Raw genomic sequence first — 57,671 nt, forward strand, 5'->3', positions numbered from 1 at the left:
ACAATTGTATTTTCAACAGAAATTAATAAATTTATAAACCTAAATACTCCTTAAGGACTTATTACAAAATGTCCAATTTAGTTTGAAGACTTACAAAATAGAATCACATCCTTGCGAAGTCAATCCAGCAAGGCTTTTCCGAGGAAGTTTAAGCGTATATTTCAGCGTCGTGATTTTTGAAAATAAAAAAGCCCCATAAATAGGGGCTTGTCGAGTTTCTGTAGTGGTCCCACCTGGGCTCGAACCAGGGACCACCTGATTATGAGTCAGGTGCTCTAACCAACTGAGCTATAGGACCTCAAAACTTGGTTAAATTTTGTGTTTGCAAAAATAGTAAAATTTCTTTCACTACAAAATTTTTTATTGCTTTTCTTGGCAAAGTTCTACCAGCACGCCGTTGGTAGACTTTGGATGCAGGAAGACAACTAATTTATTATCAGCGCCTTCTTTGGGTTCTTCGGAGATAAACTGAAATCCTTCTTTTTTCAGTCTTTTCACTTCTTCCAAGATATTTTCAACCCCAAATGCCAGATGATGGATGCCTTCGCCCTTTTTATCGATGAATTTTGAGATCGGACTTTCAGGATTACTGGCTTCCAACAGCTCAATTTTACTTTCTCCCGTTTCATAGAAAGAAGTTACAACCCCTTCCCTTTCTACGGATTCTTTTTTATAGGATTCTTTTCCCAATAATCTGGCAAAAAGCTCATCAGAAACACCTAAAGACTTTACGGCAATACCAATATGTTCTAGCTTCATAAATACTAATAAATATAATTAAATCGTAAATTTGATACTCCTGTTGAATTTCAAAGTATCAATTCAAACAAAAGTACTAAATTTGCAGAAATTATGGAAAGTAACAGACAAAGAAAAGTAGCACAGATTATTCAGGAAGACTTCGCAGAGCTTTTCCGCAAACAGGCTGCAGAAAGCAAACAGAGTATTTTAGTATCTGTTTCAGATGTAAAAGTAACTGCTGACTTAGGAATTGCTAAGATTTATTTAAGCATTTTCCCACAGGAATTCCGTACCGCTGTGATGAAGGAGATTGAAGAAAACAAAGCTCAATACAGAAACTTCATCGGACAGAAAATGTCAAAACAGGTACGTATCATTCCACAGCTTAACTTCTACCTTGACACTGCTCTGGATGATGTTGAAAAACTGGAAAGAGAATTAAGAGGCGAAGGCGACAATCCTGTTTTATAAATCTTGAAGAATATTGCATTTTACATAGCATCCAGATACCTTTTGGCTAAAAAAGGCAGTACCGCGGTTACGTTTATTACGTGGCTGTCTGTGGGTGCCATGACGGTTGCTGTGACTGCAATGTTCGTCATTATTTCTGTTTTTTCAGGTCTTGAGGATCTGAATAAAGATCTTATTTCTAATCTTCATGCTGACCTTACTTTAAAAAGTGTATCCGGAAAAACCATTAAAAATCTTGACACTGTCAACAAAGTATTAGGTACCCATAAAGAAATCAGCAGCTTCTCCCGTGTTATTGAAGAAAAAGTATACATCAGTTTCAATGGGAAAGGAGATATAGCCTATTTAAGAGGCGTTGACTCTGCTTACGTCAAAGTAAACCCTATCAATAAAGATGTTTTCTACGGAACGTATCCAAGCTTCAAATATTCCAATGAAGTATTGATGGAAAACAGTCTGGATAACAGACTTTCAATTCCTGTGGATTCTTCCAACCATTATGCAACAGTCTTTATGCCTAAACCGGGAACAGGGATTATCAATAAAGAAGAAGACATTTATAATAAAAGAGATATTTCGGTAACCGGTGTTTTCCCTGGAAAAGATCAACTGGACAATTATATCATCTCTCCTATTGAGCTTGCAGAAGAATTACTTAATCTTCCCAAAAAGTCAGCGTATCAGATTGTCATTAAACTAAAAAATCCGGAAAATGCAGATGCTGTAAAACAAAGCCTGCTTTCTTCTCTCGGGAAAAATATTGAGATCAAAACCAAGGAAGAGGAAAATGCCGCTTTCTGGAAAATGATCAATACTGAAAAACTTTTTATCTATCTTATTTTTGCCTTGGTTATCTTCATTACTACCTTTAACCTTGCCGGAGCCATCATTATCCTTCAGCTCGATAAAAAGGAACAGGCAAAATCACTTATTTCACTTGGCTTTCCTTTAAGTCATTTAAGATTGACCTATTTCTACACCGGGCTTCTTATTGTTGTTTCGGGAGTAATTACGGGATTGATTCTTGGAACTGCACTTTGCTACTTCCAGCTCTACACAGAGTTTTTCAGAGCCAATGAAGTACTGCCATTCCCGGTAAAAATTGTAGGAAAAAATTATCTTATCGTAGCCCTTACAGCTTCTTTGTTCGGGATCACTATTTCATGGTTCTTTTCAAAAATCAGTAAGGAATATATTACTAAGAAATAAGATTCTAAGTTTATATATTACATTAAGTTAATATACTTCGGTTTCATTTTTTCGTACCTTTACGCCCCAATTTTAAATAAATGAAACGAATTTTATCTTTTTTACTGTTAAGTATAACATTTATCGGCGGTTTTGCACAAGCTCCCGCAGGATATTACAATCAATCGCCAACCTTAACAGGTGCTGCTCTTAAAACAGCTCTTAAAGACATTATCACCAATGGACATGTAGATCATGGCTATGGTGGTTTATGGACAGGCTATGCTACTACTGACCGTGATTATTTTTATGAAAATGACGGAACTATTCTGGATATTTATTCTGAAAATCCAAATGGACCTGATCTATATAATTTCACCCTGGGAACCAGCCAATGTGGATCTAATGGCTATGCTAATGAAGGGGACTGCTACAACAGAGAGCACGTAATTCCTCAGAGTTTATTCAACAGTGCTTCCCCTATGGTAGCTGATATTCATTTTATCCGTGCTACTGATGGAAAAGTAAACGGAATGAGATCCAACTACCCTTTCGGAGTTGTTGGTGCCACTTCTTTCATCTCTAAAAACGGATCAAAATTAGGGACATCCGTATCACCAGGATACTCAGGTACTGTATTTGAACCCATTGATGCTTTTAAAGGAGATATTGCCAGAATGTTCTTTTATTTTGTAACAAGATACGAAGGCCAGCTTTCTAATTTCACTTCCGGTGATATGCTTGGCAATACAGCATTCCCGGGACTACAGCCTTGGGCACTGAATCAATATTTAGCATGGAATGCAATGGATCCTGTATCTGCAGAAGAAATTGCCAGAAACAATGCTTCTTATACATACCAGGGAAACAGAAACCCTTTCATTGACCACCCTGAATATGTTACTCAAATCTGGGGTTCTCCGGTAATTGATAATCAAGCACCTACAGCAGCAACCAATGTTGTTGCCAACAACCCAACCTCCAACTCTATCGCTGTAAGCTGGACTGCCGCTACAGATAACGTAGGAGTAACTTCTTATCAGGTTTATGCTAACGGTGCATTAAAAGCTAATGTTTCCGGTACAACAACTTCTACAATTGTATCCGGATTGGCTCCACTGACTCAATATACTTTCTATGTAATTGCTAAAGATGCTTTCGGGAACTCATCTCCACAAAGTACAACGGCTACAGAAACTACTCTTGACACACCTGTAGGAGGTGGAAGCTGTGGAACAGAAGATTTTGAAATGATCACCGGTGCAGCAAATACTTATCTGACAGCCAACTGGACGAACAACGGAATTTCATGGACTGCTACAGACGCAAGAGTTGACCAGACCATCAACAATAAAGCCATCACCATCAGAAATGGTTCTTTAACAAGTTCAACACTTTCAAGCGGAATCCAGAGTTTAACTTTAACAACACAACTGAAATTCTCTGGAAACGCAGGATATTTCAATGTTTTTGTAAACGATGTGAATGTAGGAACTATTCCTTACAGCAATGTTGTTACTACAACTACTATTAACAATATCAACGTAAGCGGAAATGTTGTTATTAAGCTGACCAATTCTTCAACTTCCAACAGAGTTGCTTTGGATGACCTTAGCTGGGCATGTTTCGGTACATTAGGAACTGCTGAAACTCAAAAAAACAAATCAGAATTCACGATCTATCCTAACCCGGTAAGAAATAATGAATTATTTGTAAAAGGAGAAAACCTTGGCAAAATTTCAAAAGCCGACATCTATGACCTTTCAGGAAAATTAATTGAAACGATCGCTAATCCTTTCAAACATTCAAATAAAATCAACCTTAAAGGTATTGTAAAAGGAACTTACATCCTGAAAACAGATAATTTCTCTACTAAATTTATCGTAGATTAATTATTAAAAAATATTTCAAACAAGGCCGGATTTATCCGGTCTTTTTTTTACATTTGATCTATGGATTCCAATAAAAAATTAGGATTGATAGGAAAAAATATTTCCTATTCTTTTTCTAAAAAATTCTTCGAAAACAAGTTCCAGAAGCTCATGCTGAAGAACTTCTCCTATGATATTTTTGATCTGAACGAAATCAATGAAGTGGAAAACCTTTTTGCTTCTCCGGATCTGCTAGGATTCAATGTTACCATTCCCTACAAAGAAAAAATCATTGATTATCTTGATGAGTTAAGCGATGAAGCAGAGAAAATAGGCGCTGTAAACTGTGTTCTTATTCAGAATGGTAAAAAAACCGGCTATAATACAGATGCTTATGGATTTGAAAAGACCCTTCTTTTACACAAAACCCCTTCACAGGACAAAGCATTGATCTTAGGAAACGGCGGTGCTGCAAAAGCAGTAAAATATACTTTAGATAAACATAATATTCCTTCTGTAACTATTTCCAGAAGTACGGAAATCAATTTTGAAAATCTTGATAAAGAAACCGTTGCAAAGCACAAAATAATCATTCAGTGTACACCGGTAGGTACTTTCCCGAATGTTAAAGACTGCCTCAATTTCCCTTTTGACGGGCTTTCTTCTGAACACCTGGTCATCGATCTGATTTACAATCCCAACTACACTCAGTTCATCATCAATGCCTCTGAAAAAGGAGCAAAGACAGTGAACGGGTATTATATGCTTGAACAGCAAGCAGAAAAAGCTTGGGAAATTTGGAATTTTCAAAAAAAATAACATAAATTAGTGCTTTAATTGGCCTTACAGCTATATTTAAAGGATATAAAACGCCACTCACATAAAAGATTTGCTATGACTACAGAAAACAATCTTTCTGAAAACGAAGAAAAGAACAATCCTAACGAAGTATCTCAGGACCCATCAGAAAACACGGTTTCTCATGATGCAAACCGACATGAAGAGGATGCAGAGCACCTGGAAGAACATGAAGAGGTAGAAATTTCCCTGACTGATGCTTTAAAGGAAATGGAGAAAATCATTAACACTCCCAATGCCGGCGAGAATTTCAAAAGATTCAACCTGCTGAAGGAAAAAGCAAGTCACTATATCCATGATGAAGTGGAGGATAAAAAGCATGAATATGTAGAAGCCGGAAATCCTGCTGAAAACTTCAGCTATGAGCATCCTTCTCAGAATAAATATTCTGCATTGGTTAATATTTTCAAGGAGAAACATGACAGCTTCCAGAAAGGACAGGAAGAAGAGCAGAAGAAAAACCTTGAACACCGTCAAAATATTATTGAAAGACTTAAAAATCTATACACCAGTTCTGAACCGGGGATCAATCTTTTCAAATCCATCCGTGAAATTAAAGAAGACTGGTCAAAAGCCGGACAGGTTGCAAAATCTGAATTCAAAATTCTTAATAACAACTATTTCCACCACCTGAACCAGTTTTATCAGATGCTGGATCTGAATAAAGAATTTCTGGAGCAGGAATACAGCCACAACCTTGAAAAGAGAGAGCATATCATTGCACGTGCTAAGGAACTGGAAAACGAACCGGTAATTCAGAAGGCTTTAAATGAGCTTCAGTATCTTCATAAACTTTGGAAAGAAGAAGCTGAGCCTGTTGCAGAGGAATTCCGTGAAAAAACATGGGAAGAATTCAAAGAAATTTCCAACAAAATTCACGAGAGAAAATCTGAGCTTTCCGCATCTATTGAAAAAGAGCAGACTGTAAATCTTGAAAAGAAAAACGAGATCATCGCTGAAATCAAGAAACTTTCTGAGCCATCAGAAACGCCTAATCACAACTACTGGCAAAATGCCATCAAAAGAGTTGAAGATTTACGCTCTGAATTCTTAAAAACCGGAAGTGTTCCAAGAAAATTATCCAACCAAAACTGGAATGATTTCAAAACAACACTCAGAGGTTTTAATACAACGAAAAATAATTATTACAAATCGTTGAAAGGTTCACAACAAGCGAATCTTGAAGAGAAATTAAAACTGATCCAGACAGCACAGGACAATATGAACAATGAAGAATGGGATATTTCAGTTCCATTATTCAAAAAACTGCAGGAAGACTGGAAAAAAGTAGGCCACGTTCCAAAGAGCATGACCAACAAAATCTGGGATGAATTCCGTGATGCATGTAATGCGTTCTTCAACAACTACAGAGAGAAAAGCAATACTTCTACTGATAACTGGAAAGAAAACTATAAAAACAAAAAAGCGCTTCTTGATGAATTGAAATTGGTTTCCAATGAAGAAGGCAGCATCGAAAGAATTGAGCAGATCAAAACATCATGGAACAACATCGGCAAAGTTCCTAGAGATAAAATTTCAATCAACTCAGAATTCAACAAGACGTTAAGAGAGAAATTGAAAATAAACAAAATCAACGAACTTGAACTGAAAGAAGAAGGTCTGTCTGAAAACCAACTTACTGATAAAGCAAGAAAGATCAAAAACCAGATTTCTGATCTTGAAGCTGAAATTGTAAAACTGGAAAACAACCTTTCTTTCTTCAACAAACCATCAAGGGAAAATCCTCTTTTAAGAGACACTTACAATACCATTGATGAGAAAAAAGCTCATCTGGAAACATTAAAGCAGAATCTCCACAGCATTATCAGCGGAGATTAACAGGTAACAAAATAAATAAAGGCGGAGCAAAGCAATTTGTCTTCGCTTTTTCTTTTTATCAATATGAACAACGACGAACTGTATATCAAAAGATGTATTGAGCTGGCTCAGAAAGCTCTTGGCAACACCTACCCCAACCCTCTTGTAGGAAGCGTGATCGTACACAATGGAGAGATCATTGGTGAAGGCTACCATCACAAAGCCGGAGAAAACCATGCTGAGATTAACGCCATCAATTCCGTTAAAAATAAAGATCTTATTCCGGAATCTACCATCTACGTTTCTCTGGAACCCTGTGCGCACTTTGGAAAAACACCTCCTTGTGCTTTAAAGATTAAAGAATTAGGATTTAAAAAAGTAGTTATTGGCGCTATGGACTCCCATGACAAAGTCAATGGCAAAGGAAAGAAAATCATCCAGGATGCAGGAATTGAAGCCGTTTCAGGAATTCTTGAACAAGAATGTATTGAACTTAATAAAAGATTTTTCACCTACCATGAAAAGAAAAGACCTTACATTATCTTAAAATGGGCAGAATCAGGTGATGGCTTTTTGGATAAAGACTTTAAACCAACAGCAGTTTCCAACACCCTCGTAAATCAGTTTGTTCACCAGTTAAGAGCTGACGAACATGCTATTTTAGTAGGAACCCAAACGGCCTTAAATGACAACCCGAGTCTTACCGTAAGAAATACAGAAGGGACAAACCCTGTAAGAATTCTCATCGATTTTGATTTAAAAGTTCCTCCCGGTTACAACATTTACAATAATGAAGCAAAAACATTGGTTTTAAATAGTGTAAAAGAAGGTAGCGAAGGATCTATCCAATTCATTAAAATAAACAAGGAAAATTTCCTGCCTGAACTTATGGAAGTATTGTATAAGGAACAGATACAGTCTGTGATTATTGAAGGCGGCCGTTTTACGCTGCAACAGTTTATCAATGCTAACCTTTGGGACGAAGCTATAGTCATCAAAAATGAAAATCTGAAGCTGGAAAACGGAACAAAAGCACCGGAATTCAACCATACAGCAACTAAAATTGAAAATTTCAGAGACAATATGGTTTCTTTCTTCAGACTAAAATAAAAGCACTTTATCACTACTGAATGAAATAATTTCTTTACATTAGTTATACAAAAAAATTACTATGAAAAATTTAAAGAAAGTTTCAAGACAGAGTTTGAAAAAAGTAAACGGAGGAAATGCTCCTGAATGCTGCTCATTTTATCCACCTTCATTACAGCACTGCTGTGCAACGCCTTCAAGTATGAGCTGTCCGCCACCTTGGGCAGATGGAACATTCCCATGTTAGTATTTTCGAATTAATCAAACAAAATATTACCATGAAAAATTTGAACAAGGTATCCAGAGCCCATATGAAAACCATTAAAGGAGGTATTTTTGTAACATGTATACTCCCTACCGGACAACCTACACGTTGTAGAGATCAATGTCCTCAGGATTTTTGCGGTCCTACAAGTTATATGTGTCTGATCCCAATGGAACTGTGCGGAGATGTAATGTAAGAGTGTAATTTTACATAGAAAATAGATAAGCCGTCAAATTCTGACGGCTTAATTTATGATCATGATGCAGAATACTAAAGCATTTAATATTTTTGCATAATTAAAGCCGGAATTTACAATGACGTTTGAATACAAAACCATAGAAAAACCCATAGAAAATACTCTTTTAAAGGAAAAAGGGAGCAAGTTTATCGGATTTGCTTTCCCGGTAACCAATGAAAGAGAACTAAAGAGCGCACTGGAAAAAATAAGGGAAGAACATCCGAAAGCTACCCACCACTGTTATGCTTTCAGAATGGGATTACATGGTGAAAACTATCGCGCCAATGATGATGGTGAACCTTCCGGAAGTGCGGGATTACCTATTTACAACCAATTGTTGGCTAACGAGGTTACCAATATTCTTGTGATTGTAGTCCGTTATTACGGAGGAACCAAACTAGGGGTTTCGGGATTAGTAAAGGCTTATAAGGAATCTGCAAAGATGACATTGGAAGAAGCCCGAATGATTACCCGTGAACTGGAAACAGAGATAGAGATTCAGTTTAATTTTAATCAGCAAAATACAATATTTACCCTGCTTTCAAAATTTGATGCCAAGGTTTTGAATTTTGATGCTAATGAAAACTGTATCCTTACAGCCTCGTTGAAGCTTGCACAAAAAGAAAACATCTCGGAAAAACTCTCCGAGATGCAATATGTTTCATTTGAATTTAATGATTAATCCCTTCTCCCACCAAGAAGTAATGATCCCCAGTAAAGAAGCTGTGCCAAAGACCCTAAGGCTGCCACCACGTACGTTCTTGCGGCCCATTTCAGGCTGTCCTGTACTCCTACAAATTCTTCTGCAGTTACAGTCCCTGTATCTTTAAGCCATTTCATAGCTCTGTTACTTGCATCATATTCCACAGGAAGTGTTACAAAAGCAAAAAGGGTTGTCACCGCAAACATCGCAACTCCAATGGCAAGAACGGTTGTATTTCCATTGGGATTCTCCATTGTTCTTGATGCAGCCATTACCGCGATACCCGCTATAAGAACAAATTGCATAAGATTGGAACTTATATTAACAATAGGAACCAGTTTTGAACGTAAATTCAACATAGAGTATCCTACGGCATGCTGTACTGCGTGTCCGCATTCATGCGCTGCTACTGCGGCGGCGGCGGCATTTCTCTGCATATAAACCCCTTCAGAAAGGTTCACTGTTTTATCTGCCGGATTATAATGGTCCGTCAACTGCCCAGGAACTGAAATTACCTGAACATCATTGATCCCGTTATCTCTCAACATTTTCTCCGCTACTTCTTTCCCCGAAAGACCATTTCGAAGGTGCACATTGGAATAATATTCAAATTTTGACTTCAACCTGGAAGAAACCCACCAGCTCACCAACATTGAAATACCAATAATGATATAATAACCCGCCATTTTATATAGATTTTGTGTTTAATTTTTATCCATAATGATGTAAAAACTGTGCCAAAGTATAAGATATTATTATTTATATTTGTCCTTAAATTACCATCAAAAATTATGTCTAAGGTTTCAATTATTGAAGTAAAAACAGCCGGTCAACTCAAGCAATTCGTAAAATTTCCGATGGATCTGTACAAAAATAATCCGTACTATGTTCCATCTTTTATCAAAGACGAAATGAAAATCTGGGATGCCAATGAAAATCCGGCATTCCACTATTCCGAATCCAAGCAGTTTCTGGCCGTAAAAGACAGTAAGGTAGTGGGAAGAATTGCCGTCATTATCAACCATAAGGAGGAAAAAGAATTAGACATAAAAAAAGTACGGTTTGGATGGATAGATTTCATTGATGATACTGAAGTTTCTAAAGCGTTGATCCAGACTGCTATTGATTATGCCAAAGAACATGACATCAATAAGATTGAAGGCCCTATGGGATTCACCAATCTTGATAAAGCCGGCATGCTGACAATGGGATTTGATAAACTGGCAACAATGATTGGAATTTACAATCATGCCTATTATCCTAAGCATCTTGAAAATCTTGGACTGGTTAAAGAAAAAGAATGGGTAGAATACGAAATGAATTTCCCGAAAGTACTTCCTGAAAAAGTAGAAAAATTCAGTGGACTGATCGCTCAGAAATATAAACTCAGTGTTCTTAGATTCAAATCAAAGGAAGAAATTCTTCCTTATGTAGAACCTATGTTCAAGTTGCTGGATGAAACCTATAAGCACCTTTCTACTTATACTCCAATTTCTGATGAGCAGATCAAAACATACAAAGAGAAATATTTCCCGTTCATTGATAAAAATTATGTGATCTGCGTTGTGGATGAAAATCAGCAACTGGTTTCTTTCGCCATTACAATGCCTTCTTATTCTAAAGCTTTACAAAAATCAAAAGGAAAATTATTTCCTTTCGGATGGTGGCATTTCTTACAAGCCGGCAAAAAAAATGACAGAGCCAACTTTTATCTTATCGGAATTCATCCTGAATATCAAAGACGTGGTGTAACGGCTATTATCTTCAAAGAGATTTTCGTGCGATTTACCAGTATGGGAATTAATTTCGCAGAAACCAATCCTGAACTTGAAGAAAATAAAAGTGTGCAGCTCTTATGGCAGGATTATAATCCGGTGAATCATAAGAGAAGAAGAACCTATTCAATGGAAGTGAATAAGTAATATTGCATTACAGGGTGCAGGAAATATCCAGTCCTGCATCCCGAAAACAATTGCAAACTCACCCTTTATCAACTGCCTAAGCCCAGAAATCCTTAACTTTACTTTATGAAACCACAGCTTATTATTTTCGCTATTCTAATCGCTGGATTTATCAGTTATAACTTATTTTTTCAGTCACCGGATGATAGAACCAATACTGTCATCAACATCCTTTTTGCCAGTATTCTTTTCGGATACATTTCTTTTATGGCGTATTCTGTTCTAAGGAAAATGAAGAAATAAAATACAAGACAGGCCTCCGCTAACCTGAATATAGCTCAACATTTTCACACATTAGAGGATGCTAAAATATCTTCAACACCCATGATGGGATATATTTTTTGGCACCTGCTACGAAAAAAGGGGAAAAAACATATAAAAAAATAATTACCAAAAGCTAATTTTTATTGATTCTAAATTACCGATTTAACTCATTTTCACCCTACTTTTAAGCTGATTAATTTCATGCTTTCTTGTTTATTCGCTAAATTTGCAAATTGAGATAATAATGCAAAAATGAATTTACCTGAAAGTTATATTCCAATCCTTATCCAGGCTGGTGTAGCAGTAGGATTTGTAGCTGTTTCTTTGCTTGGGGCACATTTCCTGGGTCCACAGCAGAAAAAAGGAAACTCTGTAAAAAACCAAAGCTGGGAATGCGGGATTCCTGTAGAAGGGAATGCAAGAACACCGTTTTCTATCAAGTACTTCCTGACTGCGGTATTGTTCGTACTATTCGATATTGAAATCGTATTCTTTTATCCTTACGCAGTAAACTTTAGAGAATTCGGCATGGAAGGATTCCTTGCAGTGCTTACGTTCGTTGCGATATTCTTCGTAGCGTTTTTCTATGTCTGGAAACGCGGTGCGCTGGATTGGGATAAATAAATTTTAACATTAAAAGATTGAGCAATTTAATCATTGAAATCAGAAATGATCCATTTTAAATGCTATAATCTTTAAATATTTAACAAAAGAAAATGTCAGATAAAAAACCAGTAATAAGAACAGATGCACCTGCTCCCGAAGGATATGAAGGAGAAGGGTTTTTCGCAACAAAACTGAGCAGTGTAATCGGGATGGCAAGAAAGTTTTCACTTTGGCCGTTACCTTTTGCTACCTCTTGTTGTGGTATTGAGTTTATGGCTACCCTAAACCCAACCTATGATGCTTCAAGATTTGGTATGGAAAGGAACTCTTTCTCTCCAAGACAAGCAGATATGCTGATGGTTTGCGGAACTATATCGAAGAAATTAGGACCAGTCCTGAAAGAAGTTTATACTCAGATGGCAGAGCCGAAATGGGTAGTAGCAGTTGGAGCTTGTGCTTCCAGCGGTGGTATTTTTGATACATATTCTGTACTTCAGGGAATTGATAAGATTATTCCGGTAGACGTTTATGTTCCTGGATGTCCTCCAAGACCTGAACAGATCATTGAAGGAGTAATGCAGGTACAGGCTCTTGCAGAAAGCGAAAGCATCAGAAGAAGAGACATGCCTGAATATCAGAAATTATTAGATTCTTACAACATAAGCAACTAAACGGAAATGACAAACGAATTTGTATTAGAAGCAATCACAAGAGAATTTCCGGAATCTGTCATTTCAAGCTCAGAACCTTATGGAATGCTGACCATTGAAGTGAAGAAAGAAGATATCAAGAAGATCATTCACTACCTTAAAGATTCGTCTTTGGAATTTAATTTCCTTACGGATATCTGCGGTATTCATTACCCTGAATTCCCTGAAAAGGAAATAGGCGTTGTCTACCATTTGCATAATATGATGGCCAATTTCAGATTACGTCTGAAAATATTCATGTCCAGAGAAAATATTGAAGTAGATTCTCTTACTGAGCTCTATGCCGGAGCTAACTGGATGGAAAGAGAAACGTATGATTTCTATGGGATTAAATTTAAAGGACACCCGGATCTAAGACCTATTTTGAATATGGAAGATCTGGGATACCACCCAATGTTGAAAGAATATCGACTTGAAGACGGTACCAGAACCGATAAGGACGATAATATGTTCGGAAGATAAAATGCGAATGGCCAATGGCAGCTAGCCAATAGCCAGAAGCAAATAGCTAAAAGCAATCATTATGAAAGATAACTCATTATCTAATATACTAAACCAGTACGAAAGTAAGGAACAGATTGACGGACAATTATATACCCTCAATTTAGGACCTACCCACCCTGCTACTCACGGGATTTTCCAGAATATCTTAACGATGGACGGAGAGAGAATTCTTCACGCTGAGCAAACGGTAGGATATATCCACAGAGCATTTGAGAAAATTTCTGAAAGAAGAAACTACTCTCAGATCACTACCCTTACGGACCGTATGAATTACTGTTCTGCACCCATCAACAACTTAGGTTGGCACATGACAGTAGAGAAACTGATTGGCGTTAAAGTTCCAAAGCGTGTAGACTATATGCGTGTTATCTTAATGGAGCTGGCAAGAATCGGTGACCACCTGATCTGCAACGGGGTAACCGGAATGGACTCAGGAGCTATTACAGGTCTTACTTATATGTTCATCGAAAGAGAACGTATTTATGATATGTATGAGCAGATCTGCGGAGCCAGAATGACAACCAATATGGGAAGAATCGGAGGTTTTGAGAGAGATTTCACTCCAAAATTCCATGAGTTATTACAGGACTTCCTAAAAACATTCCCACCAAGATTCAAAGAATTCTGTACCCTATTGGAAAGAAACAGAATTTTTATGGACAGAACCATCGGTACAGGAGCTATTTCTGCCGAAAGAGCATTAAGCTACGGTTTCACAGGTCCCAACTTACGTGCAGCAGGAGTAGATTATGATGTAAGAGTTGCACAGCCTTATTCTTCCTATGAAGATTTCGACTTCATTATTCCTGTAGGAACTTCAGGAGATACTTACGACCGTTTCATGGTTCGTCAACAGGAAATCTGGGAATCAATCAAAATTATTAAACAAGCATACGAAAATCTTCCGGAAGGGCCATTCCACGCGGATGTTCCGGACTTCTATCTTCCTGAAAAGGCAGATGTATACCAGAAAATGGAAGCATTAATCTACCATTTCAAAATTGTAATGGGAGAAACTGATGTACCGAAAGGAGAAGTGTACCACGCTGTAGAAGGTGGAAACGGAGAATTAGGATTCTATCTTGTGAGTGATGGAGGAAGAAGTCCTTACAGACTTCACTTCAGAAGACCATGTTTCATCTACTATCAGGCATACCCTGAAATGATTACAGGTTCTGTAATTTCAGATGCCATTGTAACAATGTGTAGTATGAATATTATTGCGGGAGAATTAGACGCATAATTAGAATTTAGAAAATAGATGAAAGATAAAAGACTTTCATCACCCAATATAAATTGAATTTAGGACACGAATTTCAGAGTCTACTCTCTCTTTTTCTATGTTCTTTAATCTTAGATAAAAAATGAGCGAAACAATAGCTTTTAAACCGGAAAGTTTAGCACAGGTACATAAAATTATCGCAAGATATCCTGAAGGAAGACAGAAATCTGCTCTTCTTCCTGTACTTCACTTAGCACAGAAAGAATTCGGAGGATGGTTAGATGTTCCTGTAATGGATTATGTGGCCGAACTATTAAGTATCCAACCGATTGAAGTATATGAGGTAGCTACTTTCTATACCATGTTTAATATGAAGCCGGTAGGTAAATATGTTTTGGAAGTTTGCAGAACAGGACCTTGCATGGTTTGCGGAAGCGAAAAAATCCTTGACCATATCAGAACCAAACTGAATATTAAGGATGGAGAAACTACTGAAGACGGTATGTTCACATTAAAACCAGCTGAATGTCTTGGAGCATGCGGATATGCACCAATGATGCAGCTTGGAAAATTCTTTCATGAAAATTTAACAATAGAAAAAGTAGACGAAATCCTTGAACTTTGCAGACAGGGACAACTTGCTTTAGACTAATAGAAATTTTAAACTCTACATTTTAGATTTTAAATTATTCACTTAACGTTTAATCATAATTAATGCAAGAAGCTACGCGCCAATTGCAATAAGCAAATAACAATGAGTAAAAAACTTTTACTTAAAGACGCACATATAGAAGGTATTCGCTACTTTGAAACGTACCGTAAACAGGGAGGTTATACAGCAGCTGAAAAAGCCTTGAAGATGACTCCTGACGAAATTCTTGAAGAAGTAAAAGCTTCAGGACTAAGAGGACGTGGTGGAGCTGGATTCCCAACAGGGATGAAATGGAGCTTTCTGGCAAAGCCTGAAGGCGTTCCGAGACACCTTGTTGTCAATGCAGATGAATCTGAGCCCGGAACTTTCAAGGACAGATATTTAATGGAGTTCCTTCCTCATGTATTGATCGAGGGAATGCTGATCTCATCTTACTGTTTGGGTTCTAATGTTTCTTATATCTACATCCGTGGAGAATATTCATGGATTCCGGATATCCTTGAAGAAGCTATTGAAGAAGCCAAAGCAGCAGGATTTTTAGGTAAAAACATCCTGGGAACAGGTTTCGATTGTGAAATTTATGTTCAGAGAGGTGGTGGAGCATATATCTGTGGTGAAGAAACCGCATTGCTTGAATCTCTTGAAGGAAAAAGAGGTAACCCAAGATTAAAACCACCATTCCCGGCTGTAAAAGGACTTTGGGAAAGACCAACGGTAGTAAATAACGTTGAATCTATTGCGGCAATTGTTCCAATTATTGATATTACGGGAGCTGAATATGCTAAAATCGGAGTAGGAAGATCTACAGGTACGAAATTGATTTCTGCTTGTGGAAACATCAACAAACCGGGTGTATACGAAATCGACATGACCATTACCGTAGAAGAATTCATCTATTCCGATGAATATTGCGGCGGTATTAAAGACGGAAAAAAATTAAAGGCTTGTATTCCTGGAGGAAGTTCTGTTCCTATTGTTCCAGCTAATCTATTGCTGAGAACGGTGAACGGAGAGCCAAGATATATGAACTATGAGTCATTGGCAGACGGTGGTTTCGCTACCGGTACCATGATGGGTTCAGGAGGTTTCATCGTTTTGGATGAAGACCAGTGTATTGTAGAACACACGATGACTTTAGCGAGATTCTACAATCACGAAAGTTGTGGACAATGTACACCTTGCCGTGAAGGAACAGGATGGATGTACAAGATTTTGAAGAAAATCGAGAAAGGAGAAGGAAAAATGGAAGATATCGATCTACTTTGGGATATCCAGAGAAAAATCGAAGGAAACACAATTTGTCCGTTGGGTGATGCAGCAGCCTGGCCGGTTGCAGCAGCAATCCGTCACTTCAGAGATGAATTTGAGTGGCACGTGAAAAACCCTGAGTTGTCTCAGACACAAAACTATGGATTGGCACATTATGCAGATCCTATTCCGGCTGTTGAAAAGAACGCATAGGTAAAATGAAAAAGTTATTGGTTGTCGGCTTAATGATGTCGAATTTTGTATTTGCACAGAATAAGAAAGCAGATACAGCAAATTATAATAGATCCGTTGAAGAGGATTTGTCATATGTAGCGAGTGAGAAACAGCAGATTAAAGCTGAGAAAAGGGAAAAGCCTTTACCATTAAGCAAGAAAGGTCAGGTTTTCGTATTTTATGGATGGAACAGAGCGGCTTACAGCAATTCTGATATCCATTTTACCGGAAACGGATACGATTTTCAACTGAATAATGTAACGGCACAGGACAGACCTACAAAATTTGGAATTGTCTATTTTGATCCAAGCTGGTTCACGGTAACACAGTATAATTTCAGAATAGGATATTTTATTAAAGACAATTTAGCATTGGTACTTGGGATAGACCATATGAAATATGTAATGGATCAGAACCAGACTGTAGGTTTCAAAGGTCATATTTCAGATCCTGAATACGCAGCAATGGTTCAAAACGGGCAGGTTAATCTTGCAGATGAGAAGTTCCTTACTTTTGAACATACAGACGGGCTTAACTATGAAAACTTAGGTCTTGAGAAATACAAAAATCTTGTTCATAAGAAAAATATAGATTTAGTATGGTCTTATGGAGCCGGAATCGGGTTTATGTTTCCGAAAAGTAATGTAAAACTTTTTGGAAATGAAAGAAGTGACCGTTTTCACGTTGCAGGGATGGGAACCGATATCAGATCCAGTCTTAACTTGGTTTTCTGGAAAAACTGGATGCTGAGATTAGAAGGAAAAGCAGGATATATCAATATGTGGGACATCAAAACCACGTTGAATAATAAGCCGGACAAAGCACGCCAGGATTTTGTTTTCGGACAGGTTCTGGGAGGAATTGGATATACATTTAATACTAAGAAATATAAATAACAAAGCCTATTGCTTAACGCATAAAGCTTAAAGCATATCATATGAGCGAAGAAGTTAAAAAATTCAAAATAACTATAGACGGACAGACTACTGAAGTGATGCCTGGTACTTCCATTCTGGAAGCAGCAAGACAAATCGGCGGAAAATCTGTACCTCCCGCTATGTGCTACTACAGCAAATTAGAGACCAGTGGAGGGAGATGTAGAACATGTCTTGTAGAAGTTTCTAAAGGGTCTGAAGCAGATCCTCGTCCTATGCCGAAATTAGTAGCAAGCTGCAGAACTAATGTAATGGATGGGATGGAAGTAAAAAACCTTACTTCTGAGAAAGCCCAGGAAGGAAGAAAAGCGGTTACAGAATTCTTATTGGTAAACCACCCGCTGGACTGCCCTATCTGTGACCAGGCAGGAGAATGTCATCTTCAGGACTTAGGATATGAGCATGGTGTAGAGAGTACAAGAACAGAATTCGAAAGAAATACTTACGAAGCTGATGATCTTGGACCGAACATCAAATTGAATATGAACCGTTGTATTCTTTGCGCAAGATGTGTACTGACAGCCAACCAGCTTACAGAAACAAGAGAACACGGTATTCTTTTCAGAGGAGATCACGCTGAAATTTCAACGTATTTAAATAAAGCTTTAGACAATGACTTTATCGGAAATATTATCGACGTTTGTCCGGTAGGAGCATTAACAGACAGAACAGCTCGTTTTGCAAGCAGAGTATGGTTTACAAAACCAATGAACGCTTCTTGCAAATGTGATAAGTGTTCCGGAAAAGCTGTAGTATGGATGAAAGGTGACGAAATCGTAAGAGTAACTGCCAGAAAAGACCAGTGGGGTGAAGTGGAAGAATTCATCTGCGATACATGCCGTTTTGAAAGAAAAGCATTATCAGACTGGAACATCGAAGGTCCTAGACATATCGACAGACACTCTGTAATTTCATTGAACCACTACGAAAAACCTAAGGATGAGCTAAGAGTTTTAGACAATCCTATGGCGAAAGAAATCAGTGAAAAAGACGAAAAATAAAATTTGAAAATTTGATAATGAGTTAATTTGAAAATGAGAAACTTTGATGATGTGACTGCTATAACTTCCATCTTCCAGCTCCCATATTCATAACTTCTAACATCTATAAAAATAAAAATGGATTTACTTACATTTAAACTTATACTTGTACTAGCACTTTTCCTGCTATCGCTTACGATTGCAGCCTACTCTACCTGGGCAGAAAGAAAAGTAGCCTCTATCATGCAGGATAGAATTGGTCCCAACAGAGCCGGGCCTTTCGGATTGCTGCAGCCTCTTGCTGATGGTGGAAAGTTTTTCTTCAAAGAAGACTTTACGCCGGCCAATGCAGAAAAATTCCTATTCGTATTAGGACCTGCTTTGGTAATGTTTATTTCATTGATTACAGGAGCTGTTATTCCTTGGGGTAAAAGTTTAAATATTGCAGGTACTTCTTTTGATCTTCAGGTTGCTAACATTGATGTTGGTGTACTTTTCATCATCGGAATGGCTTCAATCGGGGTTTACGGAATTATGATCGGAGGTTGGGCTTCGAACAACAAATATTCATTACTAGGTGCTATCCGTGCTTCTTCTCAGATGATTTCTTATGAATTGGCAATGGGATTAGCACTTCTTTCTATCATTATGATGACAGGAAGTTTAGATTTAAAAGAAATTACAGAAAGCCAGACTACCGGGAAATTATGGGGCGTTATTCCTTGGGGTTCCGGAATGAACTGGAATATTTTCTACCAGCCAATCGCTTTCCTTGTTTTCTTTGTAGCAGCTTTAGCTGAAACCAACAGACACCCGTTCGATTTACCTGAGTGTGAATCTGAATTGGTAACAGGATACTCTACAGAATACTCTTCGATGAAATTAGGTTTATATATGTTCGGGGAATACGTGAACATGTTTATCTCTAATGCATTTATGGTAGTTCTTTTCTTCGGAGGATACAACTATCCTGGTATTGAATGGGTAACTCAGAACTGGGGTGAGAACACTGCAGGAATTTTGAGTATCGTAGCATTCTTAACGAAGACCGTCATCGGAATTCTGATCTTCATGTGGATCAGATGGACACTTCCAAGATTCAGATACGACCAGTTAATGCACTTAGGATGGAAAACATTAATCCCGATGGCATTGGTAAATCTATTGATTACAGGAGCTGTAATTTTAGCATTTGCAAACTAAGAAAATTTGAAAATGAGCTGATTTGAAAATTTGATAATGAAATCAAAGTTTTATCTTTAGCCTATCATATTCAATCATCAATATTAAATAATTAAGATAGCAGACAAGATTAGTCTAAAATCTGGTGTCTAACATCTAATATCTATAATTAAATGAAACTTACAAACAGATCAAAAGTTGTTTCCAATAAAGAAATGACCCTTGCTGAAAAAATCTACTTACCTGCTATCTTTACAGGAATGGGGATTACATTTAAGCATGCTGTAAGAACCGTGATAAAAGGTGCTCCCGCAGTATATTCGTATCCGGAAGTACAGAAGCCAAGAACTACCATCTGGAGAGGCCAGCACGTTTTGAAAAGAGACGAAGAAGGCAGAGAAAGATGTACCGCTTGCGGACTTTGTGCGGTAGCTTGTCCTGCAGAAGCCATTACCATGACTGCTGCTGAAAGAACTAAAGAGGAAAAAGGTCTTTACAGAGAAGAGAAATATGCTTCAGTATATGAAATTAATATGCTGAGATGTATTTTCTGCGGTATGTGTGAAGAAGCTTGTCCTAAATCTGCCATCTATCTTACAGACAGATTGGTAGACGTAGAAACCAACAGAGGTTCTTTCATCTATGGAAAAGATAAATTAGTTGAAAAAATAAATGAAAGGATTGATATCACCACAAGACAATCCGAGAAACAAAAAAATGCGGTAAAATAATGGATCAGTTTTTATTTTTCTTGGTGGCGTTTTTAGCAGTGGCAAGTGCAGTGTATTTTGTATTTGCAAGAAATCCTCTCTATGCTATTTTGTCATTGATTGTTACGATGTTTTCAATTGCCGGAATGTACGTTCTCTTAAATGCACAGTTCCTTGCAATTATCCAGATTATAGTGTACGCAGGTGCCATCATGGTACTTTTCCTTTACATCCTGATGATGCTTAACCTTAATAAAGGAGACGAAAGTAAGAAGAACAATACTTTAAAGTTTGTTGGAGTTTTTACAGCAGGTCTTCTTTTAGTAGGTGTATTGGGAGTTTTCAGAGGCGTACAGGACAAACACATTGTTGTTGAAAATGTAGACAGAGGTATCGGTCTTACGAAAAATCTGGGTAGACTTTTGTTTAATGAATATGTTTTACCGTTTGAGCTTGCTTCCATCCTAATTCTGGCAGGTATTGTAGGCGCGGTATTAATCGGTAAAAAAGATTTATAAAATTATGGGAGAAGTAAATACATTTATACAAAGCATCCCTTTGGACTACTTCATCATTCTTTCATCAGTATTGTTCTGTCTGGGAGTAATGGGAGTATTGCTTAGAAAAAATGCTATTGTGATTCTGGGCTGTGTAGAGCTTATGCTGAATTCTGTAAACCTTTTATTGGCAGCTTTTTCAGCGTATAAAGGCAACGGCGACGGACAACTTTTAGTTTTCTTCATTATGGTGGTGGCAGCTGCTGAAGTAGCAGTAGGTCTGGCAATTATTGCTATGCTGTATAGAAATACCCGTTCTGTAGATGTGAGTATATTTAATAAATTAAGAGGATAAGAATGGAGAATCTAGTATATGCAATAGTACTTTTACCACTTTTAGGGTTTCTTATTAACGGTTTATTCGGGAAAAATCTTCCAAAAATATTGGTTGGATCTTTGGCTACGGCAATGGTTTTCGGATCATTCTGTATCGCTGTAAGTCTTTTCATGAATTTCAATTCTGAAAGCCAGCCTGTAATCGTAAAAGCTTTTGAATGGTTTAGAGTCAATGGAGTTCAAATCAATTTTGGATTCCAGATTGATCAGCTTTCTTTAATGATGGTGATGATCATTACGGGTATCGGTTCACTGATCCACTTATACTCTATCGGATATATGAGTCATGACAAAGGATTCTATAAGTTTTTTACTTACCTGAATCTTTTCATTTTCTCAATGTTACTTTTAGTAATGGGAAGCAACTACCTTATCCTATTCATCGGATGGGAAGGTGTAGGTCTTTGTTCTTACCTGTTGATCGGATTCTGGTATACCAACGAAGAATACGGTAAAGCGGCAAGAAAGGCTTTCATCATGAACAGAATTGGTGACCTTGCGTTATTGATTGGTATCTTTATGATTGCTTCTCAGACCAATGCTGTAGATTATCTTTCTGTAGCAGAAAACGCTTCAAAATTTGAATTAGACGGAACGGTGATTATCTTTATCACAGCGAGTTTATTCATCGGTGCTACCGGTAAATCTGCTCAGGTTCCATTATATACATGGTTACCGGATGCGATGGCGGGACCAACTCCTGTATCAGCCTTGATCCACGCGGCAACGATGGTAACGGCAGGGATCTATCTGGTAGTAAGATCAAACTTCTTATTTACTTTAGCTCCTACGGTACAGGGAGGAATTTTATTCATCGGATTCTTAACTGCTGCTTTAGCTGGATTCTATGCACTTCGTCAGAACGACATCAAAAAAGTATTGGCTTACTCTACCGTTTCACAGCTTGGATTTATGTTCATTGCTTTAGGTCTTGGAGCTTATACAACAGCGATGTTCCACGTAATGACGCACGCATTCTTTAAGGCTTTGTTATTCTTAGGTGCAGGTTCTGTAATCCACGCAATGAGCAACGAGCAGGATATGCGTTTCATGGGAGGTCTTAAAAAATATATTCCTCTTACCCACGCTACATTCCTTATCGGGACATTAGCAATCTCAGGTTTCCCTTTATTATCAGGGATGATCTCTAAAGACGAAATTTTAGTAGCAGCTTTCGCTAAAAACCCTATCTACTGGGTAATCTTATTTGTTTTAGCGGCAATCACTGCAACGTATATGTTCAGACTGTATTACCTGACATTCCACGGTGAATTCAGAGGTACTGAAGAGCAAAAACACCACTTACACGAAAGCCCGTCAAATATGACATTACCATTGATCGTATTGGCAATCCTTTCTGTAATCGGAGGTTTTATCAACCTGCCACACTTCATCGGTCACGGGCACTATGCTAAACTGATGGAATGGTTAAAGCCAGTTCTTACAGAACAAAGCTACAGCCAGATGGAAGCTACTCTTGCAGGAGTGCCTTTCAATACTGAAATGATCTTATTAGCAGCTACAGTGCTTATGTTCTTCTCCGTATGGTTTATCGTTAGAAATACCTACGTGAAAAAGAAAAAAATGGCTGTTGCAGAAGAAAGCTATACCGGATGGGAAAAGCTTTCTGCTAAAAAATTATATGTTGACGAACTTTACAACGCATTGATTGTAAAAACTGTTGAAGGATTAGGACGCGGAGGAAAGATGTTTGATAAAGGTATCTTAGACCGTTTTGTAAACTTTGTAGGTGATGGTGCTGAAGACAGCGGAAAAGCTATGAAGCGTGTTCAAAACGGAAATGTAGAGACGTATATTCTTATCATGTCTTTAGCTGTGGGAATTATATTAATTGTTAACTTTTTATTACAATAATAATGTCTTGTTTATTATTAACATTATTACTATTACCTCTAGTAGGTTCGGGATTAGTTTTTGCATGGAAGAGTAATTCCAGCAAATATTTGGCACTGGGAATTGCATTGGTACAAATGCTTCTTACATTTTATATACTTTCGGATTTCGATTTTACTCCGACGGTAGATAGTGTACTGCAGCATGAGATCAATTATCCTTGGTCACAATTTATGAAGAGCTCTCTTCACTTCGGTATCGATGGGATGAGCATGCTTCTTTTATTATTGACCAATATTCTGGCTCCAATCATTATTTTATCATCTTTCAACGAAAATGTAAACTATAGAAATACATTCTACGGACTGATTCTACTGATGCAGTTCGGTCTTGTAGGAGTGTTCACTTCTTTAGACGGATTGTTATTCTACATTTTCTGGGAAGTAACTTTGATTCCAATTTGGTTCATTGCCGGACTTTGGGGACAAGAAAATAAAAGGTTTGAATTCACTACGAAATTCTTCGTATATACATTCGTAGGATCTTTATTTATGTTAGCCGGATTGATCTATGTGTACAACCACTCTGCATCATTCGCTTTAACAGATTTATATAATGCACAATTGAATGAAGTACAGCAGACTGTGGTATTCTGGTTTATTTTCTTTGCTTTTGCAGTGAAATTACCGGTATTCCCTTTCCATACATGGCAGCCTGATACTTATACCTACTCTCCTACTCAGGGATCGATGTTGTTATCAGGAATCATGCTTAAAATGGCAGTATATGGTGTAATGCGTTACTTACTTCCAATCACTCCGCTTCCGATAGCAGGAATCTCAGGACAGATTGTGATCATTCTTGCAATTGTAGGAATTGTTCACGGAGCATTAATTGCTATTATCCAGACGGACATGAAGAGAATCATTGCGTATTCATCTTTCTCTCACGTAGGATTAATGGTAGCTGGTATCTTTGCTTCTGCAGTAGTTACGCTAAGAGGAACTTTCAATGTAGAAGGAGCTGAAGGAGCTTTGGTACAGACTTTCGCTCACGGTATCAACGTAGTGGGATTATTCTACTGTTGTGATATTTTATACAAGAGATTCAAATCAAGAGACATCAGACAAATGGGTGGTTTAGCTAAAGTAGCGCCTAAGTTTGCTGTATTGTTTTTGATCATTATATTAGGTTCAATGGGAGTTCCATTAACGAATGGATTCATCGGAGAATTTATTTTGTTGAAATCTGTTTATGATTTTAACGGAACAGCAGCAGTAATTGCTGGTCTTACGGTAATTCTTTGCGCTGTGTATTTATTGAGATTCTACGGAAAAGCAATGTTTGGGGAAGGTGACGAAGCCATTTTAAGTACAGCAAAAGATTTGTCAGGAGTTGAATTTTCTGTATTGGCAAGCTTAGCGGTTTTTGTGATTTTACTAGGTATTTTCCCACAACCGGTAATCGACATGGTGAGTAGTTCAGTGAAGTTTATCTACATGGCGATGGCTAACTAAAAAATTAAAAGATTTAAAAATTAAAAAATTAAGAGATTAGAGAGAATAAAGATAAAAGACGAAGAGATAAGAGACAAGGGCTTTTGAACCGGAATCTTTAAACTCTGAACCAGTAACTTTAAACTTCAAATCTCACATCTCAAATCTATATTATGAGTGTTTTAATTATTGTTTTCCTAACGGCAGTTATTGCGTTATTTTCAGGAGTTTTTGAACAAGGAAAATTCGCAAGATACATTGGGATTTTGGGATTAATCATCGCATTGTACGTAAGTTTTATGCCGGAATGTTCGTTCTTCGATCATTACAAGCATATGTATGAGTACAGTGGCAATACTGCATTATTCACTAAAATATCAATCGTAACAACATTATTATTATTCTTCCTGGGAGGTTTTGCGTTCAGCAACCACAGAAGCCACCAGTCAGAATTATATGCATTGATGCTATTTGCATTATGTGGAGGAATCATCCTTTTCGGATATCAGAACTTAGTGACGATGTTCCTGGGAGTTGAGATTCTTTCTATTCCATTATATGTAATGGCTGGAGCTAATAAAACTGATCTTAGATCCAACGAAGCTTCGATTAAATATTTCTTAATGGGTGCCTTTGCAACAGGTTTTTTACTGTTCGGGATTGCGTTCATCTACGGAAGTGCAGGAAGTTTTGATCTGTACAAGATTCACGATTTTGGAGTAGCTAATTCAGGGAATGTAATGTTCATCTTAGGAGTATTACTGATTCTTTGTGCATTGGCATTCAAAGTAGCTTTAGCACCTTTCCACATGTGGAGCCCTGATGTATATGCAGGTTCTCCTTCACTTATTACAGCTTTCATGGCGAGTGTGGTAAAGATCTCCGGATTCTTTGCGCTATTCAGATTGATGACGCTTGGTTTTACCGGAGTTACTCACGAATGGATCAACGTTCTAGGTGTATTCTTAATCATTACTTTACTTTTGGCAAACGTTATGGGTCTTGCTCAGACGAATGCAAAAAGAATGCTGGCATACTCTTCAGTATCTCACGCAGGATATATCGGATTGGTATTCTTTGGAATGACCAGCCTTTCTACTTATAACCTTGCCTTTTATTTATTTGCTTATTCTTTATCTACCGTAGGAGTTTTTATGTGTCTGATCTGGGTAGAGAAGTTAAAGAGAGAAACTTCTTTCGGAGCATTCAAAGGATTGGCGAAAACTGAACCTTTATTAGCAACAGCAGCAGCAATCTCTATGCTTTCAATGGCTGGGGTACCGTTAACAGCTGGTTTCATGGGGAAATTTGCTTTATTCTCCCAGGCTATGAACGGTGCAGCTTTCTTAGTATTGGTAGCAGTATTAGGTTCTGCCTTATCAATTGCTTACTATTTAAGACTGATCATCGCAATGTTCTTCTTTAAAGAATCTACATTCAAGTCATCAGAAAAAGTAACCCTTACTTACAACATCATTGCAGTAGTTGTTATTGCTTTGATTATCATCCTTGGGGTTTTCCCGGATTTATTTGCAAGAATGTTCGGATTGTAAAACGATCTTATTATAAATGATATTAAAACCTTCCATTTAATGGGAGGTTTTTTTGTTGATATAATCATTTTAAAATTCATTTATCACTTATCGTAGAATTACTACAGTTTATCTTTTCAAAATTTTATAGATTTACATTATTTGAAAAAAATTGATGATGAAAAAAGATTTTATCAAATATAAAGTGAAGCCAAGTGATAGCCTCAACTCTATTGCATTTCGTATGAATATGAACAAACACGACCTAAAAGAGTTTCATAATCAAAACTCTGGGAAGATGGATAAGTTGTGGTTTGACAGCCTGAGGGGAGTCGAGTTTATTTTGATACCTATAGCCTATATTTCAAAAGAAGAACATGAAAACCTATTACAAAAAAGACTTCCTTCAGTCCAGGATTTAGCTTCGTTTCACGCTGATGAATATAATATCACAGAAAATATACAGCAATTCAATAAAAGTGAACTAACATTTAATTATGAAGTTAATATTGAAATAGAACAGAAAGCATCCCAGGTTATTGCCACAACGAGACAGAAAGATGTCAAAAAAAATAGCAGCACACCGGTTGACAAAATATCCTCACTTGCGCTAGCTTGTATGGAAACAGTTTCTCCTATTCCATTTATTATATCCCCTGATGGGAAAATATCTTTATTTGCTGATCATAAAACTTTAGTACAAAAATTTAAAGATAATCAAACAGCGATCAGAGATTTTTTTACAGGTGCGCCTTCAAAAGCCTATATTGATTTATTTTATGAAAATATCTCAAATGAAAAATATTTTCTAAAACAGATAAGCTCTACCTTATTAAATAAAATATTATTTCCCAATATGAATTGGTTTAGCAGAAAATCAAGGTGGGTAGAATGTTTCAAAATATACCACAATTCTTTTCCCTTGAAATTTGATTTTAATGCCGAATATTTTCATGAAAATATAGAATATGTTGAAACAGTTATTAAAGGAATAATTGCAGAGAATTGCAGTCTTCAGGAATTAATAAAAGGATCTCGTTTTGAAAATGAAAAACAGGAAGAAAATATAAATGCCAGTATATATATACATTATTTCACGGATAAACTTACTAAACAATTAGTTGAAGTAAGTGCCTCAGTACTTATCTGTCATAGGAATGAATTATTTTATAAACACGATTTAAATATAAAAACACAAAAAACAAATGAAAATTTATATCACAAAGGACAATGATACTTTTGCCGATATTGCCCAAAAGTTCAATATAAAAGATGAAAACTATTTAAAAACTTTTCACAATCTTTCGTGCCCCCAAAATGATATTATACATGGAGAGTTAAAGGCCGGGAAACAAATTTGTATTCCTGAAGACCAACAGTTTTTAGCCAATGATAAAATCATCAGACCGAACGAAGATAACAATTCTGATATGCAGAAAACCAATACTAAAAATCATCCTGATAATAATGAAAGTTCAAACGAAGATTCATCTGCGGGAGAGTTAGGCAATACTTCTTCAAAAAATCAAAAAGAGACTAAGAAGACTGAAGAGGAAAATAAGGGCTCCAACGAACATGATGGAAAATATTTCGTTATTCAAAAAGGTATATGCCAATGTAATCAGGGGTTCAAATTTCCAAGATTTAAAGTGACAAGTCATCAAAAACATTACTGGAATAATGCAGAAGGTCAAGATGATTATTTGGCTGTAACAGAAGATGATTTACAATTTGATCCATCTGTACAACCTTTCGGTCAATGTAAACTCAAGCCGAGTTCTGGAGGATATCTACCTTGTACCTATACTCCCGCAGGAAAATGGCAGAAAACCTATGAAAAAGTGAAGGTAATGGGGAAAAGCTGTCTAACAGAAATTTCTGAATTGATGTGCACTACCGGCGGAAAAATTACGGTCCTGAAGCATGGGCAACAAAACGGAATCAGCAAAACACAGATTGCCAATGCTGATTCTCAGGAACAGCATATTTATAATCCTGTAATGGACATTGATGAGCTGAAAGAAGAGATTGATAATAAAAATAGTTATGCACATTAAAATTATAAGGCAATGTCAAAAAAAGGTGTAGCAAAAATAACAGGCCCCACAAATCCACAAATTGGTGCTCCGGCATCCTATTCAGTCACAGAATGGTATAAGGAAACTCCTGCCAGCCAACGAAATGGGAATAATGTCACTTGGGAACTCTTCAGAAAAAGAAATAATGGAAGTTATACTTCTACCAATATCAAAAAGAAAGGGGCAACTGCGACATTTACTTTTGAAGAAAAAGCTCTTGGACAGGAATTCTTTGTAGAGGGTTATCTGAATTCTCCTGAAAAAAAAGGCAATACCATTATTTACATAAAACCCACGAAAGGAACACCTAAAATTATATCATTAACGCTCCTTGACAGCAATAAAAATAAGATTACAATAAAACCTAAATATGGCCAGACCATAGTTGCGGAAATAAAAACGCAGAATATGTTTAAAGAAAAGCTGCTTTTACAGGTTTGGGAACGAGACACAACAGCAGACACCGGACACAACAAAGACGAAAATACACTACTGTATGAAAAAGAAATTACAGTTAATGCTAATGGAGTAAATGATGAAAATATAGTCCTTACTGAATTGATGATGAAAAAAGCTCAGGGAAGTGGAATATCTTTTATGATAGATGGAGGAGAACATGAATACTATTTGGTAGTTAAACATAATAATATTTCCACTTTCAGCCCACAAACAGTTCAGGTTCTGAATCAGATCATTGCGGTAAAAGGAAATGGTATCAATCCTCCACCGGAAAACCCCGAGACCGCCACCAATGTGGGACAGGATCCTAATCAGCAAGGTTCTGAAGGGAAATGTCCGAGGTGTGAAAAAGATTTTACGTGGGATGAAATAAAAGAAATATTTGGGGAAAGTGACAAAACTTTCAGAATGGATTGTGTTAATTGGATTAATAAATATAAATTAGATTTTGGAATAAATACATGTGCAAAAAAAGCTCATTTCCTAGCTCAAATTGCAGCAGAAACCCATTTTAGAGAAAAAGAAATGGCAGAAGGAAATGTAAAATATATTCCAAGAAATATCCGTAGCGGTACTTTTGGGGATCGCGGTAAACTATTGGATAAAAGAGGACAGATTGAAGAATTCTGTAATGAAAGACCCGATCAAAAAAAGTTATTCAGTTTTTTATATGCAGCTGAAAACGGATTTGGTAACGGTAATGGAAATGAAGCCAGCGGAGATGGCTTTAACTTCCGGGGAAAAGGCTTGATTCAGTTAACGGGCAAAGGTAATTACAAATCTGCAATGGGCTTGATTAAAGAATATGTTCCCGCAAAAATCTACAGCGAATTAATATCTTCGGAAAAAAGGATAAAGCATTTTGATAAATTTGAATTTGAAGAAAACAGAAAACAAAAAACTATAAAAGATGTAGATTTATTTGATTTTGTTACTTATTATGATATGCCCACAGAACCAAAATATGCTGTTCTCAGTGCATTAGCAGACTGGAAAGGTAAAGGGCTGAGTAATTCTGCTTTAATGGTTAATGATGTAAAAAATGTAAGACCTGTTAGAAAAAAAATAAATGTAGGTTTAAAAAATCTAGATGTAGCAACTGATTTCTTTAAAAAAAGTGTTTCTCATTTAAAAGTAAATGAATGTACACTAGGCAAGAACAAATCAACGTCCAATGAAAAAGGGACCGTAATTTTAGTGTCTGGAACGGATAAAAAAAGTGAAAAAGATCCCGCACAAAATATATATTGGATTATGTACAAGACAACAGTTTACAAAGATATTACCTTAGCAACATTCAAAAGGCTTAAAAGTGAAGATAAACTACCTAATCCCGACTATACAACATACTTAAGTAGAGATACACATCAAACTTATTCCAAGTCTTCTAATGAAACCTTTAAACATTCTGATAAAAGATTTGGAAAATATAATGAAATTCCCCCTGGTGAATACTTCCTGGTCCCAGGTTTAGATAGTCAAAAATACTTAGTTTATGTAATTGATTCTGAATCAAAATCTGCAGGTGATGAAAATGGAATAAATGGACCTGATGGGGCAAGAGGAGGAGTTGCCCTGCATCATTATTGCCCACGCTTTTCAGTAGGTTGTTTCACATTCAATTCTGGAAAAGATACAACACCTGTTAAAAACTTTGTTAAAGAAATATCCGATTTAAATTTAGGAGATAATAGACCTGTACATTTTATTGTTGAGCCGCGGCAAGTAAAAGAATCACAATGGGATAACCCAGCATATGGAACCACAAAATGGACAGGAATTTAAAATAAAATTAGTAATGAATAAGAATCTGCCACAAATAGTATTATTAATATTCACATTATCCTGTGGACAAAATAAAACGAACAAACAAATGAATTCACAAAATAAAGCTCCCTATAACCTGGTTGAAGAAGGTGATAACACTAAGTTCAATTATGATAATCTTTCACCAGATATTATCAATTATGGAGCTAAATCTTTAGAAAACTTCAATTATAAATTTCCTGATTCTGAATTATTTTCCAAAAGAATATCAGAAGTTTACGGGATAAATATTGATGAATATACCAATAGGATTATCTCCCTGAGAATGTCGGATTTTCCAGAAGTCGCTATAAAAAGTAAAGCATATATATTAGTACAGGATAGCGATTCTGATGCTAAATATTCTATCACGCCAGATATTTTATATCAGTATAATAAATTTATTATTTATAAAGATAAAACGGCGTTAAAAATCCTGAAAATGAGAGATCCTTATCTTACAAAAGATCTGGTTTTATATTATGGATATAATGAAGATAAAGATCTTGTAGATTTTGCTTTCAAAGATTTCGATTTTTCAAACATAACATCCTTCCATGAATTAATTTTCGGAAGAAAAAATAAAAATCAACAATTTGTACTTAGAAAAGGTATAGTGGATGATATTGAACAAATTGTTTATAAAGGCAAAACAAAGGAATTACTCTCTGAGGCCAAAGAAGGAAACGGGTATGATTCATTGGGAGAAATTCTCAATATGATGTATAAAAATCAGATCGATTATGCAGAGTGTGATAAAAGTATTGCTTTTTTATGTGAAAAGTCATTAAATTTAGGTGATATTGGAGATGTTCAGAGTTTTATCAATAAAAATAAAGGTTTTATTAAAAAGTTAGAACACAACAGTTATTATGGTAATGAAAGATTAAAAGTCTTTTGTGAAAACTTAGAAATATTCAATGGCCCGGACGACAATAAAGTAATTAATGACCCCGACGGATATACCAATTTAAGAAAAGATAAAAATACCACTTCAGAAGTTTTACAAAAAATAAAATCTGGTGAAAAGGTAAATGTTTTAGATCAAAGTGGAGATTGGTGGCTTGTGGAAACAAAGGATCGCAAACAAGGGTATATACATAAAAGTAGAATAAAGAATGAGTAATACGTAATAAAATATATTTCGGTTAGTAACATTTAGACGATTTTTCCATCTTTTTCGCCATTGTCAACATTTTTAACTATAAAGCTTTTCTATAGTCAATGGAATCTTTTATTTTTATTAAAACTGTATTACCATTTAAAAAGCTCAGATATTTTTATAAAAAGAAACAGAGATTCACTAAATTCAATATTCTTTTTAATAATTTCACTATAAAACAAAAATAAAGTGATAGAAAAGGCTATTTTCAACAATTAATAACAAATTTATAAATAGTGATTTTTTTCATAACTTTACTTTAAATTTCAGCTTTTGGCTAATCTCTATAAAAAAGACTCTCCTTTTCAGGTTTATATATCATTCAAAAAATATTTGGATGTCCTGGAGCATATCCGATATAACGACAGACTGGAATACAGGGTGAACTATGCCGAGTCTTTGATTGAGAGCACCAGAAATTTTAAAGAGCTCAGAGAAGGCTTTCAGGATACGGCTCTTCTCGAAAAATATGAAGACCTCATCAGATTGCTTCTTGCAGATCTTTTTCCGACAGGGCTTACTAAAAATGAAATAAAAGCAGCCAGTATTCCACTTTCCAACATCACGTTCAATTATACCGAAAGGTTTCAAGATATTCTGAAAGATGCAGGAAAAGACTTTGAAATAGAGCTCAGAAATATTTCAGATAATGAGTTTTATGTGTTCTGCTGCTGTCTGATTCTTCAAAGTTATTTCAAAAAAGATATCAAAAGTACGATTCCGTTTTATTATGACATTCCCAACAAACAGGGAATCATGAAGCATTATAAGATTACGGTCAATTCAGACTTTACGGAAATCATTCCTACTGAGGATGCCAAAATCCCTTCTGATGACACGCTGGATATGCTGCTGGAAAATCTGGATGATTTTAAACTTTGGAAAAAATATTTCCCTTCACAGTCCTGGATATTGAAAGGCTTTACCATCATTTCACTTGTGGACTGTACCTCTGAGGTGGCACTTTCTGATTTGAAATCAAGCATGATAGAAATTGACCCCGAAGATTTGAATCCCAATGAAAATCTGACGGAAATTTTCAAATCTTATTTTGATGTTTCGGAACTGAATTTCGGGCTGATGACTTTCAACAAAAAGGAACAGAAGCTGGATAAACTTCCGATTTATGAAAGTCTTCTTACCAATCATATCCTGGATTTCTGGATCAATGCATTTGATGAAGAGACGCGTAAGAGTACATTTAATAATTTAAATCATAATTCAAAACCTGTTGTTGTTTCTAATGTAAACAACCTGGACGAAAATATCAAGCTGCTTCCTTCCTTCAGTATTTTAAAGGATAACAATGTCAACAGTTTCATGGTAATTCCTATCATGAAAGACGGCGAGCTCCTTGCGATCATGGAATTCACTTCTCCTATTGCAGGAAGTTTTAATGGTTTAAAACTTAAAAAACTTGAGTTCTTTACCGATATGGTTCTTTTCTCTCTGAACAGATTCTACTTTGAGAAAAACTACCAGATAGAAGCCATTATTCAGCGAGAATATACTACCATTCATGACAGTGTGGTGTGGAAATTCAGAAATGAAGCTGAAAAATACTTCACCGCATCACTCGGAAAGAAAATATATACTTTAAAACAGATTGCATTCAAAAATCTTACTCCGCTGTTTGGTGTTTCAGATATCCGTTCTTCTTCTGAAAAACGTTTTAATCTGATGCTGCAGGATCTTAATCAGCAGATTGAATGGCTGAATGAAATTTTGACACTCACCAATTCCGATTCAGAAAAATTTGTACTGGCTCTGGATGTTTTTGAAAATGAGATCAACAATGAGATCAAAGCGGATACAGAACAACGTTTTCAGAGATTATTAAGGGAAGAAATTCATCCTTTTTTACAGGGGAAACTGGAAGTAAGAACCTCCAGAGAAATAAAGGCAAAAATCAAAGATTATTTTTCACATATCTTTAGCACTACGGATCTGTTTTATCACCATAGGAAAAACCTTGATGATTCTATCACGCTGGTCAACCGAAAACTGGCAGACATGCTGGATGAAAGCCAGGTAAAAGCACAGGAAATTTTCCCACATTATTACGAAAGATTTAAGTCTGACGGTGTGGAACACAATCTGTACATTGGTTCTACTATTGCTCCTGAACTACATTATACCTCAAAAGTTGTCCACAAACTAAGATACTGGCAGCTGAAAACCATCTGTAAAATGGAACTTGAATTTCAGTCATTCAAAAAATACCTTCCTGTACAGCTGGATATCGCTTCACTGATCTTTGTATATAATGAAAAAATAGACATCCGTTTCAGAATGGATGAAAAACGTTTTGATGTAGATGGCGCCTACAATTCCTATTACGAAATCATCAAAAAACGCCTTGATAAAGCGCATGTGAAAGATTCTGCAGAACGCATCACCGCTCCAGGAAAGATCACCATTGTTTATTTCGGAATGGAAAACCAGAAAGAATATCTGGACTATATTTCCAAACTTCAGAAAAAAGGTGTCTTACAACATGATATAGAATTTTTAAAGGTAGAAGATCTCCAGGGAATTACAGGATTACTGGCGCTGAGAGTTTCTTTTACACCTCCGCAGGAATAGAAGATCATTTTTCATCCACGATATAAGTATCGGCTGCAGAATCCCGGTTTGTTCAAAAACAGAAATTCATGGTACATCAAATGAAACTATGATAAATCAATCACGAAAAATATCATGAGCGTTTTATCATAGCTTTGGCTCTCTCTAAGAAAGCTTATCTGTTCATTTTTTTAATTAAAGACTAAGAAATGCTGCTCCAAAAGACAGAACAGAAATAATAATTCCTGCCATAAAGATCTTATAGGTAATGGATAAAAGCTTGTACTTCCTGTCCAGAACTTTCCCCAGATAATACAGATCTTTTACCATAGAATCGTAAATATAGTCTCTGTCTTTGATAAGGTCTTTCATTGCATTGTTGTAATCATCAAACAACATCTGCTGAAAGTTTCCAAAGAACAAAAGATTTACTTTTCTGTTGGCAATATCCTGAGGAGTAAACGTTGTTTTGGTCACATTCGGCTTTGTAGATAAAATAGCAAATATGATTGTAAATACACTGGATAACAGCAAAATGAAACTCGGAAGAATCAAATGTGAATTCTTAGGGGCATCCAGCTTCGGAACCAGCACAGAAAGACAAACTGAAATAATAATCGCGTTTACTGATAAAAGGATATTGGCTTTACTATCTGCAATATCGCTAAGTCTCGTATGATTGTTAAGGGTTACTCTGAATAAGGTATCTACACTTCTGTCTGACTTTTCTTTTTCTTTTTTACCCTCTGAGCTTTCCTTTTTATTCTCTTTGTTATCTTTTTTCTCTTCTTCTTTTTCCAGCTTCTTTTCGATCTTTTTAATGTTCTTCTTTTTCAGAGGCTCCCAGTTTTCTTTAGCGTAGTCTGTATAAAAAGTATGCTTATTTTTCAGCATATCCAGATTTCCGGCATTCCATTCCTCATTAGAAAAACATCTTACGTTGGTCAGTTCCCATTCTTTTCTCAAAGCATCGGAAATATCATTATAATCATGGCCTGCAAAATGACTGAAATCCGCGTCTTTCACAATTTTTTCCAGCAAGTTCTGAGGTTCATAATGTATTTTCGTTGCCAGAATCAGTTTTTCAACATCTGCAATATAATTTTCCGGATAATTTTCCTGCTGTAAAAAGGCTTTCATCACCTCCACACTCCTCTCTTCATGGTTCAGCGCACATTCTATATACCCCGTATCATGAAACCATAATGCTACGAGTACTTTCTCCTGATCCTCTTCAGAAACAGGGGTGTTTTTCATGATTTCCTCAGCCTTATTGACTGTATAGGCAGTATGGATAAAATTATGATAAAAATATACCGAAGATAACTTATCTTTGAATAAGATTTCAACATAATTTTTAGCTTTTTGTAGAATGCTCATTCCTGAAATTTTGTTAATGTAAATTTATGAATTTATCCTTTAAAACTCATCTAAAAAATACTTCTATTGTTCTTCGAACTGTAATGTCCGCAGGAGCACTTTATTCCTGTGCTACATATAACGTACAAAAGGGCAAAAACTTATTTGAAGTAAAAGATTCTGATATAAAATCTGAAAATGATTTTAAACTTTTTCTGATTGGAGATGCAGGAAATGCAGATGAACCTCAGGCACAAAAAACACTTAGTTTACTGAAAAACAAACTGGATTCTGCAGACAGCAACTCTATGCTGATCTTTTTGGGAGATAACATCTATCCCAACGGTATGCCCAAAGAAACAGATAAAGAGTATGCCTCAGCTAAAGAAAAACTGGAGAATCAACTTGCCATTACCAAAAATTTCAAGGGTAAAACATTGGTAATTCCCGGAAATCACGACTGGTATAACGGACTGGAAGGATTAAACACCCAGGAAGAGCTGGTAAAAAAATACCTCGACGATAAAAAAGCTTTTCTGCCTAAAAACGGATGTCCTATTGATGATATCAACGTCTCTAAAGATATTAAGCTTATTGCTATTGATACGGAATGGGTTATTGCAAACTGGGACAACTACCCCGGAATCAATAAAAACTGTAATATCAAAACCCGCGAGAATTTTTTTGATGAATTTAAAGATCTCATTATCAAAAATCAGGGCAAAAAAATCATTGTTGCGTTACACCATCCCATTATCAGCAGTGGAACTCATGCAGGCTTTAATTCTGCAAAGTCACATCTTTTTCCTTTAAAAAGTAAGATTCCTGTTCCTGGTGTTGCAAGCTTAATCAATATTTTAAGAAGTTCATCAGGAGCCAGTCCTGAAGATATCAATAACCAGCATTACGCAGATCTGGCCAACAGACTGAAAAGTATCGTTCAGGATAAGGAAAATATTATTTTCGTTTCCGGGCATGATCATAATCTTCAATATCATGAGGATGAAAACCTAAGACAAATCATCAGTGGTGCTGGTTCTAAAACAGACCCTTCCACCATTATAGAAAAAACTGATTTTTCTTACGGAGGCAGCGGTTTTGCGGTTTTAAATTTCAGAAAAGACGAAAGTACAGACGTTGAATATTTTTCTACAAAAGATGCACAGCTTCAAAAACTCACTCATATTTCAGTAATTTCCAAACCGGATGTATTTGTTAATAACTTTCCAAATTCTTTTCCGCAGACATTTTCCTCAACCATCTACCCGGTACAGCTTACTCAAAAAGGAAAATTTTACCGCTGGCTTTGGGGAGATCACTACAGAAACTACTACGGAATTCCGATTGAGGCTCCAACGGCCAATCTTTCAGAATTAAACGGCGGATACACCCCTTTCAGAGAAGGTGGAGGAAACCAGTCCAACAGCTTACGACTAAAATCAGCAGACGGACAGGAATTTGTGATGCGTGGAGTGAAAAAAAGTGCCATCCGTTTTCTTAACAATATGGCTTTCACAAAAAGTACATTGGGTGAAGAGCTCACGGATACCTTCCCCGAAAAATTCCTATTGGATTTTTATACTACCAATCATCCGTTTACTCCGTTTACGATCGGAAATATGTCAGAAAAGCTGAATATTTTACATAGCAATCCAAAACTGTATTATATTCCTAAACAACAAGCTTTGGGGAGATATAACGAGAATTACGGAGATGAAATGTATATGATTGAAGAACGCTTTTCTTCTGATCCTAAAACACTGGCTTATCTGGGTAATGCAAAAGACATTGTTTCTACGGATGATGTCTTAAAGAACCTTAGCAAAAGCAATAAATATTCTGTTGACAGAGAATCTTACATCAGAGCAAGATTATTTGATATGCTTATCGGTGACTGGGACAGACACTCGGATCAGTGGAAATGGGCAGAATATGAAATGGGTGACAAAATAGTATATAAACCTATTCCCAAAGACAGAGATCAGGCATTCAGTAAATATGACGGAGCCGCATTTAAACTTATTATGAACGTTCCGGCAATCCGCCATATGAAAACCTTTACAGAAGATATAAGCAGTGTCAAATGGCTTGCTATGGAACCTTACCCGATGGATCTTGTCTTTTTAAAAGGAGCTGATCAGACAGAATGGGAGGCACAGGCAAAATATATTCAGGAACATCTTACGGATGCGGATATTGATGATGCTTTCCATAATCTTCCGAAAGAAGTACAGGATGAAACCATTGCTGAAATTCAGAGAAAGCTTAAAGTAAGAAAAACAAAACTTCAAAGCTATGCCGCTCAGTACTATGATGTATTACAGAAAAAAGTACCTCTGGCAGGAACTGTGAATCCCGATAAGTTTGTCATCACCAAAAACGGACATTCAGTACTTGTGCAGCAATATAAACTGGGCAAGAATAAAGATCAGAATGAACTGGTTTTTGAAAAGATATACAATGATTCAAAAACAAAAGAACTATGGATCTACGGACTTGAAGATGATGATATCTATGAAGTGACCGGAACCGGAAATCCTAAAATGAACATCAGGCTGATTGGTGGATATAATCATGATACTTATAATGTTGCTGATGGGAGAAAAGTGAAGATTTATGATTTTAAATCTCAAAAGAATACTTATAACGCCGGTAATGCAACCAAAAATATCACTGATGATTATGACATCAACAGCTATAATTACAAGCACCCGAAATACAATTCCGTTGCCGGATATCCAAATCTGGATTATAACCCGGATGATGGTGTCATTGTAGGGGTTCTGGCTAATTATACGGTTAATAATTTTATCCGTGATCCTTATACCCAAAGACACAGCTTAAAAGCTAATTTTTATACTGCCACTGCAGGATTCAGTCTTACCTATAAAGGAGTATTTAAAAAGGCAATCTCAGGTTGGGATCTCAATCTGGATGCATTTTATACAACTCCAAGGTTTTCTCAAAACTTCTTTGGACTGTCTAATGAAAGTGAGTATGATAAGGAAGATACAGAAAGAGAATATAACAGAGCCAGAATTTCAAAGTTCAACTTTGCTCCTTCCATTTCTCAGAAAAGCTGGATGAATCTGAGTCATCAGTTTCAACTGACTTTTGAAGATAATAAGGTACAGAGAAAAGCTGACCGCTTCATTAATCAGTCACCGGATGTAAGACCAGGTGTATTTAACAGCCAGCAGTTTGTAGGAGCCAATTATACATTTGGTTATAAAAATGCCGATAATACAGCTTTTCCTACTCTTGGGCTTGAATTTATGCTTAATGCTGATTGGAAAGCAACCCTTTCAGACTTTAATAAAAACTTCCTAACTTTAAAAGGAAAGCTTGCCATTGATCACAGAATTGATAAAAAGGGAAAATTTGTTTTTGCCAATGCCAGCAATGTCATGTGGATGAATAACAATAATTTTGAATTCTATCAGGCAGCGGCTATTGGAGGTAACAACGGAATGAGAGCTTTCAGAAACGAAAGATTCTCAGGAAGATCTTATTTTACCAATAATTCAGAGATACGATGGGATTTCGGCAGAATAAGAAACAATATTATCCCTGCCAATATGGGAATTCTAATCGGGTATGATATCGGCCGTGTATGGAATGACAATGAAAATTCCAGAAAATGGCATCAATCTGCCGGAGCGGGTGTTTGGTTAAGTATTGTAGAAATGATGTCTGCAAGGCTGAATTATTTCTATGGCTCAGATGGTGGAAGACTTTCTGCAGGGATAGGAATGAAGTTTTAATTATTATAAATTTAAGACAGACACAAAACACTGTTTAACAACATATTAGAATTGATTATTATTGAATATCTAAAAAAAATCAATTTTAATTAAATTTAATAATTCTAATTTTCAGCTTACATTTTTCATTAATAAAACAAATATGGCTTTTAAATAAAAGCCATATTTTCAGCGATATAGGTCAACGCCACCCATAGCTCTATATGTTTATCAATTCTTTAAAAAAAGGACATTTTAAAAACACTTTATATTTGCTGCAACAAAAAATCAACAAGTGATGAAAAAAAAGCTATTGTTTATGGCATTATTTGTTATGTTCATTCATATAAATGCACAGGTAGGTATTAAAACACCAACACCGCAACATACATTACACGTCAACGGTTCTCTACAGGTTGTTAAAGACCTGAATGTAGGTGGCGATGACAGAACGAAGGGAAATTCAGGAAACAAAGGTGAAGTCCTCATGTCAAACGGAGCCGGAAATACGCCGGTTTGGAAAACGATTGAATCTGAAAACTTCTTAAAGGTAGTGTATGTGGGAAATAAAACAGATATCAGCCCATCCAGTGGCAGTTATACAGGGACACATTCTACTCCGGTCAACACTCATGAAAGTTATTCACAAACCTATGTTTTTAATGTGAGTAATAAGATTGATACAGCTTATCTGACCTATAACTCAACCACAGGACTTTTTACAGTAGTAAAACCCGGGTTCTACAATATTGTTCCTTATGCAACCTATGATCTTAATTTAAATCCGTCAGGACAAACTGCAGGAACAGCCAATTCTTATATCCAAAAAGTATCTCCTGCCCTTACAACACTTGCAGGAATATCTACCGGACATGGAGAACGTACTACAGGATTGAATCATAATCTTTCATCCATCAATTTTTTTAATACGGGAGAAACCTTCAGAATACGTTGCCGCTATACACAGGATTTTAGATTATCAAGTGGTAATATCCACATTTCTTACCTTACTCCATAGTCCACAAAAAGTCAATCACTTCAATACATTCATATATTCAAAAACCCCACAGATTTCTCTGTGGGGTTTTATTTAATCTTCTAGAGTGGAAAATACAAAAGTACCTGCCCGTTGGCATCGTAATTATAAGTCCATTTTGATTTTGATATTCCAGGCTGAGGAGGTATGCCCCCAGGATACTCTGCATATTCAATAACTGATTCCTTAGCTCTAAAATTATTTTTTGATAAACTTTTTTCGTAAAAGTCATCATTGATCAGATATAATTTCTTAAATGGATTTTTAGCATTGTCAAAATCTGAATACACGGTAGTTGTAAACTGCTTATTCTTACCTGATGTCTTTTCTAAAGTTTCGCTTTTAGAAAGGTTATTATTTCCATCAAAATAATACGTGGCAAAAAATTCCTGATATCCTCGCTTTGTATATACATTTATTGTATTGGCTCCATAGGCATAGGTTCTTGACATTTCAAGTTCGGCATCAGTTCCATTCTTATAATACTGTTCAGCCTTAATGGGTCTGTTATTTTCCATCAGATAAGAAGTCGTTCTATAACCAGAAGTTGTTTCTGTTTCAAGATAATCTATCTGTACCTTATTGTTTGTATAAGTTAACTGAGTAATTACATCAGGATAAAAAATTTGGACATTTGCTGTTACAAAATAGTTTCTTCCAAGCATTTTCTGTAAACGTCCGTTTTCATAGAAAAACTGATAATATTTTTCAGGACTACGTAGTGTTGTGCGCTGATCCATCTCAAAAATATACCCTTTATCAGGTTGTAAATCTTCAGTCTGATTTTCAGTTACAGTTGTAGTTTCATCATTAGTACTGCAAGAGAATAAACCCAGTACTAATAAAATATAAAATATTTTTCTCATAGTTATTTAATCAGCTGTAAAGATAAAGAATAGAAAGCTTACAATGAAAACGTATACACATTTCCCCCTTCATCCTTCCCTTTCTCATCAGCAATCATTACTGTTTTATCATCCAGAAAAACAATAGCTTCCTTCTGCGAATTATGATTCAAAGAAATTTTCTGAATTTTAGCAGAGTTGAAATCGTTGGTAGTAAAACCTGTAAGAACGTGAACATTTTTATGTGTCAGCAATACAATTTTATCTTTCGTACTGTTGATGGTAGCTGAAGTGATGGCAGCATCATTATAACCGCCCTGAAGTTTTAATGTTCCTATTAACTTTGCTTCAAAATCACCTTCTTTATTAGGCACCTGGAATACAAGAAAAGTCCCGTCAAAACCTTTGCTCCTGTTTTTCGTGAATAAATAAAAATTCCCATCCATTTCTACAAAAGCTTCACAATCGTACAACAGCTTCGATTTTTTTGGCGGAAATTCCGTCTGTCCCTGATAATGGAATTTTGTAGTCTGAACAACCTTGGTGGTAATTTGTTTGCTGTCTTTCAAATCTGTTTTTAAGATAGCCAGATCCTGTCTGTTATTATCATTATTTCCAAAATCTCCGATATAAATATTTCCCTGAGCATCTGATATGATGTCTTCCCAGTCTGTATTTTCAGCATTTTCTACCGGTATTTTTGCCAGCATATCACCTTTATCACTCAGACCATATATTGCATTTTTATTTCCTCTGTCTTCTATCATCCAGATCGTTTTCTTATCTTTTGACAAAGTAATTCCGGAAACTTCCTTCAACTTTTTAGGCAGTGAAAACTGGACTTTCAATTCATCCTCATTAGTGGGAGAATTCTGAGCTTTTGGATTGCAGCTCAATAAAAGCAAAGCAGGTAAAATAAGAAAACGTAACATATCTATTTTTATTTTTTTTAATTGAATGTAAGAAGCATTAATTGTTCCAATAATGAACTATGAAAGTTTTTTTGCTTTTTCCCAAAGAACATCCATTTCATCCAGAGACATATCTGCCAATTTTAAATCCTGTTCTTCAGCAAGCCCTTCCATTTTTTGGAATCTTGAAATAAACTTAAGATTGGTTCTTTCTAAAGCCGAATCGGGATTAATCCCTGAAATTCTGGCATAGTTAATCAAAGAGAAAAAAACATCACCCAGCTCCTGTTCTTTTTTGTCCAGATCAGTTTCAGCATGAAACTCCTGAATCTCTTCATCTACTTTTTTCCAGGCATCTTCGGCATCATGGAATTCAAAACCGATTCCTTTTACCTTATCCTGTATTCTGTAGGCTTTTACCAGACTCGGTAAGCTTTTCGGAACGCCTCCCAAAATAGATTTGTTTCCTTCTTTTAATTTTAATTTTTCCCAGTTTTGTTTTACCTCTTCTTCATCTTTCACTTCAACATCTCCATAGATATGAGGGTGACGGAAGATCAGTTTTTCATTAAGGGAATTGATTACATCTGCGATATCAAAACTTTTTTTTTCTGAACCAATTTTAGCATAAAAAACCAAGTGAAGTAAAACATCACCCAGCTCTTTTTTTATTTCCTGCAGATCATTCTGTAAAATAGCATCGGAAAGCTCATAAGTTTCTTCAAGGGTAAGATGGCGAAGCGATTCTAAAGTCTGTTTCTGGTCCCACGGACATTTTTCACGAAGATCATCCATGATATCCAGTAATCTTCCAAAGGCTTCCAGTTTCTCCTGTTTCGTATTCATAAGTATTGGGAAATTCAATCTTATACAAATGTAAGGGATATTTTGGGTCTGTGGTAGAGGTTAGTGTTGAAAGTTTATAGATGTGGGGTTACGAGGTGCGGGATTCGCGTTTATGTTTAATGTTTAAAGTTTAAAGTTTAAAGTTTAAAGATAAAGACAAAATTTGAACTCAGCAGAAAATTTCCCTGATCCCTGCTACCTATCATCCACCACCTACATAAAAAAACCAAAAGCCTTGTCAGGAAATTCCCGACAAGGCTTTGTATTTTTAATTCAGAACTGAATTATCCTTGTTTTCTGTGCGTGCTTTTCGGCGCTGATTTTGCAGCTGAAGTAGCTTTTACTTTTGGAGCAGCTGGTTTCTCTGCTTTTGGAGCTTTTTTAGCTTCTTTTTCAATGTTTAGCTCTTCTGCAGGCTCTCCATCCAAAGTTTCAGGTTCTGCCTTTACGAAACTTTCAGGAGTAATATATCCTGCTTTGTGAAGAACATTGTACCACTGAGCCAATTTCTTGATATCAGAAGAATATACTCTTTCTGTATCATAGTTAGGAAGAGATGCCAACATAAAATCTTTCAGCTCTGCATCAGAAGATTTGTGAGAAATAGTTTCCTTATAGTCGTTGTTTTTAGCAATATTTTCAAATACCTCAAACAAAGGAACTTCTTTCTCAAATGTAAACATGGCAATATTATCCAACAAACTTACCTGGCTTGAGTTTCCAATACTTACTTTTTTCTTACTGGTAACATCTTCAATGATGAATCCGTTTCTTAATTGAGAAACTAATTTGTAAAGTCCTGGTTTTCCAGAAATTGAAATTATTTTTTCTAACAGCATAATTTTATTTTTTGTAAATTCTGCAATCAGCTCTAAGCTTTTTGCTTTATATTATTTCTTTTATCCTTGTTTAATTTATTTTGGAAATCTCATTTTGTAACCAATGTTTACGTCACCCTGAGAGATTTTTGTCAGTTTACCTTTTACCAGTTTCTTTTTCAGAGCACTCAGGTGGTCAGTAAACAGTACCCCTTCAATGTGGTCATATTCATGCTGAATTACGCGGGCTCTAATATCGGAAAAAGTTTCTGTATGTTTCACAAAATTTTCGTCATAATATTCAATAACGATTGTGCCTTTTCTTTTCACGTCTTCCCTTACATCCGGAATAGAAAGACAGCCTTCATTGAACTTCCATTCTTCCCCTGATTCTTCAAGAATCTGAGCATTGATGAAAACTTTTTTAAATTCTGCCAGCTCATCCTTAATATCTTCATAATCCTCATCTTCTGCAAGAGGTGTCACATCTATTACAAACAGACGGATATCCAAACCAATCTGTGGCGCAGCAAGACCTATGCCATTAGCGCTGTACATGGTTTCGAACATGTTATCTATCAGTTCCTGTAATTCGGGATAGTCTTTGTCTATATCTTTTCCCACTTTTCTCAAAACAGGATCCCCAAAAGCTCTTATCGGTAATATCATCTTAATCTTTGTTCTAAAAAATTCTGCAATATGATGGTTGCACTTACTTTATCTATTAATCCTTTCTCCTGCCTCTTTTTTTTGTTTTTTCCACTTTGGGAAATAAAAAATGAAGCCATTTTGGAAGTAAATCTTTCATCAAAACGATGAACCGCAATATCCGAAAATTCTTTTTTAAATTCTTCAATGAATTTTAAAATATCGGTTTCCACTTCCGAAACATTTCCTTTCAAATCTATGGGAAGTCCGATTACTACCTCATCTACTTTATTTTCATTGAAATATTTTTTCAAAAATTCCATTAAAAAACGGTTCTCTACAGTCTCCAGCCCACTGGCTATAATCTGCATATCATCTGTTGCAGCGATACCACAACGAGCCTTTCCGTAGTCTATTGCAAGGATTTGTCCCATAAGTCTGCAAATTTAGTAAAATTTACTGATTTTATTCATAACGCAGTTTTTTTATATAAATCATGTTTTATTCCATTATTTTTTTTATAATTTTAATCTTCCAAAAAACAATTATATGAAGAAACTCATCCTCGTAAGACATGCAAAAAGCGACTGGCCGGAGGAAACGGAGGACTTTGACAGACCATTGGCAGACAAGGGTTTGACAGACGCTATGCACATGTCCAGATTCCTTAAAAGCAATAATATTTCCATTGATCACTTTGTGTCAAGCCCAGCAGTGCGTGCACTGAATACGTGTAAGATTTTTAATCAGGCATACCAGCTGAACTGTTCTACTGATGAAAAACTATATAATCCTTCGGAAAGAAGCTTTGAATCTGTAATTTATGACCTGGATGACAGCTTGAATTCAGTTGCTTTTTTCTCGCATAATAATGGAATTTCCAATTTTGCCAATTCTATTTCTGAAGATATTTTTCATTTTCCCACATGCGGAGTCGCTGGTTTTGAAGTAGACTGTGAATCATGGTCCGAATTTGACGGGGCCAAAAAGAAACTACTGTTCTTTTATGAACCAGGGAAAATATAACGTTTCTTTCCTCTTTTCTTATGCAGCCCTATTTATCCTTCTCTTTTCATGTCAGAAACAGAAGAAAACCTATTTTGAATCAATTGCGCTGAATGATATAAAGCTTTCTTCCCCCAAGCACGGAAGCTGGCGGTACAATCATGATGAAAAATTTCAGCAGTTTGAAGATTTTCAGCAATCAAAAAAGATAAAGCTCAAACCCGGAAAAAATACGATCTATCTCCAGCCGATCGGAAAATTTGATGAACTCCAGAAAAGACAAATAGCACTCACCAAAGAATATTTAAAGATATATTTCCAGCTGGAAACAAAGATTCTTCCCGAGTTACCCAACACAATCTTTCCTGAAAAGATCAAAAGAATTTCAAAGGAAGGACAGGAGCAGATTCTGGCAAGTTATGTCCTGGACAGCATTCTGATCAAAAGAAGGCCTAAAGATGCTGTAATACTCATGGGAATTACAGAAAAAGATCTTTTTCCCCAACCGGAATGGAACTACGTTTTCGGACTTGCATCTTATGAAGAAGGTGTAGGCGTAACATCTATATATAGATTTGCCAATGGTCATTTGACCGATTCCAATTTCAATGAAAGTTTTTTAAGATTAATAAAGATCAGTTCCCACGAGATCGGGCATATGTTCGGAATCAGCCATTGCCTGAATGCCAACTGCGTGATGAATGGAACCAATTCACTTTCAGAAACAGATTATCACCTCGCAAGAGCATGTTCACTCTGCCAGAGAAAACTGAATTCCAGTATACATTATAATAATAAGAAAAGACTTCTTGAGTTAAAAAGTTTCTTTGAAAAGCAGCATCTCAATACAGAACTTTCTTTAGCAGAACAAGACCTGAACCTGTTGCAATAAACAATATTTCTTTTACCAACTCCCCATTCCCCTCCTTCGGGGGGGCGGCAAAAAATTTATTTTTTGACGGGGTGATTAAGTTCTGGGTAAAGCCATTATCGTGTAAAATTGAAAAAACGGGCTAAAGCCCGTTCCTATGAATATCAAAAGTCATTATTTATAATTCCACGAGGAAATAATTTCTTCATAGAAACAAAAAGAACGGACCAATGCCCGTTCTTCAAAGAATATTTTTATGCTTCCTTTTTTATTTCTTCTTCAAATCCAGATCATCAAAATCAAAACTGAAATCGGTCACATCGGAAATCGCTTTCAATTTTGCAGATTCTGCCTTTCCGTTTTCGTCATAGCTGAAAATAATATAGGCATCCGCATCATAGCTTCTGTCATCCCATTTGATAATGAAAGAACTATTAGAGTAAGGAAGTAATTCTCCTTTTAATCTTGGAGAGTTTTTGCATGAAATTCTGTAAGTATTTCCCTGCTGAGAAATTTCTACATCCCCAAACCATGCATCATTATATGTCCCTGTAAACTGTTCTGCTTTGGGCTGAAGAGATTTTTCTTTTTTAAATGCTTCTGATTTTGCAAAGGCATCTTTCTTTTGCTTATTAAAATCCGCTTCCATCTTAGACATTCTGTCACCATATGTTTTCAGCCAGTTTCTGTCTGCTACACCAAGATAAGAATCCTTTACCGTATTGGTAATGGTATTGAAAGCTGCTCCGGACTGTTGGTTGGTCAATACAACAATTCCCAGCTTCATATCCGGAATCAAAGTAAACTGGGTAACCGTTCCAATTAAGCCGCCTGTATGCTGCACCTGCTTATGTCCTTTAACATCGCTCAGGAACCATCCTAAACCATATCCGTAGAAACTTGTATCATAAGGATTCTTCGCAGCTACTCTATCAGGGATCTGAAGATTCCAAAGCTGTTGAACATTTTTATCTGAAACTAATTTTTTTCCGTCTTTCGTGGTGAAATTATTTAACAGACATTCTGCCCAGGTTGTCATATCTTTAATGTTACTCATAATTCCCCCGGCAGCATTTGCTGTTTCGTTCCAGTCGTGAGGAACAGCAATAGCTTTTCCGTCTACAGGAGCATGTGCATCAATTTTGTTGGCCGTTGCTTTTGCTCTGTTATAGCTCCCAAAGCTAGAAGTCATTCCTACAGGCTTCATGATTCTCTGTTCAATAAAGTCTGCCCAGCTTAATCCGGAAACTCTGTGAATCACTTCCCCGGCAACTATAAACATGATATTATTATAATCTAATTTTGTTCTGAAAGGATTTTCAGGTTTCAGGTATCTCACATTATGAACAATGTCATTCACCGTTAAGTTCCCCCCTTCCGGAAAAAACATAAGATCTCCCTGGCCAAGTCCTAATCCGGCTCTGTGAGTGATAAGATCTTTTATCGTTACATTTTGCGAAACATACGGATCGTACATTTGAAACTCAGGAATATATTTTGAAACTTTATCATCCCAGTTCAGTTTTCCTTCATCTGCTAAAATTGCTAACGCTGTACATGTGAAACCTTTAGAGTTGGAAGCAATCCCCACCAATGTATTATCATCCATAGGCTGTTTGGTCGTAAGAGAACGTACTCCAAAACCTTTGGAATAAATCATTTTCCCATCTTTTACAATCCCTACGGACATTCCAGGTACATCAAACGTTTTCAGAGTATTTTGGATCAGTTCATCCAGCTTTTTTTCTTCAACCTGTGCATTGGCTAATCCTACGGTCAAAAGAAAAATGAAAAAAGAAAGTTTCTGTTTCATTGTTTATTTTAATTTTCCCAAATTTACTAAATATTAAGTGATGCTAATTTTAGCATGATTAAAAGTTTACTTATTTTACTGATAAATCTGTTGTATTCATGAAAAAGCCTATTTGTATCTGTATTTTCTCTCTTTTCGCAGCCGGTGGTATCAAAGCCCAGGACAGAACTTCCAATCCTTTACTTTTACAAACCTGGAATCTCAGTAAAATGGATACTTATATTTATACCTACGAAAAGAAGGATGGTTTTGAGGCAAGAAAAGAAGGTATAAGATTTCAGAAAAATGGAAAAATCACAGGAAACCTGATTAAATCTACATTAAGATATGATACTGTGGAAGAACCGGTTACTAAAAGTGAAAAACCAGACCGCTACATCGGGAACTGGAAAAAAGCTTCAGATTCTACAGTGACTTTGGTATTTCCTTCCAATACGAATATGACAGGCACTTTTGTTATTTCAAAGCTTACAGAGAATCAACTGAAACTAAAGAAGGTTTTCAGTGCAGATATAGAAAAGAAACTGGATTCTATCAGGAAAACAAAAAATATTACTGACTGATATTCTGAAAGTATTCTCTGAAAGTAAACCAATCTGATAAGTTGATTAAAGCTTCTTATATTTGCAATCTTAAAAAATCAAAAATGGCAGTAAACAGATTATTGGCTTTCTTCTTACTGATGATAAGCTGTAATTTATATTTTTCCCAGGACGTTACCATCAAAGACAATAAAGTTTTATTGGATGGAAAACAGATCCTGAAGACTGAAAAAATCAATGTAGCCCAGTATTCATTTTTCTCTATGAAAGATGATGAGGAAATTCTTCTTTACCGATATATGGATAATGAGACTCCAAGCTATGTAAGTGATGATTATTTTATCCTGAATTTTCTGCCTGAAAAAACAAAAGTAGAATCAACAGATATAGCCAAAATTGCCAATTTCATGAATTCCAAAAAAGGAATGGAAAAGCTGGTAAAATGGTTATTAAAAGAAAGAGTGATTAATCATGATGGAGAACTGAATCCTGACCGTGTAGCGATATTCAAAGATAAATACCACGAAAATATTACAGAAAGAACCTTTAGATAATGACAAAGATCCTTCTCCTTTCCGACTCTCATTCTTATATTGATGACAGAATTCTGGAATACGCTTCTCAGGCTGACGAAGTATGGCATTGTGGCGATTTTGGAAATCTTGACGTCATTGAACAGCTGGAAAAGATAAAACCTCTGAAAGGAGTATACGGAAACATTGATGATGCTAAAATCCAGGCTGAGTTTCCGGAGGTCAATCGTTTTTTCTGCGAAAATCTCGAGGTCTTAATGATTCATATCGGAGGTTATCCCGGAAAATATACTCCACTCACTAAAAAGGAAATAGCAAAAAAAGCGCCTAAATTATTTATCTCAGGACATTCCCATATTTTGAAAGCGATGTATGATGAGAAAAATAATCTCTTGCACCTTAATCCCGGTGCCTGTGGAAAACAGGGCTGGCATAAAGTAAGAACAATGATGCGCTTTGTGGTAGACGGTGAAGAAATCAAAGATCTGGAGGTAATTGAATTGGGACCAAGAGTTTGATGAGTGATAACATGGGTCTTTGAGCGTTGGAGGGTTTGAGAATTTGGGAGTAAATGAGTTTGCCTTCAATACATTTTACTTTCTACCTTTGCACCAATAATGGGTTCAGACAAGTCTAAAAAAATATGAAAATCGGCGATAAGGTTTCGGTAGTAGATGAAGATTTAAGCGGAGTGGTAACTTCCGTGAAGGGAAATATTGTCGTTTTTAAAGATGAATATGGCTTTACCCATCAATATCCCAAAGAAAAACTGGTTCCGAAAGATTCGGATCTTTATGAAAATATCAGAGTAGTAAGAAAAGCGGAGCCTAAAAAAATCATTTCTAAGAAACATCAGAAAAATCATTTGGTTTTAGACCTTCATTTTCATAATTTGGTAAAGAATCCCAATGACTATGACAGCTTTGAAAGATTGTTTATTCAAAAGGAGAAACTCATTGAAGTGATAGAGTTTTGCAGAAAGAACAACTTGAAGAGGCTTGAAATTGTTCACGGCATTGGTGACGGGACTCTGCAGAGGATGGTTCGGGATGTATTGGAAAGCCAGGTCAATATTGATTTTTATAATAAGGAAATACTTCACCATCAATCGGGTGCGGTAATGGTAGAATTTCACTAAATTTGCAGCAATTGAAATATGAACGTACTTAATTTACTTTTTACCAAAGACGGATTGATCTACCAGATTGTTAAGAACAAAAACATTCTGGAGGAAAAATCTTATTTCGTTACTGAAGAAACCCCGGCCAATCTTATTGAGCAAAAGCTGGACGAAGTTCTTATTAAGCAGCGCTATGATGAGATCCAGGTGATTTCAGCATTTAATCATTTTACCCTGATGCCTGAAGGTTTTTCTGAGCATGAAGCAGGATTTGATCTGATCGCCTTTAATGCACCAACTGATAGAGAACAGGAAGAGCTGATGCTTTCTATCAACAAAAAATTCAACATACAGTTTTATTATACTTTCCCGAAAAATTATTATAAAAAAATAAAAGAGCTGGCGATACCGGTTCATTTTAATTTCTCCGGAGAAAAGTTCTTAAGTTCAATTAATAATAAAACCAACAAGGAAATTCACATCAATCTTTATCATAACCAATGTGAGTTCTTTGCGATTGACAATAAAAAAATCATCCTTTATAATAATCTTGATGTCAACTCTGAAGTAGATTTTCTTTACTTCATTATGTTTACATTGAGCAAGATAGGTTTTGGAATCAATGAAACCAGCTTTTATGCTTATGGAGAAACTACGGAAAATGAAACATTCATTTCCGAGCTTCAGAAATTTGTAAAAAATCTGAAAATTGTTTTTGACAATATTCCAAACAAGAATTTTATACTCAACTAGGTTGCAGGCCGCAGGTAATAGGGATTGATCCCGGACATAATTACCCACCACCTATAATCTATTACCTAAACCCTAAGAAAATATGTTCAGAATAATATCAGGCAAATGGAAAGCCAAGAAAATTGCCGCCCCTAAAAACTTTGATGTAAGGCCTACCACCGATTTTGCCAAAGAGGCTTTATTCAGCATTCTGGAAAACAAATACGACATGCAGTCGATTTCCGTGCTTGATCTTTTTGCAGGAATTGGCTCTATTACCTTTGAATTTGCTTCCAGAGGATGTCAAAGTGTTACTTCTGTAGAAATGAATCCAAAGCATACCGCGTTTATCAATTCTACCGCTTCTGAGCTCGATATGGCACTTCAGATCAATGTACAGAGAGGTGATGTATTTGACTGGCTTAAAAAATTCAGAAATAAAAAGTCATTTGAGATTGTGTTCTCTGATGCTCCTTTTGAAATGGAAGAGAAAAAGTATTACGAGCTGATCTCTCTGGTATTAAATAATAAATACCTGAAAGAAAATGGAGTTCTTATTGTAGAGCACCAAAGCCGTATGAAGCTGGAACATCCCAACCTAACAGATACCCGAAAATACGGAAACGTGAGTTTCAGTTTTTTTGAACCGAATAAAGAAGATAATCAGGAACTTTAATTCCTGATTATTTTTTTTGAGATTACCGGAGCTTCTTCACCCCATTTTGTTATCGCTTCCAGAACAGGCAATAAGGTCCTTCCAAAACCTGTCAATTCATATTCAACTACTAAAGGAGGTTTTTCCGTAAAAACTTTACGGTCAACAATTCCATCCTCTTCCAGCTGTTTTAGCTGAAGGCTTAGTGTTCTTTCTGTAATGGTAGGAATTGATTTTCTTAATTCATTATATCTTCTAGCCCCATCAATAAGATGGTGCAAAATAACTGCCTTCCATTTACCGCCTATAAATTTCATAGTAACACTGGTACAGCAGGGATAAGATTTATTATCTATTGTATACATTTTTATACTATCATTTTTTACCGTTATTGCAAAGTTAGGAAACTTAAATTAATTTTGTAACTATAAAAATGATAGTATAAAATTATGAACTTTTTAAACAAAATGAAAAACAGGTATACGGTAAAAAAGTATAATCCTCAAGGAAAAATCAGTGAAGAACAGATTGAAGAACTTAAAGAGATCCTGAATCTGAGTCCATCATCCATCAACAGCCAGCCATGGAACTTTATCTTTGTCAATGATCCGGAACTGAAAAAACAATTGGGTGACAAATCTTATTTTAATAAAGCTAAAGTTTTGGACAGCAGCCATGTCATTGTCTTTCAGGTGATCAAAAACATAGAAAACTTTGAGAAGCAAATTGAAGAAAACCTTCCGGAAGGATCTGTCAATTATTACCGGACTATGGTAAAACCTAAAGGAGAAACTGCGATAAAATCATGGCTTGGACATCAGGTTTACTTATCATTAGGAGTACTGCTTTCTGCTTGTGCAGCTATGGGAATAGATTCCACTCCGATGGAAGGAATTGAGCCTGAAGGATATGATGCTGTTCTGAATAATGAAAAATATGAGACTTTATTTGCAGTAGCTATCGGGGAAAGAGATGAAACAGATGCCAACCAGCCTCAATTCAATCCGAAAACCAGACTGAAAGCTGAAAAAGTAATTGTGGAAGCGTAAATTAAACACGAATCTCACAATTTATTTCACAAAAAGACATTAATAAAAAAGTCTGCCTCATACAGAAGCAGACTTTTTATTTATAATACTTTTAATTCTAAATCAATTGTTTTTCCGAAGAACTTCTTAGAGATCTTTTCAAAATTCTTGGTAAGATCAGAAAGATAGAAATGATAGTTCGGTTTGGGATTGTTATCATTTAAAAGGTTGTACTTATCCAGAATAATCTTCAGATGATTGGCTACAATATTCGGAGAATCAATGACACGGACACGGTTTCCGTAATACTGTTTGATTTCATCTATTAAAAGGGGATAATGGGTACAGCCCAGAATCAATGTTTCAATATTTTTTAATTTACTATTGCTTAAATAATTATAAATAATAGCATGGGTGATCGGATGGTTTTTAAATCCTTCTTCAATGGCAGGAACCAGCAATGGTGTCGCCAATTCATCCACTTTGATCCATTTATTATGCTTTCGGATACTCTTTTTATAGAGCCCGGAATTCACGGTAGCTTTGGTCGCAATAACTCCTACATTATTATGGATTTCATAGGATACTTTTTCAGCGACAGGGTTGATAACGTCTATCACAGGAACTTTTCCCGCAACTGACTGCATCACTTCATTCAAAGCGTTAGCTGTTGCCGTATTACAGGCAATCACAATGGCTTTACAGTTCTGCTCCAGCAGAAAATTGGTAATCTTTGTAGAATATTCAATGATAGCTTCCTTCGATTTTTCTCCGTAAGGAAGGTGCTTTGTATCTCCAAAGTAAATCAGATCTTCGTGAGGAAGAAGTCTTTTGATTTCTTTGGCAACGGTAAGGCCTCCCACCCCGCTGTCGAAAATTCCGATAGGCTGGCTTGGTGAAAGATGTGAATAATCTTGTTTTTTAGTTTTCAAACGGACTGAAATTTTATACAAAAATAGTGAATTTTATGGCATATCTGTACACATACAAACATTATACAATAAACAAATCTGAAGCAATTCCGTCTGCCATAAACCAATGTTTCTCAGGAATTTTTAAATGGTCGTTTTCAATGATTAAAATACCTTCTTCTATTTTCGTTTTGATTTCTGTCTGAAAATGTTCCAGTAATCTCTCTGAAAATTTATTTTTTAAACTCATAAGATCCACGCCCCAAATCGTACGCAGGCCAATCATAATCATTTCATTGAACTGATCTTCATTAGAAAGAATTTCTTCTTCTTTGGCCAGCAATTTATCATTAAGCTTTTTAATGTATTGCTGGTTATTAGCTACATTCCAGCTTCTGACATCAAAACCGTTATAAGAATGTGCTGAAGGTCCTATTCCAAGATATTCCTGATATTTCCAATAGGATGAATTGTGACGGGAGTAGAAGCCTGGCTTGGCAAAATTGGAAACTTCATAATGTTCAAAGCCATTGTCTTTTAAAAAGTCAGACAGGTAATAAAATTCTCTGTTTTGTTCTTCTTCTTTCGGACTTTTTACTTTTCCTTTTGAAATCCAGTTTTCCAAAGCTGTTTTGGGTTCTACTGTCAGAGCATAGGATGAAATATGAGGAACTTCCAATGCCATTGTTTTATTCAGATTTTCTTTCCAGATCTCAAGATTAGAGGTTGGTGAGCCGTAGATCAGATCAATACTCAGGTTTTCAAAACCAAAGTCCTGTGCCCGCTTGATAGACCCTTCTGCTTCGGAAGCAGTATGGGCCCTGTTCATTAATTTTAAATCTTCTTCAAAAAAACTTTGGGTACCAATAGAGAGCCTGTTCACCGGTGTTCCGGCTAATTGCTTTAAAAAATTTTTGTCCAGGTCATCCGGATTGGCTTCCAGCGTGATTTCAATATCTTTTTCAAAACTGAAGTACCGTAATGCTTCATCAATTAAGGAATTGATTTCATCCACGGAAAGAATAGAGGGTGTTCCCCCGCCAAAATACAGGGATTTCAGTGTTCTGTTCTGTAATTCATCTTTTCTGAGCAACAGTTCGGTTTTCATGGCACTAAGCATCTCATCCTTGAAATTCAGGGATGTTGAAAAATGAAAGTTACAATAACTGCATTTTTGTTTACAGAACGGAATGTGAATATATATCATAAAAAAAGCTCTGAAATTTTTCAGAGCTCAAATTTATTTAAATTAAATTAATTAGTATCTAAATCCTCTAGCATTAATAAAGTTGTCAAAGTTATAACCAAGACCAATCATGAAGCTGTTTCCACCATAGCTCTGGATATCAGATATTCCAAGGTTATATGTTGCTCCGATCATGAATTTGTTAAATCTCACTTTTACAATTGGAGAGATACTCAGGTTCTGATTGTCAAATCTGTTCTGAACCGTTCTGTAGCTTACCCCGAAAGAGAATGCGTTGATATCATTAGAGAAAGTCGCCATCAAGTTCCAGTCGATCATTCTCGTTGAGTTTGTATTAAGGTTGATCAATGCTGAAGGTGCAATTGTAATATTATCAGCAATGTTCCAGTTATATCCTAAGTTCAAGAAGAATTTAATTGGAGAAGGCTCGTAGTTGTTTACGATAGAAGCATCATTACTTAATGCAATATCATTTACGGAAACACCCCCGAATAATCCTCTATAGGTAGCAGCCAAACCGAAGTTGGCATACACCATGAAGATGTTACTTTCTTCACCTCTCAATAACGGGTCACCACCTTCTTCAGTATTAATTTTAGAATAATCAAAGTTCATGTTATAGAAGTTAACACTTGTACCGAAAGAGAACTGGTCTTTTCTATCTCCTTCGCTACTTAGAGGAATAAAATATGAAGCACCAGCTGTGATTCCCCCTGCAGAAATAGGTCCATTGCTATCTCTGAATACGGAAATACCAGCACCTACTCTATCAAAGATATTCGCATTAATCCCGATTGACTGAACATTCGGAGAATTGTTGAACTTTGAAAATTGTTGTTGATAATTGGCGTTGAGCTGTACGTAATCTGTTTTTCCGTATTGAGCTGGGTTGAACAGGAACTCACCATCCAAAAGATATTGCTGATAGTATGGTAGTGATTCTTGTGCTTTGTATGCATTTGACAAAAGAGCTAAACATACGATAGCATATAGTTTTCTCATAACAAATCTTGATTTCAATTCAACAAATATAAAAAAATTCTCAATATATTTTTAGTTTTCCAAATAATTTCTCCATTTTTTTACAGCATCCGCCATATCTTTGGGCATTGGGCTCTCAAAATATAATTCCTTTTTTGTCGTTGGGTGTATAAATCCGAGGGTATGGGCATGAAGGGCATGTCTTGGTAAAATTTCGAAAACATTTTTAATAAATTGTTTGTATTTCGGAAGATTCACCCCTCTTAAAGGAGTATGTCCTTCATATCTTTCATCATTAAACAAAGTATGGCCGATATGTTTGAAATGCGCCCTGATCTGATGGGTTCTTCCCGTCTCAAGCTTACATTCTACCCATGTCATATATTTGAATCTTTCGAGGACTTTATAATGGGTTACGGCATGTTTTCCATGGCTGCCGTCTTCATAGACAGACATCTGCATCCTGTTTTTAGGATGTCTTCCGATATGCCCTCTGATGGTACCTTCATCATCCTGAGGATTCCCCCACACAAAAGCCCAGTACAGTCTTTTGGTTGTTCTGTTGAAGAATTGTTTCGCCAGAAAGCTTAATGCATATTCATTCTTGGCAATCACCAGCAGTCCGGAGGTATCTTTATCAATCCTGTGAACAAGTCCCACTCTGTCAAGATCAGACTTTGCTCCATTCTTTTCAAAATGGAAAGCCAGCGCATTTACCAATGTTCCATCCCAATTCCCATGTCCCGGATGTACTACCATTCCAGCTTCTTTATCTACCACTACAAGATCATCATCTTCATAGATAATATTGACGGGGATATCTTGTGGAATAATAACATTGGCTCTAGGCGGATGGGCAAGCAATACGGAGATCTGATCTCCCGGTTTCACACGGTAATTTTGTTTTACCGGGGTACCGTTCACTACAACGTTTCCGGCTCTGCAGGTCTGTGAAATTTTATTCCTTGAAGAATTCTGTCTGTAGATCAAAAGGAACTTATCAATTCTTAATGGCTCCTGTTTACTGTCAACAGTGATATTAAGATGTTCATACAATCCCTTATTTTCCTCATCAATATCGATGTTTTCAATACTGTGGGAATCTAATAATTCTTCATCTAAAAAATCTTCGTTATCTTCTGACATTGTTTTATATTTTTTACACAAAAGGCCTCAACATTTTGCAGTTGAAGCCTGTATTTTTGATATTAATCTGATCTTATTCTACGACTACCTTCTTAGCTTTTGGCTTTTGAGCAGGCTGTTGTGTCGTTGTTGAAGCAGCCGGTTTAGCTGTAACAGGAGCAGCATTAGAAGTTTTAGGCTTATCTGTTGCTGAAGCTGCAGGTTTAGAAGTCGTTGTCTGTGTCTTAGGGGTCTCAGTTTTTGGAACCTCAGGTTTTGGTGTTTCTTTTCTAGGTACCGGAGCAGGTACTACAGGAGCGCTATAACTTGGTTCGTTATGCTGTACTTCTTCATATCGAACCGGAGGTAGTGAGGTATCTACTTTCATACGGTAGATAGAATTCAGCTGCTCTATTTTCGCTCTTAGCTCTGCCGGAGTCTTTTTACTGGCCCAAAGGTCAATCTGCATTCCCTGATCACGCACATCTCCTGAAGCAGGATCCTGATAATAAATAATATCGGATTCGTCATTGCTTCCATCTTCATGTTCTACCAATCCAACTTCAAACATACTTTTGGTAATAACAGCTCTTGCTTCTTTTACCGTAAGCCCTACTACATTTGGAATCGAAATATTTCTCATAGGA

General features: G+C 36.2%; 58 protein-coding genes and 1 tRNA gene (1 of these 59 running past the window's edge). 42 read left to right on the top strand and 17 right to left on the bottom strand.

The window, feature by feature from the left end; all coding sequences use genetic code 11:
• Positions 1-224: 224 nt before the first annotated feature.
• Both FN817_RS22230 and mce read right to left on the bottom strand, forming a co-directional pair.
• Positions 225-298, bottom strand: a tRNA-Ile gene (locus FN817_RS22230).
• 62 nt (positions 299-360) lie between these two features.
• Entirely contained in the window at positions 361-759 is a 399-nt protein-coding gene (mce, locus tag FN817_RS22235) for a methylmalonyl-CoA epimerase (protein WP_142719836.1), read from the bottom strand.
• A 93-nt stretch (positions 760-852) separates the two neighbouring features.
• Here mce and rbfA point away from each other — a divergent pair, with 93 nt between their 5' ends.
• The 9 genes from rbfA to FN817_RS22280 all read left to right on the top strand — a co-directional run bounded on the left by rbfA (position 853) and on the right by FN817_RS22280 (position 9,221).
• A complete protein-coding gene (gene rbfA, locus FN817_RS22240) occupies positions 853-1,212 on the top strand; it encodes a 30S ribosome-binding factor RbfA (protein ID WP_142719837.1) in 360 nt (119 codons plus the stop codon).
• A gap of 3 nt (positions 1,213-1,215) precedes the next feature.
• A complete protein-coding gene (locus FN817_RS22245) occupies positions 1,216-2,421 on the top strand; it encodes an ABC transporter permease (protein WP_142719838.1) in 1,206 nt (401 codons plus the stop codon).
• Positions 2,422-2,501: 80 nt separating this feature from the next.
• Positions 2,502-4,292, top strand: a complete 1,791-nt coding sequence (locus FN817_RS22250) for an endonuclease (RefSeq protein WP_142719839.1) — start codon at positions 2,502-2,504, stop codon at positions 4,290-4,292.
• A gap of 60 nt (positions 4,293-4,352) precedes the next feature.
• On the top strand, positions 4,353-5,090 hold the full coding sequence (locus FN817_RS22255) for a shikimate dehydrogenase family protein (protein WP_142719840.1): 738 nt from the start codon (positions 4,353-4,355) through the stop codon (positions 5,088-5,090).
• Positions 5,091-5,165: 75 nt separating this feature from the next.
• A complete protein-coding gene (locus FN817_RS22260; protein ID WP_142719841.1) occupies positions 5,166-6,968 on the top strand; it encodes a DUF349 domain-containing protein in 1,803 nt (600 codons plus the stop codon).
• Between the two features lie 63 nt (positions 6,969-7,031).
• Positions 7,032-8,057 carry a bifunctional diaminohydroxyphosphoribosylaminopyrimidine deaminase/5-amino-6-(5-phosphoribosylamino)uracil reductase RibD gene (ribD, locus tag FN817_RS22265; protein WP_142719842.1) on the top strand — a complete coding sequence of 342 codons (1,026 nt, stop codon included), beginning with the start codon at positions 7,032-7,034 and terminating at the stop codon, positions 8,055-8,057.
• Between the two features lie 61 nt (positions 8,058-8,118).
• The gene (locus FN817_RS23295) at positions 8,119-8,283 is read left to right on the top strand and encodes a bacteriocin-like protein (RefSeq protein ID WP_167498923.1); all 165 of its coding nucleotides are present in this window, start codon (positions 8,119-8,121) and stop codon (positions 8,281-8,283) included.
• Positions 8,284-8,314: 31 nt separating this feature from the next.
• Positions 8,315-8,497: a bacteriocin-like protein gene (locus tag FN817_RS22275; protein WP_142719843.1), complete on the top strand. Its 183-nt coding sequence runs from the start codon at positions 8,315-8,317 to the stop codon at positions 8,495-8,497.
• A 118-nt stretch (positions 8,498-8,615) separates the two neighbouring features.
• A complete protein-coding gene (locus tag FN817_RS22280) occupies positions 8,616-9,221 on the top strand; it encodes an IMPACT family protein (protein WP_142719844.1) in 606 nt (201 codons plus the stop codon).
• Here the strand turns inward: FN817_RS22280 and FN817_RS22285 are convergent.
• Complete coding sequence (locus FN817_RS22285; protein WP_142719845.1) at positions 9,218-9,928, bottom strand: zinc metallopeptidase; 711 nt, start codon at positions 9,926-9,928, stop codon at positions 9,218-9,220. The two genes, FN817_RS22280 and FN817_RS22285, sit on opposite strands and share 4 nt — an antisense overlap.
• Positions 9,929-10,033: 105 nt before the next feature.
• On the opposite strand from FN817_RS22285, the gene FN817_RS22290 reads away from it, so the two are divergent.
• The 22 genes from FN817_RS22290 to FN817_RS22390 all read left to right on the top strand — a co-directional run bounded on the left by FN817_RS22290 (position 10,034) and on the right by FN817_RS22390 (position 34,316).
• Positions 10,034-11,164 (top strand): GTP cyclohydrolase, encoded by a 1,131-nt coding sequence (locus FN817_RS22290; RefSeq protein WP_142719846.1) that lies wholly within the window; start codon positions 10,034-10,036, stop codon positions 11,162-11,164.
• Positions 11,165-11,269: 105 nt separating this feature from the next.
• The gene (locus FN817_RS23300; protein ID WP_167498924.1) at positions 11,270-11,446 is read left to right on the top strand and encodes a hypothetical protein; all 177 of its coding nucleotides are present in this window, start codon (positions 11,270-11,272) and stop codon (positions 11,444-11,446) included.
• 273 nt (positions 11,447-11,719) lie between these two features.
• Positions 11,720-12,091: an NADH-quinone oxidoreductase subunit A gene (locus tag FN817_RS22295; RefSeq protein WP_047377762.1), complete on the top strand. Its 372-nt coding sequence runs from the start codon at positions 11,720-11,722 to the stop codon at positions 12,089-12,091.
• 92 nt (positions 12,092-12,183) lie between these two features.
• Positions 12,184-12,744, top strand: a complete 561-nt coding sequence (locus FN817_RS22300) for an NADH-quinone oxidoreductase subunit B (protein WP_002983540.1) — start codon at positions 12,184-12,186, stop codon at positions 12,742-12,744.
• A 6-nt stretch (positions 12,745-12,750) separates the two neighbouring features.
• Positions 12,751-13,245, top strand: a complete 495-nt coding sequence (locus tag FN817_RS22305; protein ID WP_047424001.1) for an NADH-quinone oxidoreductase subunit C — start codon at positions 12,751-12,753, stop codon at positions 13,243-13,245.
• A 61-nt stretch (positions 13,246-13,306) separates the two neighbouring features.
• Positions 13,307-14,530 (top strand): NADH dehydrogenase (quinone) subunit D, encoded by a 1,224-nt coding sequence (nuoD, locus tag FN817_RS22310; protein WP_047423999.1) that lies wholly within the window; start codon positions 13,307-13,309, stop codon positions 14,528-14,530.
• A 121-nt stretch (positions 14,531-14,651) separates the two neighbouring features.
• A complete protein-coding gene (locus FN817_RS22315; protein ID WP_047423997.1) occupies positions 14,652-15,161 on the top strand; it encodes an NADH-quinone oxidoreductase subunit NuoE family protein in 510 nt (169 codons plus the stop codon).
• A gap of 102 nt (positions 15,162-15,263) precedes the next feature.
• Positions 15,264-16,622, top strand: coding sequence for an NADH-quinone oxidoreductase subunit NuoF (gene nuoF, locus FN817_RS22320; protein ID WP_047423995.1), 1,359 nt, complete (start codon positions 15,264-15,266; stop codon positions 16,620-16,622).
• 5 nt (positions 16,623-16,627) lie between these two features.
• Positions 16,628-17,539: a hypothetical protein gene (locus tag FN817_RS22325; protein ID WP_142719847.1), complete on the top strand. Its 912-nt coding sequence runs from the start codon at positions 16,628-16,630 to the stop codon at positions 17,537-17,539.
• Between the two features lie 41 nt (positions 17,540-17,580).
• Entirely contained in the window at positions 17,581-18,579 is a 999-nt protein-coding gene (locus FN817_RS22330) for a 2Fe-2S iron-sulfur cluster-binding protein (RefSeq protein ID WP_047423990.1), read from the top strand.
• A gap of 117 nt (positions 18,580-18,696) precedes the next feature.
• A complete protein-coding gene (gene nuoH / locus FN817_RS22335; RefSeq protein WP_142719848.1) occupies positions 18,697-19,761 on the top strand; it encodes an NADH-quinone oxidoreductase subunit NuoH in 1,065 nt (354 codons plus the stop codon).
• A 152-nt stretch (positions 19,762-19,913) separates the two neighbouring features.
• Positions 19,914-20,471, top strand: coding sequence for a NuoI/complex I 23 kDa subunit family protein (locus tag FN817_RS22340; RefSeq protein ID WP_040996950.1), 558 nt, complete (start codon positions 19,914-19,916; stop codon positions 20,469-20,471).
• On the top strand, positions 20,471-20,968 hold the full coding sequence (locus tag FN817_RS22345; protein ID WP_047423983.1) for an NADH-quinone oxidoreductase subunit J family protein: 498 nt from the start codon (positions 20,471-20,473) through the stop codon (positions 20,966-20,968). Before FN817_RS22340 ends, FN817_RS22345 begins: the two co-directional genes overlap by 1 nt.
• A 4-nt stretch (positions 20,969-20,972) precedes the next feature.
• A complete protein-coding gene (gene nuoK, locus FN817_RS22350) occupies positions 20,973-21,302 on the top strand; it encodes an NADH-quinone oxidoreductase subunit NuoK (RefSeq protein WP_002983557.1) in 330 nt (109 codons plus the stop codon).
• A 2-nt stretch (positions 21,303-21,304) separates the two neighbouring features.
• On the top strand, positions 21,305-23,218 hold the full coding sequence (gene nuoL, locus FN817_RS22355) for an NADH-quinone oxidoreductase subunit L (protein WP_142719849.1): 1,914 nt from the start codon (positions 21,305-21,307) through the stop codon (positions 23,216-23,218).
• A gap of 2 nt (positions 23,219-23,220) precedes the next feature.
• Positions 23,221-24,714, top strand: a complete 1,494-nt coding sequence (locus FN817_RS22360; protein ID WP_142719850.1) for a complex I subunit 4 family protein — start codon at positions 23,221-23,223, stop codon at positions 24,712-24,714.
• A 152-nt stretch (positions 24,715-24,866) separates the two neighbouring features.
• Positions 24,867-26,246: an NADH-quinone oxidoreductase subunit N gene (locus FN817_RS22365; protein ID WP_047423978.1), complete on the top strand. Its 1,380-nt coding sequence runs from the start codon at positions 24,867-24,869 to the stop codon at positions 26,244-26,246.
• Positions 26,247-26,400: 154 nt separating this feature from the next.
• Positions 26,401-27,459 carry a hypothetical protein gene (locus FN817_RS22370; protein WP_142719851.1) on the top strand — a complete coding sequence of 353 codons (1,059 nt, stop codon included), beginning with the start codon at positions 26,401-26,403 and terminating at the stop codon, positions 27,457-27,459.
• Entirely contained in the window at positions 27,431-28,282 is an 852-nt protein-coding gene (locus FN817_RS22375) for a DUF4280 domain-containing protein (protein ID WP_142719852.1), read from the top strand. Before FN817_RS22370 ends, FN817_RS22375 begins: the two co-directional genes overlap by 29 nt.
• 12 nt (positions 28,283-28,294) lie before the next feature.
• Positions 28,295-30,547: a hypothetical protein gene (locus tag FN817_RS22380; protein WP_142719853.1), complete on the top strand. Its 2,253-nt coding sequence runs from the start codon at positions 28,295-28,297 to the stop codon at positions 30,545-30,547.
• An 88-nt stretch (positions 30,548-30,635) separates the two neighbouring features.
• Positions 30,636-31,694 (top strand): SH3 domain-containing protein, encoded by a 1,059-nt coding sequence (locus FN817_RS22385; RefSeq protein ID WP_167498925.1) that lies wholly within the window; start codon positions 30,636-30,638, stop codon positions 31,692-31,694.
• Positions 31,695-32,003: 309 nt separating this feature from the next.
• Complete coding sequence (locus FN817_RS22390) at positions 32,004-34,316, top strand: GAF domain-containing protein (RefSeq protein WP_142719855.1); 2,313 nt, start codon at positions 32,004-32,006, stop codon at positions 34,314-34,316.
• Positions 34,317-34,490: 174 nt separating this feature from the next.
• Here FN817_RS22390 and FN817_RS22395 read toward each other — a convergent pair whose 3' ends face one another.
• Positions 34,491-35,675, bottom strand: a complete 1,185-nt coding sequence (locus tag FN817_RS22395) for a Pycsar system effector family protein (protein WP_142719856.1) — start codon at positions 35,673-35,675, stop codon at positions 34,491-34,493.
• A gap of 26 nt (positions 35,676-35,701) precedes the next feature.
• On the opposite strand from FN817_RS22395, the gene FN817_RS22400 reads away from it, so the two are divergent.
• Positions 35,702-39,418, top strand: coding sequence for a metallophosphoesterase (locus tag FN817_RS22400; protein ID WP_142719857.1), 3,717 nt, complete (start codon positions 35,702-35,704; stop codon positions 39,416-39,418).
• 277 nt (positions 39,419-39,695) lie between these two features.
• On the top strand, positions 39,696-40,415 hold the full coding sequence (locus FN817_RS22405) for a hypothetical protein (protein ID WP_142719858.1): 720 nt from the start codon (positions 39,696-39,698) through the stop codon (positions 40,413-40,415).
• Between the two features lie 80 nt (positions 40,416-40,495).
• Here the strand turns inward: FN817_RS22405 and FN817_RS22410 are convergent, their stop codons facing one another.
• From FN817_RS22410 to ruvX, 6 genes are all read right to left on the bottom strand, one after another.
• Positions 40,496-41,299, bottom strand: coding sequence for a hypothetical protein (locus FN817_RS22410; RefSeq protein ID WP_142719859.1), 804 nt, complete (start codon positions 41,297-41,299; stop codon positions 40,496-40,498).
• Between the two features lie 38 nt (positions 41,300-41,337).
• Entirely contained in the window at positions 41,338-42,210 is an 873-nt protein-coding gene (locus FN817_RS22415; RefSeq protein ID WP_142719860.1) for an SdiA-regulated domain-containing protein, read from the bottom strand.
• 57 nt (positions 42,211-42,267) lie between these two features.
• Positions 42,268-43,035, bottom strand: a complete 768-nt coding sequence (gene mazG, locus FN817_RS22420) for a nucleoside triphosphate pyrophosphohydrolase (RefSeq protein ID WP_142719861.1) — start codon at positions 43,033-43,035, stop codon at positions 42,268-42,270.
• Positions 43,036-43,319: 284 nt separating this feature from the next.
• Positions 43,320-43,874, bottom strand: a complete 555-nt coding sequence (locus tag FN817_RS22425) for a DUF5606 family protein (protein ID WP_142719862.1) — start codon at positions 43,872-43,874, stop codon at positions 43,320-43,322.
• 75 nt (positions 43,875-43,949) lie between these two features.
• Positions 43,950-44,522 carry a peptide deformylase gene (gene def, locus FN817_RS22430; protein WP_034693378.1) on the bottom strand — a complete coding sequence of 191 codons (573 nt, stop codon included), beginning with the start codon at positions 44,520-44,522 and terminating at the stop codon, positions 43,950-43,952.
• The gene (ruvX, locus tag FN817_RS22435) at positions 44,519-44,935 is read right to left on the bottom strand and encodes a Holliday junction resolvase RuvX (protein WP_142719863.1); all 417 of its coding nucleotides are present in this window, start codon (positions 44,933-44,935) and stop codon (positions 44,519-44,521) included. The genes def and ruvX overlap by 4 nt, the downstream gene beginning before the upstream one ends.
• Positions 44,936-45,050: 115 nt before the next feature.
• Between ruvX and FN817_RS22440 the strand changes: the two genes are divergently transcribed.
• Both FN817_RS22440 and FN817_RS22445 read left to right on the top strand, forming a co-directional pair.
• Positions 45,051-45,527 carry a SixA phosphatase family protein gene (locus FN817_RS22440; protein WP_047423963.1) on the top strand — a complete coding sequence of 159 codons (477 nt, stop codon included), beginning with the start codon at positions 45,051-45,053 and terminating at the stop codon, positions 45,525-45,527.
• Positions 45,508-46,398, top strand: a complete 891-nt coding sequence (locus FN817_RS22445) for an archaemetzincin (protein ID WP_142719864.1) — start codon at positions 45,508-45,510, stop codon at positions 46,396-46,398. The genes FN817_RS22440 and FN817_RS22445 overlap by 20 nt, the downstream gene beginning before the upstream one ends.
• 247 nt (positions 46,399-46,645) lie before the next feature.
• On the opposite strand, the gene FN817_RS22450 is transcribed toward FN817_RS22445, so the two are convergent.
• On the bottom strand, positions 46,646-48,190 hold the full coding sequence (locus FN817_RS22450) for a serine hydrolase (protein WP_142719865.1): 1,545 nt from the start codon (positions 48,188-48,190) through the stop codon (positions 46,646-46,648).
• A gap of 98 nt (positions 48,191-48,288) precedes the next feature.
• On the opposite strand from FN817_RS22450, the gene FN817_RS22455 reads away from it, so the two are divergent.
• From FN817_RS22455 to FN817_RS22480, 6 genes are all read left to right on the top strand, one after another.
• Complete coding sequence (locus FN817_RS22455; RefSeq protein ID WP_142719866.1) at positions 48,289-48,753, top strand: hypothetical protein; 465 nt, start codon at positions 48,289-48,291, stop codon at positions 48,751-48,753.
• A gap of 83 nt (positions 48,754-48,836) precedes the next feature.
• Positions 48,837-49,286: a hypothetical protein gene (locus tag FN817_RS22460; protein WP_167498926.1), complete on the top strand. Its 450-nt coding sequence runs from the start codon at positions 48,837-48,839 to the stop codon at positions 49,284-49,286.
• Positions 49,286-49,783, top strand: a complete 498-nt coding sequence (locus FN817_RS22465) for a metallophosphoesterase family protein (protein ID WP_142719867.1) — start codon at positions 49,286-49,288, stop codon at positions 49,781-49,783. The genes FN817_RS22460 and FN817_RS22465 overlap by 1 nt, the downstream gene beginning before the upstream one ends.
• Before the next feature lie 125 nt (positions 49,784-49,908).
• Positions 49,909-50,403: a Smr/MutS family protein gene (locus FN817_RS22470; RefSeq protein ID WP_047423951.1), complete on the top strand. Its 495-nt coding sequence runs from the start codon at positions 49,909-49,911 to the stop codon at positions 50,401-50,403.
• Between the two features lie 18 nt (positions 50,404-50,421).
• Positions 50,422-51,138, top strand: a complete 717-nt coding sequence (locus FN817_RS22475; protein WP_142719868.1) for a DUF3822 family protein — start codon at positions 50,422-50,424, stop codon at positions 51,136-51,138.
• Positions 51,139-51,220: 82 nt separating this feature from the next.
• Positions 51,221-51,793, top strand: coding sequence for an RsmD family RNA methyltransferase (locus FN817_RS22480; protein ID WP_047423947.1), 573 nt, complete (start codon positions 51,221-51,223; stop codon positions 51,791-51,793).
• On the opposite strand, the gene FN817_RS22485 is transcribed toward FN817_RS22480, so the two are convergent.
• Positions 51,790-52,137 (bottom strand): winged helix-turn-helix transcriptional regulator, encoded by a 348-nt coding sequence (locus FN817_RS22485; RefSeq protein WP_142719869.1) that lies wholly within the window; start codon positions 52,135-52,137, stop codon positions 51,790-51,792. The genes FN817_RS22480 and FN817_RS22485 overlap by 4 nt on opposite strands.
• A gap of 84 nt (positions 52,138-52,221) precedes the next feature.
• Between FN817_RS22485 and FN817_RS22490 the strand changes: the two genes are divergently transcribed.
• Positions 52,222-52,821, top strand: a complete 600-nt coding sequence (locus tag FN817_RS22490) for a nitroreductase family protein (protein ID WP_142719870.1) — start codon at positions 52,222-52,224, stop codon at positions 52,819-52,821.
• Between the two features lie 80 nt (positions 52,822-52,901).
• Here FN817_RS22490 and murI read toward each other — a convergent pair whose 3' ends face one another.
• The 5 genes from murI to FN817_RS22515 form a co-directional block, all read right to left on the bottom strand.
• Positions 52,902-53,732 (bottom strand): glutamate racemase, encoded by an 831-nt coding sequence (murI, locus tag FN817_RS22495; protein WP_047423941.1) that lies wholly within the window; start codon positions 53,730-53,732, stop codon positions 52,902-52,904.
• A 61-nt stretch (positions 53,733-53,793) separates the two neighbouring features.
• Positions 53,794-54,918, bottom strand: coding sequence for a radical SAM family heme chaperone HemW (gene hemW, locus FN817_RS22500; RefSeq protein ID WP_142719871.1), 1,125 nt, complete (start codon positions 54,916-54,918; stop codon positions 53,794-53,796).
• A gap of 51 nt (positions 54,919-54,969) precedes the next feature.
• A complete protein-coding gene (locus FN817_RS22505) occupies positions 54,970-55,920 on the bottom strand; it encodes a PorP/SprF family type IX secretion system membrane protein (protein ID WP_047377725.1) in 951 nt (316 codons plus the stop codon).
• A 51-nt stretch (positions 55,921-55,971) separates the two neighbouring features.
• The gene (locus FN817_RS22510) at positions 55,972-57,045 is read right to left on the bottom strand and encodes an RluA family pseudouridine synthase (RefSeq protein WP_185149933.1); all 1,074 of its coding nucleotides are present in this window, start codon (positions 57,043-57,045) and stop codon (positions 55,972-55,974) included.
• A gap of 73 nt (positions 57,046-57,118) precedes the next feature.
• Positions 57,119-57,671, bottom strand: the 3' portion of a protein-coding gene (locus FN817_RS22515) for a PASTA domain-containing protein (RefSeq protein ID WP_142719872.1). 533 nt of this gene lie beyond the right edge of the window; the window shows 553 of its 1,086 coding nt (coding positions 534-1,086); the start codon falls outside the window, past its right edge; the stop codon is at positions 57,119-57,121.

Source organism: Chryseobacterium rhizoplanae, from assembly GCF_900182655.1.
Classification (GTDB): domain Bacteria; phylum Bacteroidota; class Bacteroidia; order Flavobacteriales; family Weeksellaceae; genus Chryseobacterium; species Chryseobacterium rhizoplanae.

Bases quoted from the DNA above. Each gene is read 5' to 3' on its own strand.
- FN817_RS22450 (WP_142719865.1), bottom strand. From the start codon at position 48,190: ATGAAACAGAAACTTTCTTTTTTCATTTTTCTTTTGACCGTAGGATTA.
- FN817_RS22375 (WP_142719852.1), top strand. From the start codon at position 27,431: ATGAAAATTTATATCACAAAGGACAATGATACTTTTGCCGATATTGCC.
- FN817_RS22280 (WP_142719844.1), top strand. From the start codon at position 8,616: ATGACGTTTGAATACAAAACCATAGAAAAACCCATAGAAAATACTCTT.
- FN817_RS22250 (WP_142719839.1), top strand. From the start codon at position 2,502: ATGAAACGAATTTTATCTTTTTTACTGTTAAGTATAACATTTATCGGC.
- FN817_RS22400 (WP_142719857.1), top strand. From the start codon at position 35,702: ATGAATTTATCCTTTAAAACTCATCTAAAAAATACTTCTATTGTTCTT.
- FN817_RS22330 (WP_047423990.1), top strand. From the start codon at position 17,581: ATGAGCGAAGAAGTTAAAAAATTCAAAATAACTATAGACGGACAGACT.
- FN817_RS22475 (WP_142719868.1), top strand. From the start codon at position 50,422: ATGAACGTACTTAATTTACTTTTTACCAAAGACGGATTGATCTACCAG.
- FN817_RS22255 (WP_142719840.1), top strand. From the start codon at position 4,353: ATGGATTCCAATAAAAAATTAGGATTGATAGGAAAAAATATTTCCTAT.
- rbfA (WP_142719837.1), top strand. From the start codon at position 853: ATGGAAAGTAACAGACAAAGAAAAGTAGCACAGATTATTCAGGAAGAC.
- FN817_RS22290 (WP_142719846.1), top strand. From the start codon at position 10,034: ATGTCTAAGGTTTCAATTATTGAAGTAAAAACAGCCGGTCAACTCAAG.
- FN817_RS22410 (WP_142719859.1), bottom strand. From the start codon at position 41,299: ATGAGAAAAATATTTTATATTTTATTAGTACTGGGTTTATTCTCTTGC.
- FN817_RS22485 (WP_142719869.1), bottom strand. From the start codon at position 52,137: ATGTATACAATAGATAATAAATCTTATCCCTGCTGTACCAGTGTTACT.
- FN817_RS22510 (WP_185149933.1), bottom strand. From the start codon at position 57,045: ATGTCAGAAGATAACGAAGATTTTTTAGATGAAGAATTATTAGATTCC.
- FN817_RS22480 (WP_047423947.1), top strand. From the start codon at position 51,221: ATGTTCAGAATAATATCAGGCAAATGGAAAGCCAAGAAAATTGCCGCC.
- nuoL (WP_142719849.1), top strand. From the start codon at position 21,305: ATGGAGAATCTAGTATATGCAATAGTACTTTTACCACTTTTAGGGTTT.
- FN817_RS22340 (WP_040996950.1), top strand. From the start codon at position 19,914: ATGAAACTTACAAACAGATCAAAAGTTGTTTCCAATAAAGAAATGACC.
- FN817_RS22490 (WP_142719870.1), top strand. From the start codon at position 52,222: ATGAACTTTTTAAACAAAATGAAAAACAGGTATACGGTAAAAAAGTAT.
- FN817_RS22380 (WP_142719853.1), top strand. From the start codon at position 28,295: ATGTCAAAAAAAGGTGTAGCAAAAATAACAGGCCCCACAAATCCACAA.
- FN817_RS22465 (WP_142719867.1), top strand. From the start codon at position 49,286: ATGACAAAGATCCTTCTCCTTTCCGACTCTCATTCTTATATTGATGAC.
- FN817_RS22445 (WP_142719864.1), top strand. From the start codon at position 45,508: ATGAACCAGGGAAAATATAACGTTTCTTTCCTCTTTTCTTATGCAGCC.
- FN817_RS22325 (WP_142719847.1), top strand. From the start codon at position 16,628: ATGAAAAAGTTATTGGTTGTCGGCTTAATGATGTCGAATTTTGTATTT.
- FN817_RS23300 (WP_167498924.1), top strand. From the start codon at position 11,270: ATGAAACCACAGCTTATTATTTTCGCTATTCTAATCGCTGGATTTATC.
- FN817_RS22295 (WP_047377762.1), top strand. From the start codon at position 11,720: ATGAATTTACCTGAAAGTTATATTCCAATCCTTATCCAGGCTGGTGTA.
- FN817_RS22505 (WP_047377725.1), bottom strand. From the start codon at position 55,920: ATGAGAAAACTATATGCTATCGTATGTTTAGCTCTTTTGTCAAATGCA.
- FN817_RS22440 (WP_047423963.1), top strand. From the start codon at position 45,051: ATGAAGAAACTCATCCTCGTAAGACATGCAAAAAGCGACTGGCCGGAG.
- FN817_RS22460 (WP_167498926.1), top strand. From the start codon at position 48,837: ATGGCAGTAAACAGATTATTGGCTTTCTTCTTACTGATGATAAGCTGT.
- mazG (WP_142719861.1), bottom strand. From the start codon at position 43,035: ATGAATACGAAACAGGAGAAACTGGAAGCCTTTGGAAGATTACTGGAT.
- FN817_RS22425 (WP_142719862.1), bottom strand. From the start codon at position 43,874: ATGCTGTTAGAAAAAATAATTTCAATTTCTGGAAAACCAGGACTTTAC.
- FN817_RS22385 (WP_167498925.1), top strand. From the start codon at position 30,636: ATGAATTCACAAAATAAAGCTCCCTATAACCTGGTTGAAGAAGGTGAT.
- def (WP_034693378.1), bottom strand. From the start codon at position 44,522: ATGATATTACCGATAAGAGCTTTTGGGGATCCTGTTTTGAGAAAAGTG.
- FN817_RS22275 (WP_142719843.1), top strand. From the start codon at position 8,315: ATGAAAAATTTGAACAAGGTATCCAGAGCCCATATGAAAACCATTAAA.
- FN817_RS22260 (WP_142719841.1), top strand. From the start codon at position 5,166: ATGACTACAGAAAACAATCTTTCTGAAAACGAAGAAAAGAACAATCCT.
- nuoK (WP_002983557.1), top strand. From the start codon at position 20,973: ATGGGAGAAGTAAATACATTTATACAAAGCATCCCTTTGGACTACTTC.
- FN817_RS22300 (WP_002983540.1), top strand. From the start codon at position 12,184: ATGTCAGATAAAAAACCAGTAATAAGAACAGATGCACCTGCTCCCGAA.
- FN817_RS23295 (WP_167498923.1), top strand. From the start codon at position 8,119: ATGAAAAATTTAAAGAAAGTTTCAAGACAGAGTTTGAAAAAAGTAAAC.
- FN817_RS22305 (WP_047424001.1), top strand. From the start codon at position 12,751: ATGACAAACGAATTTGTATTAGAAGCAATCACAAGAGAATTTCCGGAA.
- nuoF (WP_047423995.1), top strand. From the start codon at position 15,264: ATGAGTAAAAAACTTTTACTTAAAGACGCACATATAGAAGGTATTCGC.
- FN817_RS22395 (WP_142719856.1), bottom strand. From the start codon at position 35,675: ATGAGCATTCTACAAAAAGCTAAAAATTATGTTGAAATCTTATTCAAA.
- nuoH (WP_142719848.1), top strand. From the start codon at position 18,697: ATGGATTTACTTACATTTAAACTTATACTTGTACTAGCACTTTTCCTG.
- FN817_RS22455 (WP_142719866.1), top strand. From the start codon at position 48,289: ATGAAAAAGCCTATTTGTATCTGTATTTTCTCTCTTTTCGCAGCCGGT.
- FN817_RS22360 (WP_142719850.1), top strand. From the start codon at position 23,221: ATGTCTTGTTTATTATTAACATTATTACTATTACCTCTAGTAGGTTCG.
- ribD (WP_142719842.1), top strand. From the start codon at position 7,032: ATGAACAACGACGAACTGTATATCAAAAGATGTATTGAGCTGGCTCAG.
- FN817_RS22470 (WP_047423951.1), top strand. From the start codon at position 49,909: ATGAAAATCGGCGATAAGGTTTCGGTAGTAGATGAAGATTTAAGCGGA.
- ruvX (WP_142719863.1), bottom strand. From the start codon at position 44,935: ATGGGACAAATCCTTGCAATAGACTACGGAAAGGCTCGTTGTGGTATC.
- FN817_RS22365 (WP_047423978.1), top strand. From the start codon at position 24,867: ATGAGTGTTTTAATTATTGTTTTCCTAACGGCAGTTATTGCGTTATTT.
- FN817_RS22405 (WP_142719858.1), top strand. From the start codon at position 39,696: ATGAAAAAAAAGCTATTGTTTATGGCATTATTTGTTATGTTCATTCAT.
- FN817_RS22345 (WP_047423983.1), top strand. From the start codon at position 20,471: ATGGATCAGTTTTTATTTTTCTTGGTGGCGTTTTTAGCAGTGGCAAGT.
- FN817_RS22315 (WP_047423997.1), top strand. From the start codon at position 14,652: ATGAGCGAAACAATAGCTTTTAAACCGGAAAGTTTAGCACAGGTACAT.
- FN817_RS22370 (WP_142719851.1), top strand. From the start codon at position 26,401: ATGATGAAAAAAGATTTTATCAAATATAAAGTGAAGCCAAGTGATAGC.
- FN817_RS22285 (WP_142719845.1), bottom strand. From the start codon at position 9,928: ATGGCGGGTTATTATATCATTATTGGTATTTCAATGTTGGTGAGCTGG.
- mce (WP_142719836.1), bottom strand. From the start codon at position 759: ATGAAGCTAGAACATATTGGTATTGCCGTAAAGTCTTTAGGTGTTTCT.
- hemW (WP_142719871.1), bottom strand. From the start codon at position 54,918: ATGATATATATTCACATTCCGTTCTGTAAACAAAAATGCAGTTATTGT.
- FN817_RS22415 (WP_142719860.1), bottom strand. From the start codon at position 42,210: ATGTTACGTTTTCTTATTTTACCTGCTTTGCTTTTATTGAGCTGCAAT.
- nuoD (WP_047423999.1), top strand. From the start codon at position 13,307: ATGAAAGATAACTCATTATCTAATATACTAAACCAGTACGAAAGTAAG.